Annotated in this window: 53 protein-coding genes (1 of these 53 running past the window's edge); 25 read left to right on the forward strand and 28 right to left on the reverse strand. The window is 73.5% G+C overall.

Going from position 1 to position 55,631, the window contains the following annotated elements:
* The 5 genes from ACTMS9_RS22395 to ACTMS9_RS22415 all read right to left on the reverse strand — a co-directional run.
* Positions 1 to 1,008: the start of an amylo-alpha-1,6-glucosidase gene (locus tag ACTMS9_RS22395; RefSeq protein WP_441165917.1), read on the reverse strand. It extends 1,026 nt beyond the left edge of the window; 1,008 of the gene's 2,034 nt are visible here — the first part of the coding sequence; the start codon lies at positions 1,006 to 1,008; its stop codon lies off the left edge, out of view.
* On the reverse strand, positions 1,005 to 1,382 hold the full coding sequence (locus ACTMS9_RS22400; protein WP_441165918.1) for an SCP2 sterol-binding domain-containing protein: 378 nt from the start codon (positions 1,380 to 1,382) through the stop codon (positions 1,005 to 1,007). Before ACTMS9_RS22400 ends, ACTMS9_RS22395 begins: the two co-directional genes overlap by 4 nt.
* 70 nt (positions 1,383 to 1,452) lie before the next feature.
* On the reverse strand, positions 1,453 to 1,614 hold the full coding sequence (locus ACTMS9_RS22405; RefSeq protein WP_441148418.1) for a hypothetical protein: 162 nt from the start codon (positions 1,612 to 1,614) through the stop codon (positions 1,453 to 1,455).
* Between the two features lie 293 nt (positions 1,615 to 1,907).
* The gene (locus ACTMS9_RS22410) at positions 1,908 to 3,239 is read right to left on the reverse strand and encodes a low temperature requirement protein A (RefSeq protein ID WP_441165919.1); all 1,332 of its coding nucleotides are present in this window, start codon (positions 3,237 to 3,239) and stop codon (positions 1,908 to 1,910) included.
* Positions 3,240 to 3,311: 72 nt separating this feature from the next.
* Entirely contained in the window at positions 3,312 to 3,509 is a 198-nt protein-coding gene (locus tag ACTMS9_RS22415; protein WP_280839323.1) for a hypothetical protein, read from the reverse strand.
* A gap of 171 nt (positions 3,510 to 3,680) precedes the next feature.
* Between ACTMS9_RS22415 and ACTMS9_RS22420 the strand changes: the two genes are divergently transcribed.
* Together ACTMS9_RS22420 and ACTMS9_RS22425 are read left to right on the forward strand one after the other, a co-directional pair.
* Entirely contained in the window at positions 3,681 to 4,043 is a 363-nt protein-coding gene (locus ACTMS9_RS22420; protein WP_441148416.1) for an ArsR/SmtB family transcription factor, read from the forward strand.
* Positions 4,040 to 4,522, forward strand: a complete 483-nt coding sequence (locus tag ACTMS9_RS22425) for an SRPBCC family protein (RefSeq protein ID WP_441165920.1) — start codon at positions 4,040 to 4,042, stop codon at positions 4,520 to 4,522. Before ACTMS9_RS22420 ends, ACTMS9_RS22425 begins: the two co-directional genes overlap by 4 nt.
* Before the next feature lie 119 nt (positions 4,523 to 4,641).
* Here the strand turns inward: ACTMS9_RS22425 and ACTMS9_RS22430 are convergent, their stop codons facing one another.
* From ACTMS9_RS22430 to ACTMS9_RS22445, 4 genes are all read right to left on the reverse strand, one after another.
* Positions 4,642 to 6,288 carry a beta-1,3-glucanase family protein gene (locus ACTMS9_RS22430; protein WP_441165921.1) on the reverse strand — a complete coding sequence of 549 codons (1,647 nt, stop codon included), beginning with the start codon at positions 6,286 to 6,288 and terminating at the stop codon, positions 4,642 to 4,644.
* Between the two features lie 102 nt (positions 6,289 to 6,390).
* A complete protein-coding gene (locus tag ACTMS9_RS22435; protein WP_441148413.1) occupies positions 6,391 to 7,656 on the reverse strand; it encodes a family 16 glycosylhydrolase in 1,266 nt (421 codons plus the stop codon).
* Positions 7,657 to 7,773: 117 nt separating this feature from the next.
* The gene (locus ACTMS9_RS22440; protein ID WP_441165922.1) at positions 7,774 to 9,318 is read right to left on the reverse strand and encodes a ricin-type beta-trefoil lectin domain protein; all 1,545 of its coding nucleotides are present in this window, start codon (positions 9,316 to 9,318) and stop codon (positions 7,774 to 7,776) included.
* Between the two features lie 171 nt (positions 9,319 to 9,489).
* Entirely contained in the window at positions 9,490 to 10,491 is a 1,002-nt protein-coding gene (locus ACTMS9_RS22445) for a GGDEF domain-containing protein (protein WP_441148411.1), read from the reverse strand.
* A gap of 322 nt (positions 10,492 to 10,813) precedes the next feature.
* Here ACTMS9_RS22445 and ACTMS9_RS22450 point away from each other — a divergent pair, with 322 nt between their 5' ends.
* Both ACTMS9_RS22450 and ACTMS9_RS22455 read left to right on the forward strand, forming a co-directional pair.
* Positions 10,814 to 13,033, forward strand: coding sequence for a molybdopterin oxidoreductase family protein (locus tag ACTMS9_RS22450; protein ID WP_441165923.1), 2,220 nt, complete (start codon positions 10,814 to 10,816; stop codon positions 13,031 to 13,033).
* A 65-nt stretch (positions 13,034 to 13,098) separates the two neighbouring features.
* Complete coding sequence (locus tag ACTMS9_RS22455; protein WP_441165924.1) at positions 13,099 to 13,716, forward strand: TetR/AcrR family transcriptional regulator; 618 nt, start codon at positions 13,099 to 13,101, stop codon at positions 13,714 to 13,716.
* A gap of 93 nt (positions 13,717 to 13,809) precedes the next feature.
* Here the strand turns inward: ACTMS9_RS22455 and msrA are convergent, their stop codons facing one another.
* The 4 genes from msrA to ACTMS9_RS22475 all read right to left on the reverse strand — a co-directional run bounded on the left by msrA (position 13,810) and on the right by ACTMS9_RS22475 (position 18,487).
* On the reverse strand, positions 13,810 to 14,328 hold the full coding sequence (gene msrA, locus ACTMS9_RS22460; protein ID WP_179804930.1) for a peptide-methionine (S)-S-oxide reductase MsrA: 519 nt from the start codon (positions 14,326 to 14,328) through the stop codon (positions 13,810 to 13,812).
* 162 nt (positions 14,329 to 14,490) lie between these two features.
* Complete coding sequence (locus tag ACTMS9_RS22465) at positions 14,491 to 14,781, reverse strand: hypothetical protein (RefSeq protein ID WP_280839333.1); 291 nt, start codon at positions 14,779 to 14,781, stop codon at positions 14,491 to 14,493.
* Entirely contained in the window at positions 14,775 to 15,095 is a 321-nt protein-coding gene (locus tag ACTMS9_RS22470) for a hypothetical protein (RefSeq protein WP_441165925.1), read from the reverse strand. The genes ACTMS9_RS22465 and ACTMS9_RS22470 overlap by 7 nt, the downstream gene beginning before the upstream one ends.
* A gap of 68 nt (positions 15,096 to 15,163) precedes the next feature.
* The gene (locus ACTMS9_RS22475; protein ID WP_441165926.1) at positions 15,164 to 18,487 is read right to left on the reverse strand and encodes a BTAD domain-containing putative transcriptional regulator; all 3,324 of its coding nucleotides are present in this window, start codon (positions 18,485 to 18,487) and stop codon (positions 15,164 to 15,166) included.
* 167 nt (positions 18,488 to 18,654) lie between these two features.
* On the opposite strand from ACTMS9_RS22475, the gene ACTMS9_RS22480 reads away from it, so the two are divergent.
* The 5 genes from ACTMS9_RS22480 (at position 18,655) to ACTMS9_RS22500 (ending at position 22,669) form a co-directional block, all read left to right on the forward strand.
* Complete coding sequence (locus ACTMS9_RS22480) at positions 18,655 to 19,533, forward strand: alpha/beta fold hydrolase (RefSeq protein WP_441148407.1); 879 nt, start codon at positions 18,655 to 18,657, stop codon at positions 19,531 to 19,533.
* A 282-nt stretch (positions 19,534 to 19,815) separates the two neighbouring features.
* The gene (gene hflX, locus ACTMS9_RS22485) at positions 19,816 to 20,967 is read left to right on the forward strand and encodes a GTPase HflX (protein WP_441148406.1); all 1,152 of its coding nucleotides are present in this window, start codon (positions 19,816 to 19,818) and stop codon (positions 20,965 to 20,967) included.
* A 133-nt stretch (positions 20,968 to 21,100) separates the two neighbouring features.
* Positions 21,101 to 21,691 (forward strand): hypothetical protein, encoded by a 591-nt coding sequence (locus tag ACTMS9_RS22490; protein WP_441148405.1) that lies wholly within the window; start codon positions 21,101 to 21,103, stop codon positions 21,689 to 21,691.
* Between the two features lie 55 nt (positions 21,692 to 21,746).
* A complete protein-coding gene (locus tag ACTMS9_RS22495; RefSeq protein ID WP_441165927.1) occupies positions 21,747 to 22,007 on the forward strand; it encodes a hypothetical protein in 261 nt (86 codons plus the stop codon).
* A 98-nt stretch (positions 22,008 to 22,105) separates the two neighbouring features.
* Positions 22,106 to 22,669 carry an alpha-ketoglutarate-dependent dioxygenase AlkB gene (locus ACTMS9_RS22500; protein WP_441165928.1) on the forward strand — a complete coding sequence of 188 codons (564 nt, stop codon included), beginning with the start codon at positions 22,106 to 22,108 and terminating at the stop codon, positions 22,667 to 22,669.
* Positions 22,670 to 22,748: 79 nt separating this feature from the next.
* On the opposite strand, the gene ACTMS9_RS22505 is transcribed toward ACTMS9_RS22500, so the two are convergent.
* A complete protein-coding gene (locus ACTMS9_RS22505) occupies positions 22,749 to 23,198 on the reverse strand; it encodes a VOC family protein (RefSeq protein ID WP_441165958.1) in 450 nt (149 codons plus the stop codon).
* Between the two features lie 399 nt (positions 23,199 to 23,597).
* Between ACTMS9_RS22505 and ACTMS9_RS22510 the strand changes: the two genes are divergently transcribed.
* Positions 23,598 to 26,684, forward strand: coding sequence for an ATP-binding protein (locus ACTMS9_RS22510; RefSeq protein ID WP_441165929.1), 3,087 nt, complete (start codon positions 23,598 to 23,600; stop codon positions 26,682 to 26,684).
* A gap of 37 nt (positions 26,685 to 26,721) precedes the next feature.
* Here the strand turns inward: ACTMS9_RS22510 and ACTMS9_RS22515 are convergent, their stop codons facing one another.
* Complete coding sequence (locus ACTMS9_RS22515; RefSeq protein ID WP_441148402.1) at positions 26,722 to 27,201, reverse strand: winged helix-turn-helix transcriptional regulator; 480 nt, start codon at positions 27,199 to 27,201, stop codon at positions 26,722 to 26,724.
* 115 nt (positions 27,202 to 27,316) lie between these two features.
* Between ACTMS9_RS22515 and ACTMS9_RS22520 the strand changes: the two genes are divergently transcribed.
* The 6 genes from ACTMS9_RS22520 (at position 27,317) to ACTMS9_RS22545 (ending at position 35,783) form a co-directional block, all read left to right on the forward strand.
* Entirely contained in the window at positions 27,317 to 28,015 is a 699-nt protein-coding gene (locus ACTMS9_RS22520; RefSeq protein ID WP_441148569.1) for an SDR family oxidoreductase, read from the forward strand.
* A 71-nt stretch (positions 28,016 to 28,086) separates the two neighbouring features.
* The gene (locus ACTMS9_RS22525; RefSeq protein ID WP_441148401.1) at positions 28,087 to 29,694 is read left to right on the forward strand and encodes an MFS transporter; all 1,608 of its coding nucleotides are present in this window, start codon (positions 28,087 to 28,089) and stop codon (positions 29,692 to 29,694) included.
* Between the two features lie 33 nt (positions 29,695 to 29,727).
* The gene (locus ACTMS9_RS22530; RefSeq protein WP_441165930.1) at positions 29,728 to 30,555 is read left to right on the forward strand and encodes a DUF2238 domain-containing protein; all 828 of its coding nucleotides are present in this window, start codon (positions 29,728 to 29,730) and stop codon (positions 30,553 to 30,555) included.
* The gene (locus ACTMS9_RS22535) at positions 30,552 to 31,463 is read left to right on the forward strand and encodes a hypothetical protein (protein WP_441165931.1); all 912 of its coding nucleotides are present in this window, start codon (positions 30,552 to 30,554) and stop codon (positions 31,461 to 31,463) included. The genes ACTMS9_RS22530 and ACTMS9_RS22535 overlap by 4 nt, the downstream gene beginning before the upstream one ends.
* Positions 31,464 to 31,606: 143 nt before the next feature.
* Positions 31,607 to 32,530, forward strand: coding sequence for an alpha/beta hydrolase family protein (locus ACTMS9_RS22540; protein WP_441148398.1), 924 nt, complete (start codon positions 31,607 to 31,609; stop codon positions 32,528 to 32,530).
* A gap of 499 nt (positions 32,531 to 33,029) precedes the next feature.
* A complete protein-coding gene (locus ACTMS9_RS22545) occupies positions 33,030 to 35,783 on the forward strand; it encodes a LuxR C-terminal-related transcriptional regulator (protein ID WP_441165932.1) in 2,754 nt (917 codons plus the stop codon).
* A gap of 146 nt (positions 35,784 to 35,929) precedes the next feature.
* Here ACTMS9_RS22545 and ACTMS9_RS22550 read toward each other — a convergent pair whose 3' ends face one another.
* Complete coding sequence (locus ACTMS9_RS22550; protein WP_441165933.1) at positions 35,930 to 36,727, reverse strand: maleylpyruvate isomerase family mycothiol-dependent enzyme; 798 nt, start codon at positions 36,725 to 36,727, stop codon at positions 35,930 to 35,932.
* A 186-nt stretch (positions 36,728 to 36,913) separates the two neighbouring features.
* Between ACTMS9_RS22550 and ACTMS9_RS22555 the strand changes: the two genes are divergently transcribed.
* The gene (locus tag ACTMS9_RS22555; RefSeq protein ID WP_441165934.1) at positions 36,914 to 38,050 is read left to right on the forward strand and encodes a CaiB/BaiF CoA transferase family protein; all 1,137 of its coding nucleotides are present in this window, start codon (positions 36,914 to 36,916) and stop codon (positions 38,048 to 38,050) included.
* Here the strand turns inward: ACTMS9_RS22555 and ACTMS9_RS22560 are convergent.
* Complete coding sequence (locus ACTMS9_RS22560; RefSeq protein WP_441165935.1) at positions 37,984 to 38,421, reverse strand: DUF2809 domain-containing protein; 438 nt, start codon at positions 38,419 to 38,421, stop codon at positions 37,984 to 37,986. The two genes, ACTMS9_RS22555 and ACTMS9_RS22560, sit on opposite strands and share 67 nt — an antisense overlap.
* Before the next feature lie 30 nt (positions 38,422 to 38,451).
* Between ACTMS9_RS22560 and ACTMS9_RS22565 the strand changes: the two genes are divergently transcribed.
* Entirely contained in the window at positions 38,452 to 38,688 is a 237-nt protein-coding gene (locus ACTMS9_RS22565; RefSeq protein ID WP_441165936.1) for a CoA transferase, read from the forward strand.
* Between the two features lie 29 nt (positions 38,689 to 38,717).
* Here the strand turns inward: ACTMS9_RS22565 and ACTMS9_RS22570 are convergent, their stop codons facing one another.
* Complete coding sequence (locus ACTMS9_RS22570) at positions 38,718 to 39,236, reverse strand: DUF1877 family protein (RefSeq protein ID WP_441165959.1); 519 nt, start codon at positions 39,234 to 39,236, stop codon at positions 38,718 to 38,720.
* Between the two features lie 112 nt (positions 39,237 to 39,348).
* Here ACTMS9_RS22570 and ACTMS9_RS22575 point away from each other — a divergent pair, with 112 nt between their 5' ends.
* On the forward strand, positions 39,349 to 42,312 hold the full coding sequence (locus ACTMS9_RS22575; RefSeq protein WP_441165937.1) for a P-loop ATPase, Sll1717 family: 2,964 nt from the start codon (positions 39,349 to 39,351) through the stop codon (positions 42,310 to 42,312).
* A 12-nt stretch (positions 42,313 to 42,324) separates the two neighbouring features.
* Here ACTMS9_RS22575 and ACTMS9_RS22580 read toward each other — a convergent pair whose 3' ends face one another.
* From ACTMS9_RS22580 to ACTMS9_RS22590, 3 genes are read right to left on the reverse strand one after another with little or no spacing between them, the layout of a single operon-like run.
* On the reverse strand, positions 42,325 to 42,657 hold the full coding sequence (locus tag ACTMS9_RS22580) for a hypothetical protein (protein WP_357914062.1): 333 nt from the start codon (positions 42,655 to 42,657) through the stop codon (positions 42,325 to 42,327).
* A 51-nt stretch (positions 42,658 to 42,708) separates the two neighbouring features.
* Positions 42,709 to 43,050 (reverse strand): hypothetical protein, encoded by a 342-nt coding sequence (locus ACTMS9_RS22585; RefSeq protein ID WP_441148391.1) that lies wholly within the window; start codon positions 43,048 to 43,050, stop codon positions 42,709 to 42,711.
* 58 nt (positions 43,051 to 43,108) lie between these two features.
* On the reverse strand, positions 43,109 to 43,633 hold the full coding sequence (locus tag ACTMS9_RS22590; protein WP_441165938.1) for a GNAT family N-acetyltransferase: 525 nt from the start codon (positions 43,631 to 43,633) through the stop codon (positions 43,109 to 43,111).
* A gap of 102 nt (positions 43,634 to 43,735) precedes the next feature.
* On the opposite strand from ACTMS9_RS22590, the gene ACTMS9_RS22595 reads away from it, so the two are divergent.
* On the forward strand, positions 43,736 to 44,488 hold the full coding sequence (locus tag ACTMS9_RS22595) for a dienelactone hydrolase family protein (protein ID WP_441148567.1): 753 nt from the start codon (positions 43,736 to 43,738) through the stop codon (positions 44,486 to 44,488).
* A 78-nt stretch (positions 44,489 to 44,566) separates the two neighbouring features.
* Complete coding sequence (locus ACTMS9_RS22600) at positions 44,567 to 45,280, forward strand: RraA family protein (RefSeq protein WP_441165939.1); 714 nt, start codon at positions 44,567 to 44,569, stop codon at positions 45,278 to 45,280.
* Positions 45,281 to 45,284: 4 nt separating this feature from the next.
* Here ACTMS9_RS22600 and ACTMS9_RS22605 read toward each other — a convergent pair whose 3' ends face one another.
* The 3 genes from ACTMS9_RS22605 to ACTMS9_RS22615 all read right to left on the reverse strand — a co-directional run bounded on the left by ACTMS9_RS22605 (position 45,285) and on the right by ACTMS9_RS22615 (position 48,121).
* Positions 45,285 to 46,859 carry an FMN-binding glutamate synthase family protein gene (locus ACTMS9_RS22605; RefSeq protein ID WP_441165940.1) on the reverse strand — a complete coding sequence of 525 codons (1,575 nt, stop codon included), beginning with the start codon at positions 46,857 to 46,859 and terminating at the stop codon, positions 45,285 to 45,287.
* Positions 46,860 to 46,932: 73 nt separating this feature from the next.
* A complete protein-coding gene (locus ACTMS9_RS22610; protein WP_441165941.1) occupies positions 46,933 to 47,346 on the reverse strand; it encodes a VOC family protein in 414 nt (137 codons plus the stop codon).
* Between the two features lie 187 nt (positions 47,347 to 47,533).
* Positions 47,534 to 48,121 (reverse strand): HD domain-containing protein, encoded by a 588-nt coding sequence (locus ACTMS9_RS22615; RefSeq protein ID WP_441165942.1) that lies wholly within the window; start codon positions 48,119 to 48,121, stop codon positions 47,534 to 47,536.
* Positions 48,122 to 48,251: 130 nt separating this feature from the next.
* Between ACTMS9_RS22615 and ACTMS9_RS22620 the strand changes: the two genes are divergently transcribed.
* Positions 48,252 to 48,518 (forward strand): hypothetical protein, encoded by a 267-nt coding sequence (locus ACTMS9_RS22620; protein WP_441148386.1) that lies wholly within the window; start codon positions 48,252 to 48,254, stop codon positions 48,516 to 48,518.
* Positions 48,519 to 48,670: 152 nt separating this feature from the next.
* On the opposite strand, the gene ACTMS9_RS22625 is transcribed toward ACTMS9_RS22620, so the two are convergent.
* From ACTMS9_RS22625 to pip, 3 genes are all read right to left on the reverse strand, one after another.
* Entirely contained in the window at positions 48,671 to 49,804 is a 1,134-nt protein-coding gene (locus ACTMS9_RS22625) for a peptidoglycan recognition protein family protein (protein ID WP_441165943.1), read from the reverse strand.
* Between the two features lie 151 nt (positions 49,805 to 49,955).
* Positions 49,956 to 50,600 (reverse strand): flavin reductase family protein, encoded by a 645-nt coding sequence (locus ACTMS9_RS22630; protein ID WP_441165944.1) that lies wholly within the window; start codon positions 50,598 to 50,600, stop codon positions 49,956 to 49,958.
* A 193-nt stretch (positions 50,601 to 50,793) separates the two neighbouring features.
* Entirely contained in the window at positions 50,794 to 51,753 is a 960-nt protein-coding gene (pip, locus tag ACTMS9_RS22635; protein WP_441148383.1) for a prolyl aminopeptidase, read from the reverse strand.
* Between the two features lie 52 nt (positions 51,754 to 51,805).
* Here pip and ACTMS9_RS22640 point away from each other — a divergent pair, with 52 nt between their 5' ends.
* The gene (locus ACTMS9_RS22640) at positions 51,806 to 52,312 is read left to right on the forward strand and encodes a MarR family winged helix-turn-helix transcriptional regulator (RefSeq protein ID WP_441165945.1); all 507 of its coding nucleotides are present in this window, start codon (positions 51,806 to 51,808) and stop codon (positions 52,310 to 52,312) included.
* 15 nt (positions 52,313 to 52,327) lie between these two features.
* On the opposite strand, the gene ACTMS9_RS22645 is transcribed toward ACTMS9_RS22640, so the two are convergent.
* Complete coding sequence (locus tag ACTMS9_RS22645; RefSeq protein WP_210779686.1) at positions 52,328 to 52,648, reverse strand: GYD domain-containing protein; 321 nt, start codon at positions 52,646 to 52,648, stop codon at positions 52,328 to 52,330.
* 319 nt (positions 52,649 to 52,967) lie between these two features.
* Here ACTMS9_RS22645 and ACTMS9_RS22650 point away from each other — a divergent pair, with 319 nt between their 5' ends.
* The gene (locus ACTMS9_RS22650; protein WP_441165946.1) at positions 52,968 to 53,810 is read left to right on the forward strand and encodes an SPFH domain-containing protein; all 843 of its coding nucleotides are present in this window, start codon (positions 52,968 to 52,970) and stop codon (positions 53,808 to 53,810) included.
* Between the two features lie 161 nt (positions 53,811 to 53,971).
* On the forward strand, positions 53,972 to 55,594 hold the full coding sequence (locus ACTMS9_RS22655) for a serine/threonine-protein kinase (RefSeq protein ID WP_441165947.1): 1,623 nt from the start codon (positions 53,972 to 53,974) through the stop codon (positions 55,592 to 55,594).
* The last annotated feature ends 37 nt before the right edge of the window (positions 55,595 to 55,631 follow it).

Genomic DNA, 55,631 nt, shown 5'->3' on the forward strand with positions numbered 1-55,631 from the left:
CTCGAACACGGCCGACTCTCCGTAGCGGAACTCGTGCAGGATTTTCCCCGGCTCCTCCTCGCGGAAATCGTCCAGCCGGCTGCCCTGTGGAACTGCCAACGCGAACAGCGTCGCCTCGGCGAGCTCCGGCAGGAACGGCAGCGCCTGCAGGCTGGTGAGGATGCTGTCCCGACCGAGGACCGTCATGAACCACGGCAGGCCGGCCGCCATCAGGGTCCGGATCCGCCCGCCGGAGACCAGCGGTGTATAGCGCAGCGAGGCGAGATCGATGATGCTCCTTCGGTACGTCCTCAACAGTGGCTCGAAGTCGCACACCAGAGTCGGTGCCTGGTCCAGCCAGTGCTGCAGATCCTCCTGCAGCTTCCGCTTTGCCCGGCTGATGGGTTGGCCACGCAAGCTCAGGCGAACCTCCTGCCCATCCGGGCCTAGCGTCGCCACACGCAGTTGGGTGACCCACTTCCCATGCGGTTCGAGTCGGATGGCAAAGGTCAGCCCATTCTCATCGATCTCTGCCGACGCACTGGACGAGATCACCGTCTCTCGGCGGAACGTCTCCCGGTCGTAGCTCAGCCGCAGGCACCCGTCGTCGATACGCGCGAAATACCTGCCTTTCTTTTGTCGCATGTCCTTGATCTCGAACAGATCGGCGAAATCGCTGCCAACCTCCAAGCGGACAGTGAGATCGACGAACTTGTTTTCGTGATTGAGAACCGTCAGCTCCTCGTCAAAACCTGCGCCAACCGAACGCTGACGGATCACTGTCACCTTCGCGTCGATGTAGTGGGTCGGGGCGCCCGGAACGAGATAGAACCGCGTCTCGAAATACTGAAGATCATTGACAGCGAGTGCCGTCAGTCGCTCGCCATTGATACTTAGATGCCATCTCGACAAGAACCTGGTGTCGAACGAGAACAACCCGGTGGGCAGCGACGGCGACGCATCAATGTCGCCATTGCCGTCGCTGATCACGAAAGTATTGCCATCCAGGATACTGACCAAGTCGCTCATCGTGCCAGGCTCCCGCGCCCGCCGGCCAGATTTCGTGGGTCACGTGCCCCAACAGGCCCTGGAAAGAGCCGTTCGAAGGCGCGGAACAGGTCCGTCCTTCCCGCGATGTAAATCCGGTATCCCAACCACGCCACGATCGCATTCCCCTCGCCCGTGACAAAGCGGCAGAACAATGTCTTGTCAGCGCGGATGAGACAGTCGGCGTCACGCTTCTCCCGCGATATGTCCATGTCGCCATCTTTGATGTCGACGAACCAATATTCAATCCGCCCGTCCGCAACCAGATCGCAGCGGATAGTGCCCGTGATCTTCCTAACCGCCGTGTCATGCCGCAGGGTGAGCGCGGTGAAGAACTCCGCAATCGGGTCTGCCATCCGCCATCCCCTCCGCCCGCCTCGATCCGATAACCGTTAGTCAAAATCACCTCACCAACGGTAGCGTGGATCACTCGCAGCGGGTGAGAATCGGGCAGGACCAGTGCCGATGATTGTCGGCACGCAGGATGCGATAGAGGGTGGAGATCGAGGCCAGGCAGGCGGCTTCACCGAGCAGCGTCGCAAATGCCTCGGTCACGGTGGTGTCGACGAGCCGGTCGCGGTCGAGCACCGCCAGGACGTGGGCGCGTTCGGTGTCGTTCGCCGCCCCCGCCGCCCCCGTCAGCCGCGCCTACTACGAGCCGTAGCGACCCTGCTCAGCGGCTGACAGTCAGTGACGGTGGCATGGTACGACGTATCTGTCTTGTCGTAGTGGGTAGCGAAGCTGCGGCAGTGCTTGAGGCGGTTGAAGCAGTGCTCGACGACGTTGCGGTACTTGTAGAGCTGCTTGTCGAACGTCGGCGGCCGCCTCCTCGGCTGCCACGCCCTACATCATCCGACACCAAGATCCTTTGACGACACCGCCTAGGCCGGTGGCTCGTCGGCGGTCTGTTCGTGCCAGCGGGCGCGCCAGGCGGCCTCGTGCTTCTCGTAGCTCGTCCGCTCGTCGAGGGCGGCCTGCCGCAGGGCTCGCCGGGCGTCCGCCATCACCACCACCTCGACGGCCACCAACGCCACGCAGAGCGCGGTAAGCAGGGCGAAGGCGGCCAACCCCGGCAGGTGCGTCGCGACCGGGATGGCTGCGGTGAGCGCGAGCACGGTGCCGACCCGGCTCCAGGACAGGGTGTGCAGGGTGCGCAGCTGGAACAGCATGTCCGCGCACAGGTAGCAGATCACCCCGCCGAACAGCAGCGGTACGCCGGGACCGTGCGCCGGCTCGGCGAGGCTGATCGACGGGTCGGCGATCTGCCGCACGATCTCCTCGGCCCCCAGGGCGAACAGGATCACCCCAGCGATCATCACCAGGTGCAGATAGGCGTACGCGTCGCGGGCCATCGACACCCGGGCCTGCCCCTGCGCGACGTGCTGCGCGATCCGGGCGGCCGGTGCGACCACGTCGTAGTGCGTCCACCACAGGGCGGCGGTGAAGACGATGCCCAGCACGGCCGCGGTGATCGCCGGCCAGGTGACCGGCTGGCCGAGGAGGTTGCCGCCGACGCCGACGGAGATGATCGACTCGCCCAGCGCGATGATCAGGATGAGGTCGTAGCGCTCGGTCCAGTGTTCGGCGGAGGTGACCATCCAGCCCCACGCCCCGGCGACCAGTCCGGCGCTGTACTGCAACAGGACGACGCTGACCCACAGCCCGTCCCGGACCAGCCCGGCCACGCCCGCGTCCTCGATCCGCGGCGGGATCAGCGCGGCGCTCAGCAGAAGCAGGGTGCTGGCCACCAGCTCCGGGGAGTACTTCAACAGCAGTCGCCGCTCGCCCGGCCGCTCCTTGGCGACGTGCCAGTACAGCAGCAGGTGCACCCCGCGGAACACCACGTAACTGATCGCCACCACCATCGGCCCGGCGGCCGTCTGTTTCGGGTGGTCGAACGCCTGCGGCAGCGACAACGCGAGGCAGAACACCGCCGCCATCCCGGCGACCATCAGCACCGGAACGAAGCCTTCGCCCAACCGGACCCGGGTGGCCACCACGCTGTGCACCACCCAGCACCACCACAGCACGGCCAGCACGAGCATGGCGTGCAGTAGTTGCCGGCCGGTGATGTTGGCGGCGGTGGCCCGGGTAATGATGAAGAAGGAGAAGACGAAGACCAGGTCGAAGAAGACCTCGAACCGGTCCACCCGGGCGCCCGGCGCGATCCCGACGGCCGGCCCCAGCCGCCCGCGCCACCGGTTTCCCACCAACCCACTGTGCCAGCCGAGGACCGGCCGGGGCCGAATTACAGTCGGATTACAGTCGGCCCTTTCGCCCGATCGCTACTCGCACCTGTCCTCGGAGCCCCGGCCGTACGGTTCGCAGCAGTCGACGCGGTGTCGGTACACCCGCAGGTCACGCCCGTGCCGGTGGGCCCGCTCCGAGGTGATCTCGTACAGGCAGGCCTGCCAGAGGACGGTCTCCCCGCCGCCGGGGACGACCTGGCCGTCACCCGGCCCGCCGCGCAGCAGCACCTCCATTCGATCGACGCTACGTGCTGTCCGGGCCGGGAGCGGTCGGTACGACCGTGCTGCCCGCCGGCGGCAGCTAGGTGACCGATGCCGTGGGACCGGTCGATGCCGGTCCCGATCAGGGTCCGACTTCCGCCCGGGTATGGACCTGGCCGTCCTCCACCCCCCATACTTAGGCGGATGGCTAAGTATTCCGGCGAAGGTGGCGGCGCGGGCGACGCGTCGCTGGACGACGTGTTCCACGCGTTGTCGGACCCCACCCGCCGGCGCGTGGTCGAACTCCTGGGCCGGGGCCCCGCCACGACCAGCGACCTCGCGCGTCCGTTCGGGATGGCACTGCCGTCGTTCACCCAGCATCTGAGTGTTCTCGAGCGCTCGGGCCTGGTGACCTCGGAGAAGAAGGGGCGGGTGCGGACCTACCGCCTGGCGCCCCGGTCGCTGGAGCGGGCCGACAGTTGGCTCGCCGCGCAACGTGCGCTCTGGACCCGCCGCCTCGATCAACTCGATTCGCTTCTCTACGACCTGAAGGAGCAGCAGACATGACCGCCTACACCATGAACCCCGACCTCGACCTGGTCCTGGAGCGCACCGTCGACGTCGCCCCGGAACTGGTCTGGAAGGCCTGGACCACGCCCGAGCTGATCGTGCGGTGGTTCGCCCCGAAGCCCTGGTCGACCTCGTCCTGCGAGATCGACCTGCAGCCCGGTGGCCGGTTCCACACCGTCATGCGCTCGCCGGAGGGTGAGGAGTTCCCCAACGACGGCTGCATCCTGGTGGTCGAGGAGGGCTCCACCCTGGTGTTCACCTCCGCCCTGGGCCCGGGGTTCCGCCCGCAGGTCGCCGAGGACGGCTTCCCGTTCACCGCGGTGGTCCGCATCGCGCCGGACGGCGCCGGTACGAGGTACACCGCCACGGCGATCCACGCCGACGCCTCGGCCCGCAAGCAGCACGAGGACATGGGCTTCGCCGAGGGCTGGGGCGCGGCGCTCGACCAACTGGTGGACGTCGTCAAGTCCCTCTGACCCGCGAGCGGGCCCCACATCCGAGCGGACCGGCTGGGGCGGTCGACGTCGGGCGCTCGCCCAAAGGCGGCGGCGGCCAGGGGTCGGCCGCCGCCGCCGGATCGCCCGGGAGGCCGCCGTCAGCCGCGATGCCACTTCTGGTTCGCGCCGCCGGTGCACTCCCAGAGCTGGAGCACCGCGTCGTTGTTCGGGTTCCAGCCGGCGATGTCCACGCACTTGTTCGCCTGCGGGTTGACCAGGTCACCCGCCGCACTGAGCACGAACTGCTGGGCCGGGTTGCCGGAGCAGGTCGCGATCTGGATGGCGGCGCCGTTGGCGGTGGAACCCCAGGCGACGTCCATGCACTTGTTGTTCAGGGTGCGCAGGGTGCCGTTGACGAACTCCCAGCGCTGGTTGGTGCCGCCGTGGCAGTCCCAGACGATGAGCCGCTGGCCGTCGGCGAAGTTCCAGTTGGGCACGTCGACGCACTTCTGGTGCCAGTTGCTGACCACCAGGTCGCCGGTGGCCGGCGGAGTGGTCGGCGGCGGTCCGGTCGGGCCGCCGGCGCCGAACGGCGTCAGGGTGATGGCGGCCGAACGCGGATCGCCGCTGTGCACCAGCGATTCGAAGCCGCCGACGTCGTCGTAGGCGAAGCCGTACGCCTTACCGTCGGCCATGTTGGCGTGGATGATGCGGGAGTAGTGGTTCGGGGCGCTGTTCCGGTAGAAGGTGGTGGCGTCGAGCCGCGGCTCGGTGTCGAACTGGCCGAGGGTGCCGCGGTTGAGCGCGGTGCAGAGGGTGCGCTTGATCTCCGGCTCGATGAACGGCGGGGTGTTCGGGGCGTTGAAGACCCCGTCGCAGCCCCACACGTTGCCGGTCGTCGGCCTGGCGACCGTCGCCACCTGGGCGCCGGACGAGTCGGTGAAGACCATGGTGCTGCCGACGGTGCGGCCGAAGAACCGGCGGTTCGGCTCGTTGGTGCGCGGCACGACCGTGAGGGTACGGCTGGTGTACGCGTTCCACGCCGAGCTGATGTACGAGTCGAGGTAGGCGGGGTCCATCAGGCCGGCGTCCATGGCCTTGCCGGGCGCGAGGACGCGCAGCACGGTGCCGTCGGCGCGGGTGACGACCGACCGGGCGAAGGCCGGCTGCGCCTTGACCGCGTTGATGACGTTGTTCCGGCCGTTGTTCAGCAGCTCGCCGGTCTTCGTGGTGACGCCGCTGCCGCTGGTGACGGAGACGGCGTGCGGCACGGCGAACTGGTCCACCTGCGAGCTGTTCAACCAGAGGCCGGCGTCGTTGTAGGTGAACTCGGACCAGTCGAACAGGACGTCCCGGTTCGGGTCGCCGGCGGCCCAGGGCGCGGGCTGGACGACCCCGTCCGGGGTGAGGCGGAAGTCGAGCTTGCGGCCGAACGAGAAGTACATGCGCCCGGAGATGAAGCGCGGGAACCGGACGGTGACGCTGCCGCCGTTGGGCGGGCCGGCGATCGACACGTCCGGCGCCGGGGTCGGTGGGATGCCGCCGGCGGGCCAGCGGGTGAAGGCGCCGGCGGCGTTGACGTAGCCGAGGCCGCCGCCGGGGCGGATGTCGGTGCCGAGGATGTAGAGGTGGACCGCCTCGCTGCGGCCGGTGTTGTTGGTGACGGTGACGGGGAGCAGGTCGGGGCCGACGGCGAGCGCCCGGGTCTGGGTGGCGGTGAGGGCGACGGGTACGGCGAGCACGAGCGCGGCCAGAGCGCCGATGGCGGCGGCGAGTCGTGCCCGGCGCGAGCGTCTGTTGGTCACGGGAAACTCCTCGATGGTGGGGACGGGCACCATCTCGTCGACCCGGGTCGCGGCCGGCCGACGAAGGGCGTGGGGGATTGGGGGTACGTCGCGGTGCGGGGTCTAGGCGCGCGACCACTTCTGGTTGGCGGCGCCGGTGCAGTCCCACAGTTGGAGCTTGCCGCCGTTGGTGGTGACCCGGTCGCGTACGTCGACGCAGCGGTTGGCGCTGAGGTTGACCAGGTCACCCGTGGCGGTGAGGGTGAAGCGTTGGGCCGGGTTTCCGTTGCAGCTCACCAGGTTGACCTCGGTGCCGTTGGCGGTGCCGGCCCAGGCCGGGTCCATGCACTTGCCCATGGCGCGCAGGGTGCCGTCGGCGGCGAAGGTCCACGCCTGCGCGGCGGTGGTGTTGCAGTCCCAGATCTGCAGCTTGGCCCCGTCGACCGGGTTCGCGCCGGGGATGTCGATGCACCGGCCGCTCGCCGCGCCCCGGATCCGGGTGGTCCCCGGCGCGGGCTCGCCGCCACCGGAGGTGTAGCCGGAGACCCGGACGTAGTCCACCAGCATCTGCTGCGGGAACTGGGTCGACGCGTCCGGGTAGCCCGGCCAGTTGCCGCCGACCGCGACGTTCAGGATCATGAAGAACGGGTGGTCGAACACCCAGCGGTTGCCGCCGAGCCGGGCGGGGTCGACGCGGTGGTACTCGACGCCGTCGAGGTACCAGACGATGGAGTTCGGCTCCCAGTCCACCCGGTAGGTGTGGAAGGCGTCGGCGAGCGGCGCGGCGAGGGTCCGGCTGCCGGTGATCCCGCCCGCGCCGGAGTAGCCCGGGCCGTGGATGGTGCCGTAGACGGTGTTCGGCTCCCGGCCGATGTTCTCCATGATGTCGATCTCGCCGGCGTTCGGCCAGCCGACGCTGCCCATGTCGTTGCCGAGCATCCAGAACGCCGGCCAGATGCCCTGCCCTCGGGGGATCTTGATGCGGGCCTCGAAGCGGCCGTACGCCTGCGTGAAGGTGGCGGCGGTGAGCAGCCGGGCCGAGGTGTACTCGCACCGGCCGTAGTGGCACTGGTAGTTGGCCGGGTTCTCCCGGCGTGCGGTGATGACCAGGTTGCCCTGACCGTCGTGTACCGCGTTGCTGGTGCTGTTGGTGTAGTACTGCCGTTCGTTGTTGCCCCAGCCGCTGCCGCCGATGTCGAAGCGCCACCTGCTCTGGTCGACCGGGGTGCCGGCCCCGGCGTTGAATTCGTCCTGCCAGGTGATTCCGCCGATCGCGGCCTCGGCGGGGCGGGAGTCGACCGGTACGGCGAGGGCCACCGTGGCCGCGACGAGCGCGGCGCCGGCGAGGGCGAGCGCGCGGGGCCGGCGGCGGGCGCGGATGGGGAACATGGGACCTCCTGCGGGACGGGCGCGAACCTGTCGCGGGTTCGACGGGGGGAGAAGCGACCGGCACGGCGGCGGGATCGGTGGGGTGTCGGTGTCCGCCGGGCCGGGGGAGCGGTGGTGTCAGCCGCGACGCCACTTCTGGTTGGCGGTGCCCGCGCAGTCCCACAGTTGGAGGCGGGCGCCGTCGGAGTTGTTCCAGTCGGTGATGTCGACGCACTTGTTGGCCTGGGGGTTGACCAGGTCGCCGGCGGCGGAGAGGACGAACTGCTGGGCGGGGTTGCCGCTGCAGTTGGCGATCTGGATGGTGGCGCCGTTGGCGGTGGAGCCCCAGGCCACGTCCATGCACTTGTTGTTCTGGGTCCGCAGCGTCCCGCCGGTGAAGGCCCAGGCCTGGGCGCTGGTGCCGTTGCAGGTCCAGGTCTGCAGGGGTACGCCGTCGGAGAAGTTGGAGTTCGGTACGTCGATGCAGCGGTTGTTCCAGTTGCTGACGATCCGTTGCCCGCCGCCGGTGGTGACGAGCGACAGCCCGTAGACCCCGAGGATCTCGTTCACCGGCTGGAACCAGGTGGTGCCGCCGGAGGAGCAGTTTCCGGAGCCGCCGGAGGTCACCCCCTGGGCCTGGTTGCCCGAGATCCACGCGCCGCCCGAGTCGCCGCCCTCGGCGCAGGCGTTGCTGCGGCTCAGCCCCGACACGGCTCCCTGCGGGTAGACGACGGTCTCGTTGCGGCCGAGGATGGTGCCGCAGCGCCAGCCGGTGGTGCGCCCGGAGCGGCACACCGAGCTGCCGATGGCCGCGTCCTGCGACCCGGCCACGGTCACGTTGCCGCCGGAGTAGCTGTTGACCCACGGCTGCGGTGTCCAGGAACTGTTGGTGCGCACCCAGGCGTAGTCGTCGCCGGGGAACGACGAGCCGGCGAACGTGCCCTGCGAGACGTTGTTGAAGCCGAGGGTCGGGCTGCCGACGCGTCCACAGTGGCCGGCCGTGACGAAGCCGCCGACGACCGCGAAGCCGACCGAGCACAGGGTGTTGCCGTTGATGACGTACTGGTCGCCGCCGCGGATGTCGTAGAGCGGGCGCGGGGCGCCCGGCGAGGTGACCACCCGGACGGCCCCGGCGGGAACGCCGCTGGCCCGGACATACGCGGTGGCCGCGGCGGTGGCGCCGGGTCGGGCCGTCACAACGACGCTGTTGCTGACCACGTCGACGTGCCAGCCGTGGAGGTCCCGGGCGTCCGCCCTGGCGCGTCGCCTGTCCAGGGCCCGTTTGACCGCGTCGAGCGTCCTCTCGCTACGGCCGGCGACGGTGACGTCGGCGCCCTCGGCGCGGACCCCCGGGGCGAGCGCGGGATCGGTGACGGCCACGGTGAGGCGGTTGCCGTCGGTGGGCAGCCACGCGCCGGCGAAGGCGGGGCCGAGCTTCGCGCGCAGCCGCCGCTCGACCGCCGGGGCGGCGGCCTCGGTGCGCAGGCGGTCGCCCACCTGCGCGGCGGTGAGGCCCAGGTCGCGGCGCATCGCGTCGACCAGGCCCGGAGGGAGGTCCGCCGGGGCGGCGGGGTGGGTGGCGGCGGTGGTGGCCGGCGGGCCGGCGACGCCCGCCGCCGGCGCCGCGCCGACGAGCAGGAGAGCGACGGCGAACGAGCCGAGCACGCGCGGGTGTGGGGACATGGGGGTCCTCCCGGGGTACGGCGAGGGTGGCGGGCGGAGCGGGTGAGAGAGCGCTCTCGCGATGAAGTTTGTCGATGGTTAACCAATCTGTCAAGAAGGTTGCCTATTGTGCGCTCCGGACCCGCCCGAGCCCGCCCGGTCAGCCGGCCCGGCGATGGCCGGCCGGCGGCGTCACGCGCCGACGGTGTCGGTGGACAGCAGTCCGTGGCCGGGCCGGTCGCCGCCGCGGCGCTGCTGCTTCACCCGGTAGAGGCGCCGGTCGGCCACGTGCAGCAGGGTCTCCAGCGTGTCCCCGTCGCGCGGGGCGGTGGCCGCGCCGATGCTGACGCCGGTGTGAAGGCGCACCGCCGCCTCGATCCGGGCCGCCACCGTCCGTGCCGTCGCCTCGTCGGCGTCGCTGAGGACGACCACGAACTCGTCGCCGCCGACCCGGGCGACGGCGTCCTCGGGGCGCAGCACCTCTCGCGTCGCCGCCACCGTCCGCTTCAGCAGCTCGTCGCCGGCGGCGTGCCCGAGACGGTCGTTGACGCTCTTGAAATCGTCGAGATCCAGACAGAGCATGGCCGGGCCGGCGCGACCGCACCTGCGGAACAGGTGTTGGGTGAAGTCCGCCAGGCCGCGCCGGTTCAGGGCGCCGGTCAACGGGTCCAGCGCCGCCAGGGCGCGCAGCTGGGACCGCTGCCGCGCCAGCTTCCGGGTCTGCGCGCCGCAGACCGAGATCAGGACCAGCATGCCCGCCATGTAGAGGAAGACGTGGCCGGGCCGTGGCGGTTGCCCGAGGGCGGCCACGGCGAGGTACGACGCGAGCAGGAGCGCCTCCAGCGCCATCATCAGCCGCAGGTGCGGGGTGTAGGTGGCCACGAACACCGTGGTGGTCACGAACCCCAGGGCGGCCGGTGAGGCGGCCCCGCCGTCGCAGTACGCGCCGAGCGCCGCCATGGCGATGGTGACCAGCAGGATGGTGAACGAGACCCGGTAGCCGGCGGCCTTCGTGGTCACCGTCCGTGCCGCCCAGATGCCGACGGCGCCGGACGCCATCCCGCAGCTGTAGGCGGCGAGCATCAGGGGCCGATGCGGCTCGCCGGGCGTCATCAGGCAGTAGAGGACGGCGATGCCGTGCGAGACCACGTGCAACGCCGCGGTGAGCAGCATCCTTCGCCGGCGCTCGTTCACTCCGCCCACCGCACCCTGACGACGGCTGCTGAGGAGGCAGCAGCACGAACGGTCGGGGTGGCCATGTCGGTGGTACGTGTCGAGGCCGCTACGCGGAGGGGCCCTGCCACGCCGCCATTCAATGATGTGCGTTACATCACCGTCAATACCCGAAACGGCGCATCTGCCCTGGCCAGCGCGCGGGTGGCCGAATTCGGCCGGCCGCCGCACTGTGCGTGCCCGTCCCGCTGCGCCCCGCGTTGGCCGGTCACGGGGGATGACAGCCATCCGCCGGCGTGCCACCATACCGACCAGTCGGTATTTCATCCCGAGGGGGCCCGCGATGCCGGGAACGACCGCGACGCGTACCGCGTACCGCACCTGTCCGCTCTGCGAGGCGACCTGCGGGCTGACCCTGACCATCGCCGACGACCGGGTGACGCACGCCCGGGGCGACCGCGAACACGTCTTCAGCCACGGCTTCGTCTGCCCGAAGGGGGCCGCGTTCCCGCAGCTCCTCGCCGACCCGGACCGCCTGCGCCGACCGCTGCTGCGGGTCGACGGCACGCTGCGCGAGGTGGGCTGGGACGAGGCGTTCGCCGCCGTCGAGGCCGGCCTGACCGCCGCCCGGGCCGGCGGCCGCGACGCGGTCGCCGCCTACCTCGGCAACCCCACCGTGCACACGATGGCCGGGGGGCTCTACGCCGGCCCGCTCCTGCGAGCGCTCAGCACCCGCAACGTCTTCACCGCCAGCACCGTCGACCAGATGCCCAAGCACGTCTCCTCCGGCTACCTGTACGGCGACCCCAACACCATCCCGGTACCCGATCTCGACCGCACCGACCTGCTGGTGCTGCTCGGCGCCAACCCCTGGGAGTCCAACGGCAGCCTCTGCACCGCGCCCGACTTCCCGGGCCGGCTGCGGGCGTTGCAGGCGCGCGGCGGCCGGTTCCTGGTCGTCGACCCCCGGCGCACCCGCACCGCGGCGGCCGCCGACGAGCACCTGCCCATCCGGCCCGGCACCGACGCGCTGCTGCTCTTCGCCCTCGTGCACACGCTCTTCGACGAGAACCTGGTCCGGCTCGGCCGGCTGGCGGAACACGTCACCGGCCTGGACGACGTCCGGGAACTGGCCACCGCGTTCGCGCCCGAGCGGGTGGCCGACCGGTGCGCGGTGCCCGCGCCGCGCATCCGGCAGCTCGCCCGGGAACTGGCGGCCGCCCCCACCGCCGCCGTCTACGGACGCGTCGGCACCTGCACGGTCGCGTTCGGCACGCTGACCAGCTGGCTGGTCGACGTGGTCAACGTGCTGACCGGCAACCTGGACCGGCCCGGCGGGGCGATGTTCCCGCTCGCCGCCCACCAGCGAACCCGGGCCGCCGGCCCCGGCAAGGGGTTCCGCACCGGGCGCTGGGCCAGCCGGGTGCGGGGCCTGCCCGAGGTCAAGGGCGAACTGCCGGTCGCCACCCTCGCCGACGAGATCGAGACGCCGGGGGAGGGCCGGATCCGGGCGTTGATCACCGTCGCCGGTAACCCGGTGCTCTCCACCGCCAACAGCGAGCGGCTGGACCGCGCGCTTGCCTCGCTCGACTTCATGGTCAGCGTCGACCCGTACCTGAACGAGACCACCCGGCACGCGGACGTGGTGCTGCCGCCACCCGACCCCGCCCGCGCCGGCCACTACGACTTCGCGTTCCTCACCCTGGCCGTGCGCAACGTCGCGAGCTACTCGCCGCCCGTCCTGCCGCTGGCACCCGACAGCCTCGACGAGTGCGACATCCTGGCCCGGCTCACGCTGATCGCCGCCGGGCAGGGCGCCGGCGCCGACCCGGCGGGGCTGCACGAACAGCTGCTCGGCCAGGTGCTCGCCGACGCCGCCGAGGCACTGGACCGGCCCGCGGAGGAGTTGCGGGCGCTGGTCGCCGGGGACCGGCCGGCCGAACGCCTGCTCGACGCGCGGCTGCGGCTCGGCGCGTACGGCGACCGGTTCGGGCAGCGACCGGACGGGCTGTCCCTGACCCGGCTGCTGGAGCACCCGCACGGCGTCGACCTCGGGGCCTTGCGACCGAGGTTGCCGGAGGTGCTGCGCACCCCGAGCGGCACCGTCGAGCTGTGCCCGCCGCCGATCGCCGCCGACGTGGCCCGGCTGCGCGCCGCCCGCGACGCGCCCCCGGAGGGCTTCGTCCTGGTCGGGCGCCGGCACCTGCGGTCCAACAACAGCTGGATGCACAACGTGCCGGCGTTGGTGAAGGGCCGCGACCGCTGCACGTTGCAGGTGCACCCGGAGGACGCGGCGAAGCTCGGGCTGGCCGCCGGGGAGGACGCCCGCGTCACCTCGCGGGTCGGCTCGCTCGTGGTGGCCGTGGAGGTCACTCCCGACACCATGCCGGGCGTGGTCAGCCTGCCACACGGGTGGGGCCACGACGTGCCCGGCACCCGGCAGGCGGTGGCCCGCGCCCACGCCGGCGTCAACAGCAACGTGCTCACCGACGAGACGGCCGTCGACCCGCTCTCCGGAAACGTCGTGCTCAACGGCATCCCGGTGCGCGTCCAGCCGGCCTGATCGGCGGCGCCTTGCGTACGCTGGCGCACCGGGCCGGCGGGCGGCCCGGAAGGGCGGGGGCACCGGTGGGTCGGACGGGCGACGGGGAGGCGCTGCCGCAGCGGCTGCTGGCGGTCGCCACCAGGCTGTTCGCGGAGAAGGGCTTCGAGAAGACCTCGGTCCAGGAGATCGTCGAGGCCGCCGGGGTCACCAAGGGCGCGATGTACCACTACTTCGCCGCCAAGGACGACCTGCTCCAGGAGATCTACCAGCGGCTGCTGCGCATGCAGCGCGAGCGCCTGGAGGCCATCATGGCCCGCGACCAGCCGGTGGCGCTGCGGCTGCGGGCGGCCGCCGCCGACGTGGTGGTCACCGCGATCGCCAACCTGGACGACGCCACGGTCTTCCTCCAGTCGATGCATCTGCTCTCGGCCGACCGCCGGCGCGCGGTGCGGGCGGTCCGCCGGGAGTACCACGAACGCTTCCGCGAGCTGGTGGAGGAGGGCCAGCGCGCCGGGACGTTCCGCGCCGACGTGCCGGCCGACCTGGCCGTCGACTACTTCTTCGGCGCGGTGCACCACCTCGGCGCGTGGTTCCGCGCCGACGGCCGGCTCACCGCCGAGCAGGTCGGCGCGCACTTCGCCGACCTGCTGCTCTCCTCGCTGCGCCCGGACCCGGCCGCCGATCCGCGGCCATCGCGGTGACGCTGCGATGTCGGGTCGGTCGCACCCGTCGAGCCGCGCCGCTGGTGGCCGCGCCCGTCGTTCGCCGGGCAGCCGCGCGAGCAGAGCGGGCCCCTACGCCGCCTTCTCCCCTCGACGGGGGAGCTTCCAGTCCGGCCGGACGAAGTGGCAGGTGTAGCCACCGGGATTACGCTCCAGGTAGTCCTGGTGTTCGGGCTCGGCCTCCCAGAACGGGCCGGCGGGGGTGACCTCGGTGACCACCTTGCCCGGCCACAGGCCGGAGGCGTCGACGTCGGCGATCGTGTCCTCCGCGACCTGCCGCTGCTGCTCGTCGGTGTAGAAGATGGCCGACCGGTAGCTGACTCCCACGTCGCCGCCCTGACGATTCTTCGTGGTCGGGTCGTGGACCTGGAAGAAGAACTCGAGAAGATCCCGGTAGGACAGCTTCTCGGGGTCGTAGACGATCTCGATCGCCTCGGCATGGGTGCCGTGGTTGTAGTACGTGGCGTTCGGCACGTCCCCGCCGGTGTATCCGACCCTGGTGGCGAGCACGCCAGGGCGTTTCCGGATGAGATCCTGCATCCCCCAGAAGCAGCCGCCGGCCAGGATCGCCTTCTCCGTCGTCTCGCTCATCGCTCTGCCCTCCGGTGCGGGTGCTCGTGCTCGTACCTCGGGACCCGGTGCGTCCTGCTGGCGATCGTGGCCTTCCCGTTCCGGCTGCCACCATGCCGACCGACGAGAACCTGGCGGCCGGTACGGGCAACCCGCGCCGCGCCGGGCGGGCTTTGGGCCGGATCAGCAGAACCAGCCGTCCTGGACCCAGCCGCGGCGGTTGATGTGCCCGTAGGCGAAGCCGTAGACGTAGCCGCCGCTGCGCGGGCCCTCGACGAGGAAGGTCTGGCCCCGGTAGAGGGTGCCCATCCAGGCGCCGTTGGGCTGGGTGCGGACGAACAGGTCGGCGGCGCAGACCGTCTCGCGCTGCCCGATCGTGCCGGTGTCGGCGTGCGCCGTGGTCGGTGCGGCGACGAGGGCGATGGTTCCCGCGAGCACGGTCGCCACCGCGCGGGCGACGGATCGGCTCACCATGAGTCGTACCCCCCGATGCACTCGATGCGCAGGTAGCCCCAGTCGTTGGGGCCGAAGTCGAAGGTCGCGGCCCAGCCGTTGTAGACCGGGTGCGCCCCGGGCGTGTGGCCGATCTTGTTGCCGTAGGGCAGGACCCGCTTCAGGCCGTAGGGGCCGCTGACCGAGTCGTAGTTGTCGTAGAAGCTGGCGCTCTGGCAGCTGACCACGGCGTGCCGGGGTACCACCGGATCGGCCTGCGCCGGCACGGCGCCGAGCGTGGCCACCGCGGTGCCGATGGCCAGGACGGCGACTCCGTGCAGGATTCGTCGGGGCATGCCTACCTCCCGTCGCTGCGAAGACAATTGCCAGCCACGGTATCAAGAACGTCAATATCCGTCGATGGTTATCCATCGACGGTCACCGCTCTTCGGTGGGCTCGGGCGGCCACCGCCGCGGCCTGGCGGCGATGGGCGGCGGCGTCGGGACGGCCCAGCGCGGTGGCCAGGTCGGCGAGGTGGCCGGCCACCGGCCCGAGGGTGAGGACCCCGCTGCCCGCGCCGGCCAGCTCATCGGCGGCGGGCAGCAGCTCCGCGTACACGTACCGCATGGTGGTGCGGTCGTCGAGGGCGAGCGCGGCGCGGGCGGCGAGGCACAGCCGCGCCTCGCGGAGCAGGTCGTGCGGCGACTCCGGGAGGGCGCCCAGCGCCACGCCGGCCTCGTCCCGGCGGCCGGCGGCGAGCAGGACCAGCGGCCGGACCCAGGGCTCGTGCGGTCCCCAGTCCTCGCGCTGCCACCTGTCGGTGGGCCCGCGCATATCGGCCGGCCGGTCACCGGCGGCCGGTTCCGGCAGCCGCAGCGACAGCAGCGCGAGTGGGAGCAGCCCGTTCTCCATGCCGGTCATCCCGGTGGCGGGGAGGCTCGCATGGGCGGCCCGGTACGCAGCCTCGGCGGCGGCGACCTGCCCGCCGACGGCCAGGCGCAGCGCCGCGTACCAGCGGGTGAAGACGCCCACCAGCGGCAGCTCGTACCGGTCGGCGAGGCGGTCGGCGGCCGCGGCGTGGGCGTCGGCGGCGTCGAGATCGGCGAGCGCGCAGCGGGCCTGGAGCAGGACCAGGTGGCCGAGCACCTCGAAGGTCATCAGCTCGTGCTCGCGGGCCAGCTCGACCAGTTCCGCGCCGATGCGCGCCCGCTGCGGGGCCAGGCCGGCGCGGGCGAAGGCGTGCATGAAGCGGGCGTTGAGGGCGAACGCCAGCAGCGCCGGATCGGCCAGGCGCCGGGCGATCGCCTCGGCCTCCACGGCGGCCCGGTGTCCCCGGTCCGTGGTGTCGCCGCGCAGCTCCAGCGCCAGCGTGCTCAACAGGCGGCTGCGATCCGCCGGCCGGTCCCCGCCGAGGGCGGCCAGGGTGCGCTCGGCGGCCTCGACGATGCGGTGGGAGAGGCGGTCGTCGTCGTTGCGTGTCCAGATCGCGGGCACCTCGAAGGCCGCGAGGACGTCCGCGGTCACCCGGGGATCGTCCAGCCGCTCGGCCGCGGTGAGCGCCGCGCCCCGGTGCCGGCGTGCCCGGTCCAGGTGCCCGGTGACGGCAAGCGCGCGGCCCAGCCCCATCAGCGCCCGCAGCCGGCCGTGCGGATCGTCGTCGGCGAGCTCGTGGGCGTCGAGCGCCTGCTGCCACAGCCGGGCGGCCAGGTGCGGCAGGGAGCGGCGTTCGGCCTGCTCGGCGGCGGCGGTGGCGTACCGGGCGGCGCGCGGCGCGGCCCCCCGCGTTCCGGCTCGGCAGAAGTGGTGGGCGAGAGCCGTGACGTCGTCGGGGTGCAGCCGTTCGAGGGCGGCACCGGCGGCGGCGTGCCAGCGGCTGCGGCGCGGCGCCGACAGGTCGCCGTACACCGTGTCCCGGACCAGGATGTGCGCGAACCGCAACCGCGCCGCCGGGCCCTGCTCGGTCAGGACGCCGGCGCGCACCGCGTCGTCCAGCGCGTCCAGGACGGCCGCCTCGTCGCCGGTCATCGCGGCCAGGAGGTCCGGGTCGACGTCGCGCCCGAGCACGGCCGCCTGCTGCACCACCGTGCGGGCGGGGCCGGGCAGCTGCGCCAGGCGGTGGCGGATGACGTCGCGGACCCCGGGTGGGACGGTCTCCAGCGCCGCCGGGCCCTCCGCGGCGAGCAGCCGGGCCAGCTCCCGGACGTAGAACGGGTTGCCGCCGCTGCGGCGGTGGATCAGGTCGACGCTCGGCGGGTCGAGGTCCCGGCCGGCGACCGCCCGGGCGAGTTCGCCGGTGGCGGGTGCGTCCAGACCGTCGAGGTAGACCCGGACCGGTTCGCTGCGGGCGAGGCGGGCCAGGGCGGCCGTCAGCTCGGGGCCGATCTCGGTGGACCGGAAGATGCCCACGACGAGGACGGGACCGGTGACCGGCTCCGGTTCCGCGAACAGCGCGGCCAGCAGGTCGAGGGTGTCCTCGTCGGCCCGGTGCAGGTCGTCGAGGACCAGCAGCACCGGTCCCCGGCCGGCCGCCGCGGTGAGCAGGTCGACGGCGGCCCGGTGCCGGCGGAACCGGGCCACCGCCGGCTCCTCCGTCGGGCCGACCGATGACGGGTCCGCGACGGCCAGCGCCCGGGTGATCTGGGTCCACGGCCAGGCCACCGGCGCGCCCTCGTACTCCGGGCTGCGTCCCCAGGCGGTGGCCCAGCCGGCGCCGGCCAGCCGCCGGATGAGCGCCTCGGCCAGTGCCGTCTTGCCCGCCCCCGCTCCGCCCGAGACCAGGGCGAGGGCCGGCCGGCGGTGCCGGGCCACCGCTGCGGCCGCGGCCCCCAGCCGCCCCTGCTCCTCCCGCCGGCCCACGAAGGTACGCGGCGCCTCCGCCGCCACCTCGCCGACGGTGGACGCCGCGGCCGGGACCTCGCCCGGCGACGGCCCGACGTCGGCCCTGCTCACCGGGGGCGCCGGGTCCAGGTGCGGCGCCTGGGCGAGGATGTCGGCCTCCAGTCGACGCAGCCCGGGGCCGGGGTCCAGGCCGAGCTCGGCCACCAGGGTCTCGCGGGCCCGGCGCAGCGCGGCCAGCGCCTCGCCCTGCCGACCGGACCGGTACAGGGCGGTGGCCCACAGCCGCCAGGCGTCCTCGCGCAGCGGCTGCGCGGCGGCGTGCTGTTCCAGCTCGACGGCGGCCTCGGCGGCCCGCCCCAGCGCCAGCAGCGCCTCGCCCCGGCGTTCCACCGCCAGCATCCGCAGCTCGTCGAGCCGGGTGACCTCGGCGCGCGCCCAGCCCTGGTCGGCGAACTCCGCGTATGCCGGGCCACGCCAGCAGGCGAGCGCGTCGGTCAGCCGGGCCAGCGCCGAGCCGGCGTCGCCGTCCCCGATCAGCCGGCCCGCCTCGGTGACCGCCGTCTCGAACCGCCACGCGTCCACCGCCTCGGGGTCGGCGCGCAACGCGTAGCCGGGGGGCGCGGTCACCAGCAGCCGGGCCGGCTGGCGGGGCGCCCGTTCCGGCTCCAGGGCCCGGCGCAGATCGGCGACGAAGGTACGGACCGCCGCCACCGCCTGGTCCGGTGGCGTCTCCCAGAGGTCACCGACGAGCCGGTCCACCGACACCACCTGGCCCCTTGCGACCAGCAGGCGGGCCAGCACGGCCCGATGACGCGGACCCCGCAGCGGTACGGGCCCGGCCGCGCCGATCGCCTGCACGGGCCCCAGCACGCCGAAGGTCACCGCCGGTGCCCCCGCCCGCCGACTCATGGCACCCACTCTAGGCACCGCCGAGCCGGGCACCGGTCGGCGGCCGGGCACTCATCCGCTGCTGATCCGCTGCTCATCGCCGCCGGTCAGGCTCGATCCCGACGACCGGTCACGGGGCGCCGCTCCCGGCCGGTCGACGGACACCCGATCGAGCAGGAAGGTTCCCGGTGAACCCCAGGATCAACGGATTCGATCATCAGCGCGTCACCGTCGCCGACGGCGTGGCCCTGCACGCCGCGGTCGGCGGCTCGGGCAGCCCGATCGTGCTGCTGCACGGCTTCCCGCAGACCCACCTCATGTGGCGGCACGTCGCCGCCGACCTCGCCGCCGACCACACCGTCATCTGCCCCGACCTGCGCGGCTACGGCGCCAGCGACAAGCCCGCGGCGACCGCCCCGGAGGTGTACGCCAAGCGGACCATGGCCGACGACATCGTCGCGCTCGCCCGCGCCCTGGGCCACGACCGCTTCGCCCTGGCCGGCCACGACCGCGGCGCCCTGGTCGCCGTGCGGGCCGGCCTCGACCACCCGGAGGCGGTCACCCACCTGGCCGCGCTCGACGTCCTGCCGACCCTGGACATGTGGGACGTCCTGCGCGGCACCTCCGCCGCCGTCGGCTTCCACCTGTACCTGATGGCCCAGCCGCCCGGCCTGCCCGAGCAGCTCATCGCCGCCAGCCCCGACGCCTTCTTCGGCCACTTCCTCGACATCTGGACCCGGGACCCCGACGCCATCCCCGCCGAGGTCCGGGCGGCCTACCTGACGGCGTCCCGGGCGGCCGTCCCGTCCATCGTCGCCGACTACCGCGCGTCCGCCGGCATCGACGTGGAGCACGACACCGCCGACCGCGCCGCCGCCCGGCAGCTGCGCATGCCGGTGAGCGTCCTGCAGCAGGACTGGGGCGCCGCGCTGGGCTTCGACGCCGCCGGCCGGTGGCGCGCCTGGGCGCCGGACCTGCAGCACCGCACCGTCTCCTGCGGGCACTTCATGGCCGAGGAGGCACCGGCCGAGGTCGTCAAGGCCCTCCGGGCGCTGCTGACCCGATGACCAGCGCGGGCTCCGGGCGCGTGGCCCCGCCCGGAGCCCGCCGGCGTCCCCGGGCCGTGCCGCTCCGCGTTCCGGGCCGATTCGTCCCCGGGCCGGCTCCGTCCCGGCCGCTCCTCCCTGGGCCGCTCGCTCACCCGCGGGTGCGACCGGATGTCCTGGCCTGGGCGGATTCGGACCTGGATGCGACCTGACGGCCGGGGCTGGGCAGGGCGTCGCGGCATGGTCGGCGGCGGCCAGGGTAGGCCGCAGTCCGGGGAGAGGCGAGGCGAGGTGAGGTGGACGATGGCGGGTACCTGGTTGCTCGGTGCGGGAGCCGAGACCTCCCGGCAACGGCCGACGGCGGTGCTGGTCGCGGTGCGCGAGGACGACGGCGCGGGCGGCAACGGCCCCGGCAGTGAGGTGTCCCTGGAGGAGCTGCGACGGCTCGCCGACACCGACGGCCTCAACGTCGCCGACGCGGTGGTGCAGCACCGCCCGAAGCCGGATCCGGCCACCTTCCTGGGCTCCGGCAAGGTCGACGAGCTGGCCGCCGCCACCGAACGCGCCGGTGCCGAGCTGGTCATCGCCGACGGTGAGCTGAGCCCCGGCCAGGTGCGGAACCTGGAGGAACGGGTCGGCGTACGGGTGGTGGACCGCACCGCGCTGATCCTGGACATCTTCGCCGAGCACGCCCGCACCAGCGAGGGGCGGGTGCAGGTGGAGCTGGCGCAGATCGCGTACCAGTTGCCCCGGCTGCGCGGCGACGGCCGGTCGATGTCCCGCGTCGGTGGCGGCCGGGTCGCCGGCGGCGCCGGCATCGGTGTGCGTGGACCGGGTGAGATGCGGCTGGAGACCCAGCGTCGGACGCTGCGCCAGCGGGCCACCCGGCTGCGGCGCAACGCCGGCGAGCTGGCCCGGCGGCGGGAACGCACCCGGGGCCGGCGGGCCCGCAACCAGATCCCCTCGGTGTCGATCACCGGCTACACCAACGCCGGGAAGTCCGCGCTGCTCAACCGCCTCACCGGTGCGGACGCCCAGGTGCAGGACGTCCTCTTCGCCACCCTCGACCCGACGGTGCGGCGGATCAGCACCGGCCAGCTGACCTACACCGTCACCGACACCGTGGGTTTCGTCCGGCACCTGCCGCACCAACTGGTCGACGCGTTCCGCTCGACCTTGGACGAGGTCACCCGCAGCGACCTGGCGATGCACGTGGTGGACGCGTCCGCGCCGGACGCGTTCGGCCAGATCACCACGGTGCACGGCGTGCTGCACGAGATCGGCGCGGGCCAGGTGCCGGAACTGCTGGTGCTCAACAAGATCGACATCGCGCCGCCGGAGTGGGTCGACGCGCTGTGCCGCGCGTACCCGGACGCGGTGCCGGTGTCCGCGCTGACCGGCGCCGGCATCGACGAACTGCGCCGGACGCTGGCCCGCCGCCTGACCGGGCGCTGACCGCTCGACGGCAGCCCCGCGTGGGGCGGGCTGTCCCGGAGGTCGGTGGTCGGGGAACACGGCGTGGCGAGCCCGGCGAAAGTGCTTCAATCGGGACGAAGGGCAACCTGCCCGCTGAGCGGAGGAGTGCGGGATGCAGATGACCGCGACCGACAACCATGCCGTCGCCCAGGCCGTCCACGACGTCGGCTCCGCGCTGTGGTTCGGCGGCACCGTCATGGGCGTCGCCGGCGTCAACAAGTCCGGCAGCGATTTGCAGCAGGGCATCGACCGGATCCGGGTCGCCGAGTCCGCCTGGAACCGGTTCAGCCCGGTGCAGTGGCTCGGCATCGGCGCGACCCTGCTCGCCGGGTTGCGGCTGACCCAGGTCGGCGGACGCCGCATCGCGTTGCAGAAGGGGTTCGGCACGGTGGGCGCGTTGAAGGCGGGGATCACCGTCGCCGGTGCCGTAGCCACCGCATACTCGGCCTACTGCGGCAACCGGATCGGTCAGCTGGCCGAGGCGGCGCACCAGCGGGGCGACCGCCTCGAGGTGCACGACGCCACGGTGCCGGCCGCGGGGACGCCGGCGGAGATCGCGACGTGGCAGCGGCGCCAGCGCCTGGCGCAGTTCGCCGTGCCGGCGCTGGCGGGTGCGAACATCGTCTGCGGCTCGTACCTTGTGCAGTCGTACCGGCTGGGCGCCACCGGGAAGGGTGTCCTCCGGCGGCTGTTGCCGGACTGACCCGCCGTCACGAGGCCGGCCCCGCGAGGGGCCGGCGGGGGAGAGGAGCGTCGGCATGACCGATGGACCGTTCGACGTGCCGCCGGAGGCCGACGCGCTCGAGCAGCGCCAGCCGCTGCTCGACGAGGGGCAGCCCGACGAGCCGCCCGAACCGCAACCGCGGGACGCCACCGAGGCCGACCTGGCCGAGCAGGGCGCTTCGGTGCCGGGGGAGCATGCGCTGCCGTCGACGTCCCTGCCGGAGGACGCCACCGCCGCGGACGCCCTGGAGCAGCGCCAGGTGGTCGGGCCGGGCGACGAGGACCGCCGGGACTGACCCGGCCGGCACCACAGGCCCGGGGCGCGGCCAACGAGCCCTAAGCGAGATCCGTCATGGCCCGGCAGCGCGTCCGTCTCATCGCTACCGTCGATCTGATGGGACGGATGCGCGGCGTCCAGGAGCGACCGGCGGGGCTGACGTATCAGCCTGAGCTGGTCAGCCCCGACGAGGAACGCGCGCTGCTGACCGTCCTCGGGGCGATGGACTACCGCGAGATCCGGATGCACGGCCAGGTCGCCCGGCGCACAGTCCGGCACTTCGGTGTCGACTACGACTACGGGTCGTTCCAGCTCACCGAAACCGAGGCGCTGCCGGTGGAGCTGCACGAGGTCCGCCGGCGCTGCGCCGACCTCGCCGGCGTCGCGGTGGCCAGCTTCGCGCAGGCCCTGGTCACTCGCTATCCGCCCGGCGCGGTGATCGGCTGGCACCGGGACGCCCCCGCGTTCGGCCCGACCGTGGCCGGTGTGTCGCTGGGCGCCGCCTGCCTGTTGCATTTCCGGCGGGACACCGCGGGACAGCGCCGGGTGTACGAGGTGGAGCTGGCGCCCCGTTCGGCGTACGTGCTGGCCGGCGCCGCCCGGTCGACCTGGCAGCACAGCATTCCACCGGTCCCGGAGCTGCGGTATTCCATCACCTTCCGCCAACTCCGCCGGCCCTGACCCGCGGCGACCCGCCCGCCCCGGCACGCGGACGGGCCGCGACGGTGGCGGGCCGGAGACCCTCCCGCCGCGACGCCCGTCAGACGACGCAGAACTCGTTGCCCTCGGTATCGCCCAGGACCACGGCGTAGTAGTCCATCGCCGGCTCGTCCATCGTCCGCAGGATCGTGGCCCCCGCCCGGACGACCCGGTCGACCACCGCGTCGACCCGCTCGGTGCGCAGCTTCAGGTCGACCGTGCGGCCGCCGCCGACCTTGAGATCGAGGTGCACCCGGTTCTTGGTCACCTTGGGCTCGGGCACCTGCTGGAACCAGATGCGTGGCCCTCGGCCGGTCGGGTCGACGACCGACTCAGGGGTGTCGCCGGCCCCCTCGGGCAGCTCCTCCGCCGGCACGCCCGTCGCCGCCCAGTAGTCCCGCCAGGTGCGGTGGCCGCCCGGCGGTGGCTCCGGCACGTAGCCCAGCGCCTCGGCCCAGAAGGCCACCATCCGGCGGGGGTCGGCGCAGTCGATCGTCACCTGCAGTGTCATCTCCACCGCGGGAGCATCGCAGCCGGGTACGACAGGGGCCGCCGTGCCCCGAGGACGTGGCTTTCGTCACTCGGTCACCCGGACCGCGCCCGCGTCCCCGAGCCGCCGTCGCGACACCGGGTCGCCCGCTCGCCGGGGACCCGGGGCGGCGGTAACCTGGGGCCTTGCTCCGGCTCGGGGGGTCGTTTCCCCTGCTCGCGCGGTGGCAGCAGGGTCGGGCGATCGAGGGGGCACGGGTGCCGGAGCGGGGCGGCTGGGGGTCGGTGGCGAACGGCCGGGCGGCGCGCCGTCCGAACTCGGGCGCCGCACTGCGACCGGGCGCGCGATCCTCGTCCCGGGCACCGAGGTTCGGCGGGCCCGGCGACGGGGTACGGGCACCGCGATGAGGTGTATTCGAACGTGACCAGCCCCACCGAGGAGCTGTTCGGCAGCGGCAGCGCCACCGGGCGGTTGATGGCCCGGCTCGACTGGGCGGCCACCCCGCTCGGCCCCGTCCAGTCCTGGCCGCAGAGCCTGCGCGCCGCCGTGCGGATCGTCCTGTCCTCCCGGTACCCGATGCTGCTGCTCTGGGGCGAGCAGTTCACCCAGCTGTACAACGACGCCTACTCGGCCCTGATCGGCGACAAGCATCCGGGTGCGCTCGGGGACGACGTCCGGACCACCCTGGCCGAGGGCTGGGACGTGCTCGCGCCGCTGATCGCCGATGCGATGGCGACGGGCGTGGCCAGCTGGGTGCCCGCCCTCCAGCTGCTCCTCGACCGGTCCGGCTACCGGGAGGAGGCCTACTTCAGCGTCTCCCACGCCCCGGCCCGTGACGACGACGGCCGTACCGTCGGCGTGTTCACGGTGTGCAGCGAGGTCACCGAGCAGGTGGTCGGGGAACGGCGGCTGGGACTGCTGCGAGACCTCTCGGTGCGCGGCGACGGGCGCACCGTGGACGTCGCCAGCACCTGCGCCCGGCTGGTCGAGGCGATCGGCGGGCACCGGTTGGACGTACCGTTCGCCGCGATCTACCTGCGGGAGGGTACGGCGCTGCACCGGGTGGCCTGCACCGGTGACGGTCCGGTGGCGGCGGTGCTGCCCGACGTCGTGGTCGACGGCGACCCGGCCTGGGGACTGTGGGCCGCCGGCGGGGGAGCGATCACCGAGGTCCACGGGGTCGCCCAGCGGATGACGCTGCCGGCCGGGGCGTTCGACGAGCCGGCGGCCACCGCCGTGTCGTTGCCACTGCCCTCCGCGGAGGCCGATCAGCCCCTCGGGGTGCTGGTGGCCGGGGTGAGCCCCAGCCGCGCCCTGGACGAGGCGTACCGGTCGTTCTTCCACCTGCTGGCGCAGCAGGTGGCCGTCGCGGTGCGCAACGCGCGGGCGTACGAGGAGGAACGTCGCCGGGCCGAGGCCCTGGCCGAGCTCGATCGCGTCAAGACCAACTTCTTCACCAACGTCAGCCACGAGTTCCGTACGCCGCTGACGCTGATGCTCGGCCCGTTGACCGACGCCCTCGCCGACGAGCGGCACCCGCTGCCACCGGAACAGCGGGAACGGGTGGACACCGCCCGGCGCAACGCCACCCGGCTGCTCACCCTCGTCAACAGCCTGCTGACCTTCTCCAGCCTGGAGGCCGGGCGCGCCCGCAGCCGGGCGCGGCAGGTGGACCTGCCGGAGCTGACCGCCCAGCTGGCCGGCGTGTTCCGCTCGGCGGTGGAACGCGCCGGGCTGCGCCTGGAGGTGGACTGCCCGCCGCTGCCCCGGCCGGTGGCGCTCGACCCGGCCAACTGGGAGTGCATCGTCACCAACCTGCTGTCCAACGCGCTGAAGCACACGTTCGTGGGGCGGATCAGCGTCGGGCTGCACGCCCACCCCACGGAGCTGCGGCTGACCGTCGCCGACACCGGCATCGGCATCGCCGAGGAGGAGATGCCCCGGCTCTTCGAGCGCTTCCACCGAGTGGACGGGGCCCGCTCCCGCAGCCACGAGGGCACCGGCATCGGGCTGGCCCTGGTCGGCGAGCTGGCCCGGCTCGAGGGCGGCGACGTACGGGTGGACAGCCAGGTCGGGCGCGGCAGCACCTTCACCGTCGCGCTGCCCTGGTCGGCGCTGCACCGCGGCACGGACGACACCGTGGCGGCGAGCGACCTCGGTGACACGGCCCGCGCCGCGGCGCAGGAGGCGAGCGACCTCGGTGACACGGCCCGCGCCGCGGCGCAGGAGGCGAGCGGATGGCTGGTCGACCCCGTCCGGCCCGAGCCGGCCGAGGAGGGGTCGCCCGGGACGCTGCCCGACGACGGGCCGGGCGTGCGGATCCTGGTGGCCGACGACAACGCTGACATGCGCGCGTACCTGGCCCGGCTGCTGACCGCGCAGGGCTGGCGGGTGGACACGGTCGGCGACGGTCGGCAGGCCCTCGACGCGATCCGGCGGGACCCACCGGACCTGGTGCTGACCGACGTGATGATGCCCGAGGTCGACGGCTTCGCCCTGGTGCGCACCCTGCGGGGACAGCCGGACACCCGGGCGCTGCCGGTGGTGGTGCTCTCCGCCCGCGCCGGCGCGGACGCCGCCGTCGAGGGCCTCGACCTCGGCGCTGACGACTACGTGGTCAAGCCCTTCACCGCGGCCGACCTCGTCGCCCGGGTACGGGCCACCCTCGAGGGTGCGCGACGGCGCCAGCGGGCACCGGACGCCGAGGACGACCGTCCGGAACCGCCGCGGTCGACCCGTCCCGCCGGTGCGGCCCCGACCCCTGCTCCACCGCCTACCGGCCCGGTCGGAGGCTCCGCCGCCGGGGCCACGGACTCCACGCGGTCGTTGACCGGTACCGCCGAGGCGGCCCTCGCCGGGGCGGCCACGGACTCCACGCCATCGTTGACCGATACCGCCCAGGCAGCCCCCGCCGGGGCGACCGTGGACCCCACGCCGTCGTTGACCGGTACCGCCGAGGCGGCCTCCGATCCTGCGCCCGCGGCGGCCAGGACGATGGACGCGGCCTCGCCCGAGGTGGCCCCGGCCGTCCCCGGCCATCCGGTGGCGGGCCCCCGGCGGGCCGCCGCCCCCGCCGGAATGCCGACCACCGTGCGGGTTGCGCACGGCCACGAGACGGCGTCCGGGGTGGACACCGGATGGAGCTACCCCTCGGAGGCCATCTCCGCCTCGGCGATGCGGCGGGACGTGCGGAGCTCGCTGGAGGCGCTGCACGTGCACCCCGATGTCGTGCAGGACCTCCTGGTGGCCGCGTCCGAGGCGTTCAACAACGCCGTCGAGCACGCGCAGCAGCCGTCCCGACCCGAGGTGCGGGTCCGCCTCCAGGTCGGCGCCGGCACCGCCCGGCTCACCGTCCGCGACTTCGGCAGCTGGCGGGACCGGCGGTCGGCGATGGACCGCGGCCGCGGCGCCACCCTGATGAACGCCTTCGGCGACGTGCGGCTGATGTCGACCGCCTCCGGCACGACGGTGACCATCGAGCGTCGCCTCACCGACGACCAGGGCTGACCGGCTGCGCACCCGCCGCCGGTCTGGTACCGGGCGTCTAGTCCCGGGCGATCAGGCCCGGCCCGGCGAGCAGGGCGATGTCGCCGTGGTCGACCTCGTGACCCTGCTCGCAGCGGAGCACGGCGCGGACCCGGCAACCGCAGTCACGGTGGGTGGCCAGCACCGGCGGGCCGGTTTCGTCGGCTGCCCAGGTGTCCCCCCACTGCCGGAGCGCGGTGATCACCGGCAGCAGCTCGCGCCCCTTGGGGGTGAGCTGGTACTCGTACCGGGTGCGCTGCCCCTGCTCGCGGTAGGGCGTCCGTTCCAGCAGACCGGCGCCGACCAGTTCCCGTAGGCGGGCGGCCATCGCCGGCTCGCCGATGCCCACCCGGCGGACGAAGTCGTCGAATCGGCGCGTGCCGAGGAACGCGTCCCGCATGATCAGCATCGCCGACCTGCTGCCCACGATGTCCATGGCCCGCGCGATCGAGCAGTTCGTCATCGACCACGCCTCCCGATCGTCCCGCAGATCCTGCACGACCCCAGCGTACGGGCTGACTTGCGTTGACGCTAGTCAGAGTGCTTCACTGGGCGAGCTGACTTTTCAAAGGAGAAGTCAGGTTTGCCCAGTGAACCTCACAGACAGGATCTTCATGGACATCTCGGCCACTACCGCACTGGTCACCGGCGCCAACCGGGGCTTCGGCCGCGCCCTGGCCAGCGAGCTGCTCGCTCGGGGCGCCACCGTGTACGCGGCGGCCCGCAACCCGGCCCTGATCGACCTCCCGGGCGCCCGGCCACTGGCGCTGGACATCACCGACCCCGCGTCCGTGGCGGCGGCCGCGGCGGCCGCCGGCGACGTCACCCTGCTGGTGAACAACGCGGGCACGTCGACCGGTGCCGACCTGCTCACCGGGGACCTGGACCAGATCCGCCTGGAGCTGGAGACGCACTACCTCGGCACCCTCTCCGTGGTGCGGGCCTTCGCCCCCGTCATCGAGCGCAACGGCGGCGGCACCGTCCTCAACGTGTTGTCCGCGCTGTCCTGGTTCGCCCTACCCACCGACGGCGCCTACGTGGCGGCCAAGGCCGCCGAGTGGGGAATGACCAACTCGCTGCGCCTCACCCTCGCCCCGGCGAAGATCCGCGTCGCGGGCCTGCACGTGGGCTACATGGACACCGACATGGCCCGGGCGGTCACCACCCCCAAGGCCGACCCGGCCGACGTGGCGGCGTACGCCGTCGACCAACTGGCCGCGGACGCGTACGAGATCGTCGCCGACGACGTCAGCCGAGGCGTACTCGCCGGGCTCTCCGGCGGCGTGGCGGCCCTCTACCCGCAGCTGCCGTAGCCGGACACCGCCCTCCACCCGCGGCGGCGGGCTCCGTCCGGCCGACCCCATCACCTCTGCAAGGAGTAGCTGTGCCCGAACAGCAGACCGCCACGACGGGTTGGCGGGCGACCACCACGCCCAGCCCGCCCACCCCGCCCGCCGCCGCGCCCACCGGGCGGACGACCGTCCGTGGTTCGCACGCGGCGACCCTCGTCGCCATGTGCCTGGGTGCGATGGTCACGTTCCTGCACCTCACCGCGACCGTCTCCGCGCTGACCACGATCCAGCGGGACCTGCGGGTCGACCCGACCAGCCTGGTCTGGATCCCCAGCGCCTACACCCTCATGCTGGCCGGCCTCGTGCTCTCCGCCGCCACGCTCGGCAGCCGGTACGGCCGCAAGCGGATGTTCAGCGCCGGTGTCGCCGCCATGATGGCCGGAGCTGCCGTGGTCGCCCTGGCCACCGCCCCCGGCTGGGTCATCGCGGGACAGCTCGTGGCCGGTGCGGGCGGGGCGCTGATCCTGTCGAACAGCCTGGCGATCCTCGGCGTGACGTTCACCGACCCGCACCGCCGTACCGAGGTCATCACCGCCTGGGCGGCGGCGTCCGGCGTCGGGTTGTCGGTGGGCCCGCTCATCGCCGGGGCGCTGCTGGCGCACGTCCACTGGCACGGCGTCTTCCTGTCCACCGTGGTGCTCGGTCTGGTCACCCTCGCCGTCACCACCCGCTGGGTGGCCGAGTCGCGCCAGCCCACCAGCCGGGTCGACCTGCCCGGCCTGCTGCTGGGCACGCTCGCCGTCGCCGCCGCCGTCTACGCGCTGATCGAGGGCGGTCGTAACGGCTACACCAGCCCGACGGTGGGGGCCGCGTGGCTCACCGCCGGCGCCGCGCTCGTCGCCTTCGTCATGGTCGAGCTGCGTACCGCCGCGCCGATGCTGGACGTCCGGCTGTTCCGGTCGCCGTCCTTCAGCGCCGTCATGCTCGTCGCCGCCGTGTCGCTGTTCGGCTTCACCGGCGTGTCGATCCTGCTGGTGCTCTTCCACGAACGCGCCCAGGCGCTCAGTCCGCTCGACACCGGCTGGCGGATGCTGGTGCTGTTCGGCCTCTACGCGGTCACCGCCTTCGCCGCCGGCCAGGCGATCCGCCGCACCGGCTTCAAGGCGCCGCTCACCCTCGGCCTGCTGCTCGGCGGCCTGGCCAGCCTGGGCCTGTCCACCCACACCCCGGGCACCCCGTTCAGCCAGAGCTGGCCGCTGCTCGCGCTCTTCGGCGCCGCCTGCGGCCTGGTCGCCGCGCCGGCCACCGCCGCGGCGCTGGCCAGCGTCGCGCCCCCGCAGGCGAGCATGGCCGCCGCGGCGGTCAACACCGCCCGCCAGTTCGGCGCCGTGATGGGCGCGTCGCTGCTGGGTACCCTGCTCAGCACCACGCTGATCGCCGACCTGCCGGGTCGGCTCGCCGCCCACGGCGTACCCGAGTCCACGCGGACGGCCGTGCAGGCGGCCGTGCGGGCCGGCACCAGCGACACCGCGACGCCGCCCGGGCCGGTGCGGCAGGCGCTCGCCGAGTCCCTGAACGCCGGCGTGCAGGCCGGGCTGCGGGTCAACGGCGTCGTCTTCCTCGCCGCCGCCGTCCTGGCGCTCGCCGTCGTCCGCAACCGGCCGCACCGCCACCAGCCGGCGGCCGACGACCGGCGGTGAGTCCGGTGCCGTGAACCCGAGCGGTACCTGGTCATGAGCGCGGGGGTGGTGGCCATCTCGGTGGCCGCCGAACTGGCCATCACCCACCCGGCCGGGGAGCGGTTCGGGGCCGATCGGGTCGGTCGCGCCGCTGCTATCGTCGGCGTCCCGGGCGGCGATCGGCGGGCCCGGCCAGCCACGAACAGGCGGTCGCCGGTGACCCGAGCACGTGCCCTCCTCCCGCCGGCGCTGCTGGGCGTGGTCCTCGTCGCGCTGGTCGTCTCCGGCATCCGGCCGTACGACCGGCTGACCTGGCTGCTGGAGACGGTGTGGGTGATCGTCGGGATCCCGGTGCTGCTGCTCACCTGGCGCCGCTTCCCACTGACCACACTGCTGTGCTGCCTGCTCGCGGCGCACGCGATCGTCCTCATCGTCGGCGGTCACCACACCTACGCGCGTACGCCGGTGGGCAACTGGGTGCGGGACCTGTTCGACCTGACCCGTAACCCGTACGACCGGCTCGGCCATTTCGCGCAGGGCTTCGTGCCGGCCATCCTGGTCCGCGAGATCCTGGTCCGCCGTTCGCCGTTGCGGGGCAGCCGGTGGCTCGCGCCGCTCGTGGTCTGCGCCTGCCTGGCCTTCAGCGCCCTGTTCGAGATGTTCGAGTGGTGGTCGGCGGTGGTCGCGGGCTCGGCGGCCGACGACTTCCTCGCCACCCAGGGCGACGTCTGGGACACCCAGTGGGACATGTTCCTGGCGCTGGTCGGCGCGATCACCTCGTTGGCCCTGCTCAGCCGCCGGCACGACCGCCAACTCCCGCCGCCGCCCGCCGGCCCCCGCCGGTCGTCGCTGCGGCCCGACCAGCCGAGGACGACCGCGTGACGGTCGGTCGCCGGCCGGGCGTGGCACTGCTGGACACCGCGGCGCTGGAACGGTCGGCGGTGGTGGCCAACAACGCGATGAACCGCGAACGGCAGCTGGCCGGGGTCAACAGCTACGCCCGGGAGCTGGGCTTCAACCCCGTCGAGGTGCTCACCGACCGGCTCGCCGGCGCCGCCGCCAGCGCCGGCTGGCTGGACCTCTGCTGCGGTACGGGCCGGGCGCTGATCCAGGCGACCGGGCAGCTGCGCCGGGTCGCGTTGACCGAGCGCACCACCCTCGTCGGGGTCGACCTGGTGGACGCCTTCGACCCGGCGCCGACACCGCCGGCGAACTTGCGGCTGGTCTGCGCCTCCGTCGCCACCTGGGCACCGGACCGGCCGTTCGACCTGATCACCTGCCTGCACGGACTGCACTACGTCGGGACAAGCTCGCCGTGCTGGCCCGCGCCGCCGACTGGCTTACGCCCGAGGGCCGGTTCGTGGCCGACCTGGACCTGTCCAGCATCCGGCTCGCCGACGGGCGCCCCGCCGGGCGACGCCTCACCGCGCTGCTGCGCGACGCCGGCTTCGCCTACGACTCCCGCCGCCGCCGGATCAGCCGCACCGGCCGCCGCGAGGTGCGCCTCCCGTACCGTTTCCTTGGCGCCGACGACCGCGCTGGCCCCAACTACACCGGCCAACCGGCGGTCCACTCCCACTACGCCGAGGAGCGCTGACCGTCTCGCCGTCCGGCGCCCCGGCCGGCAACAGCGCCTTCCCGCCCGTCCGCTCGCGGCCGTCGGCACCTGGATCGTCGCCGGCTACCTCGGCCGCAAACTCCCGCAACACTGGCAGGACAACCGATCCACCGCGTGCCGGGGGCGGCTCCGACCGGGAGCCGCCCCCGGTGCCGCCCTGCTCGCCGCGTAGGCCGATCGGCTCGCCCCCGGGACCGGCCGTCTCCCCGGCCCGGTCACCGGGCCTGCCGCCCGCACCGGCGCACGCTGCCCCCGGACTGGTGATTTCACCGATGCGGGGGCCACCCGCTCCGCCGAACACTGATCCACGTCGATATGCCCCGACTGCAGGGAGTGCCCGACGTGTCATCACCAACCACCACCCGTCCCCGTTCCGCCGTCCGCGCCGCCGGTCTGGCCGTGGCGGCCGTCCTGGCCGCCGTGGGCGGCCTGGCCGCGGCGCCGGCCGCGCAGGCCGCCGACAACCCGTACGAGCGCGGTCCCGCCCCGACCGTCGCCCTCCTGGAGGCCAGCCGCGGTCCCTTCGCCACCGCGTCGCAGAGCGTCTCCTCGCTCAGCGTGACCGGCTTCGGTGGGGGAGTCATCTACTACCCGACCAGCACCAGCGAGGGCACCTTCGGGGCCATCGCCATCTCGCCCGGCTACACCGCCGCCTGGTCCAGCATCAGCTGGCTCGGTCCGCGGCTCGCCTCGCACGGCTTCGTGGTGATCGGCATCGAGACCAACAGCCGCCTCGACCAGCCGGACAGCCGCGGCCGGCAACTGCTCGCCGCGCTCGACTACCTGGTGCAGCGCAGTTCGGTGCGGAGCCGGATCGACGGCACCCGGTTGGCCGTCGCCGGCCACTCGATGGGCGGCGGGGGCAGCCTGGAGGCCGCCGTCTCCCGGCCGTCGCTGCAGGCCGCCGTGCCGCTCGCCCCGTGGAACCTGGACAAGAGCTGGTCCGACGTCCGGGTGCCGACGCTGATCGTCGGTGGCGAGAGCGACACCGTCGCGCCGGTCTCGTCGCACTCGGAGCCGTTCTACAGCAGCATCCCGGCCTCGTCCGAGAAGGCCTACCTGGAGCTCAACGGGGCGAGCCACTTCTTCCCCCAGTCGGTGAACACCCCCACCGCCCGGCAGATGGTGGCCTGGTTGAAGCGGTTCGTCGACAACGACACCCGCTACGAGCAGTTCCTCTGCCCGGGCCCGAGCGGCCTGGCGATCGAGGAGTACCGCAACACCTGCCCGAGCGCCTGACGCTTCCCCGGGGCGGCCGCCGACCGGCGGCCGCCCCGCCATGTCCGGCCCCGGCCGCCCCGCCCCGCCATGTCCGGCCCCGGCCGCCCCGCCCCGCCATGTCCGGCCCCGGCCGCCCCGCCCCGCCATGTCCGGCCCCGGCCGCCCCGCCCCGCCATGTCCGGCCCCGGCCGCCCCGCCCCGCCATGTCCGGCCCCGGCCGCCCCGCCCCGCCGGGGCCGAGTCGGCCGGGCCGCTTCCCGCCGGCCGGCAGCCGTCCCGGCATGGCGGAACGGCTCGACGGTGGACGGCAGACCTCGAAAGACGCACTCGCAATGCCGACATCCGCCGGGCATCCCGGCGGGAGGTGCGCCTCGCTCGCCTCGGCGCCGGTCCGGCATCCACCCGCCGTGATTCGCGGTGGTCGCAGCCCTGCTGGCCAACCGATCGACGCCGCCCAGCGGACAGCGCGTACCAGTCAACTCTTTCCAACAGGTTTCCGATAAGTGACACTCGATGGATGGTTACTGCATCAACAGTGCAATTAACCGTGCTGCGGGGCCGCGACGACGAGTGCGCCGCGATCCGGCGGCTGCTGACCGACCTGCCCGGCGGCGGGGGAGCGCTGCTGCTGCAGGGCGAGCCCGGCTCCGGCCGGACCGCCCTGGTCGACTACGCCCACCGGCACGCCGACGGCTGCGCCGTCCTGGCCGGCGTCGGCCTCGCCGAGGAGGCGGCGCTGCCGTACGCGGGACTGCAACGGCTGCTGGAACCGGTGCTGGACCGGGTCCGCACGCTGCCCGAGCAGCAACGACGGGTGCTGCGGCGCGCCCTGGCCGGCGCCGGCTGCCCGGCCCACCGGCGCCTGGCCCTGTCCATGGCCGTGCTCGGGCTGCTCGCCGCCGCCGCGCGCGACCGCCCCGTGCTGTGCACGATGGACGACGTCGACCGGGGCGACCAGCCGACCGCGGAGGTGTTGGCGTTCGTCGCCCGGCGCCTGCGCCACCTGCGGGTGGCCGTCCTGCTCACCACGGCGACGGACGCCTCCGTCGGGGGAGTACCCGGTCACCGGCTCCGCCCGCTCGACGACCGCGCCAGCGCCGCGCTGCTCGCCGACCGGCTGACCGGACAGCCGGTGGCCCCGCCGGTGGCGGCGGCGCTCGGCGCGGTCGCCGGGGGCAACCCGCAGGCCCTGGTCGACCTCGCCGGCGTGCTCACCCCCGGCCAGTGCCGAGGCGAGGAACCGGCGCCCGCGGCACCGCCGACCGACGGCGGGCTGGGCCGCGCCTACCGGAGCCGCCTGGAGCGGCTGCCGGCCGAGACCCGGCGCGTCCTGCTGCTCGCCGCGCTGGACGAGGAGGGCGTGCCGGGCACCCTGATCCGGGCGGCGCGGGCCGCCGGCACGACCGTCGAGGCGCTCGCCCCGGCCGAACTCGCCGGCCTGCTCCGCGTCGAACCGGGACAGGTCACCTTCCCGCAGCCCCTGGCCCGCGCCATGGTGCGCGGCGCGGCACCACTGGCCGAGCGGCGCGCCGCGCACCTGCTGCTCGCCGGGGCGCTCGACGGTCCCGGTCAGCGGCTGCGCCGGGCACTGCACCTCGCCGCCGCGGCGGAGGGCCACGACCCGGCCCTGGCCACGGAACTGGAGCAGGCCGCGGCCCACGACGGGGTCGGCGGCGACGCCGCCTCGGCGGCCCTGCAACGCGCCGCCGAGCTCACCGACGATTCGGCCCGCGCCACTGCCCGGCTGGTGGCCGCCGCAGGGTACGCCTGGTCGGCCGGCCGGTCCCACCGCGCCCGCCTGTTGCTGGGAAACCTTCCCGCCGTCGCCGAGCCGACCGTGACCGGGCGGGCCGCACTGCTGCGCGGCGAACTGGACCTGCGCGGCGGTCGCGCCCGGTCCGCGCTGACCGCGCTGCTGGCCGCCGCGGACACGCTGGCGGGCAGCGACCGCGCACTCGCCCTCGGCGCGCTGGTCCGCGCCGGCGAGACGGTCTGCTTCTCCGGCGACCAGTACCGCTACGCCGAGGTGGCCCGGCGGGCGGAGCCGCTGCGCCGCCCCGACGACCCACCCGCGACGGAGCTGCTCAGCGCCTACGTCGCAGGGGTGGCGGCGACGCTGCGTGGCGACCACGAGCGGGCCGGGCCGGCGCTGCGCCGCGCGGTGGTCCTCGGTGGACACCTGGCCGGGTCGGCGCTCACCCCGGCGGCGCTGACCTGCGCGGCGGCGGCCGGCCTGCTGGTGGCCGTGGACGCCGCGGCGCACCGGCTCGCCGAGCGCGCCGTCGAGCTGGCCCACCACCGTGGGGAGCTGTCCGCCCTGCCGCGCGCCCTGGAGCTGCGGGCGGCCGCCGAGTACTGGCTGGGTCGGCACGACGCCGCGGCGGAGACCTCGCGGGAGGGACTGCGGATCGCCCGTGACACCGGTCAGGACAACTGGGCCGGGGTGCACCTGGGCATGCTGGCGGTGCTCGCCGCGGTCCGCGCCGACCGGGACACCAGCCTGCGCCGGATCCGCGAGATCGGCGAGAACCCGGGCGGGCACAGCCGGCCACGCGCCCTCGCCCAGTGGGCGCTGGCCGTGCTCGACCTGGCCGCCGGTCGGCACGCCGCCGCCGCGGCGCGGCTGACCGCGCTGGCCCGGCCCGGCACCGGCCGCGGGCAGGTGCTCGTCCAGGTGATGGCCACCCCGTACCTGGTCGAGGCGGCCGCCGCCGGCGGAGACCGGGCGGCGGCCGGCGCCGCGCTCGCCGTCTTCGACCGCTGGGCCAGCAGCACGGCGAGTCCGTCACGCCGGGCGCTCTCCGCGCGCTGCCACGCCCTCCTCGCGCCCCGGGGCAGCGCCGAGGCCGAGCGGGAGTTCCGGGCCGCGCTGCGGCTGCACCCGGCTGACGCCGGCGCGTTCGAGCGGGCCCGCACCGAGCTGCTGCTCGGCCGCGAGCTGCGGCGCAGCCGGCGACCCCGGGACGCGCGGGAGCACCTGCACGACGCCCGGGAGGCGTTCACCCTGATCGGGGCGACCACCTGGGCAGAGCAGGCCGCCGCCGAGCTGCGGGCGGCCGGGGAGTCGGTCGGCGCGCCGGACCCGTCGGCGGCCCGACTGCTGACCGGCCAGCAGCTGCGGATCGCCCAACTGGTCGCCGAGGGCGCCACGAACCGGGAGATCGCCGCGCGGATGTTCCTCTCCACCCGCACCGTCGACCACCACCTGCGCAACATCTTCCACCGGCTCGGCATCCGCTCCCGGACCGAGTTGGCCCGCGCCCTCTCCTGACACCGCCGGCCGCCGGCCGGTCGGCGTCGCCGGCACCCCGACGGCCGCCCGCTGCGCCCCGACCCGCCCCAGCGCCCGGACGGCGGTCAGCGACGCCGCCGGCTACCCCGCTTCAGCACCGGAACGATCTGGCGCATCGTCACGTTCTACTCATCCGGTTCCCAGGCTATGAGCAGGTCGAAGAGACGTCGGTCGCCGTCGAGCTTCAGGGAGTCCAGCGGAATGCGGCCGTAGAAGGCCAGGACCAGCTCACTGGCCGTGCCTCGGGCGGAGGCGTCGGCCGCGTCCGGGTCCTCGCCGCCGGCGGTGGCGGGCACTGTGTCGGGTGTGGGCAGGCGGGCCGCTCGTGCGCCGTCGGCGGAGAGCCAGTTGCGCCAGGAGCGGCCTTCGGTGGCGTGGTAATCGACGGCAGCGGGCTCGTGCGGCCAGGCGGCCGTCGTGGTGCAGCAGGTGGACAGGAACTCCTCGACACCGTCGAGTGCCACCTCGTCCGGCAGCGGCTGCGGGGCGCCCAGGGTGACCTGGGCGTCGTAGGTGTGCACCGCGATCTCCTGGAGCTGGTGTCGGGCGACGGCACCGCAGGTCTGCGGCGACTGCGACGTACCCCACCACGTCCAGCAACCGCGATCCGGGCCGGCCTCCCGCAATGCGTCCAGTAGCTGCTGCGTCGATGCGGTCAACCAGGCCAGCAGGGCCTCGCGCTCCCGGGGCGCAGCCGGGCCCTCGGATGCGGACTTGGCCGGGGCGGTGGGCCCTGCGGCGACGGTGGCGGCCCAGGAGCGGCGCCCCTCGCCCAGGTGCTGCACCAGATCGAACAGCGTCCACTCGGGACAGGTCGGCACCTGCACGTCGAGGCTGGGCGCGGAGGCGACCGCGGCGCGGAAGGCGGTCGACCGTTCGTCGATCAGCCGCAGCAGATCGGGGAACTCCAGAGTCTTTTCCACGCCGGCTGTCTATCACCGTGCTCCGGCAACCGGACAGCGAGTTTCGCCGCCGACGCGGCGGGCGCGGCGTCCTCATTCTGAAGCGATCGGTCGGTCCTGCTCCATTGCCGGTACGGACCCTCGGTGTGCCATCGTGTCCTCCAGCCAGTCGACGAGCGGCAGCCACGGCGGGGAAGGGGAGTGGTGATGGGGGAGCAGCGGCCCGGACCGCTCGACGGCGTCCTGGTCGCGGACTTCTCGCGCATCCTCGCCGGGCCGTACGCGACCATGCTCCTGGCCGACCTCGGCGCCGAGGTGATCAAGGTGGAGGGGCCCGGCGGGGACGACACCCGGGCCTGGACGCCGCCGGCACGCGAGGGCGTCTCCACCTACTACCTCGGCGTGAACCGCAACAAACGCTCGATCGCGCTCGACCTCGCCGACCCCGACGACCTGGCCGTCGCGCGGGAACTGGCCCGCCGCGCCGACGTCATGATCGAGAACTTCCGCCCCGGTGGCCTGCGCCGCTTCGGCCTCGACTACGACAGCGTGGCGGCCGGCAACGAAGGAATCGTCTACGCCTCCGTCAGCGGCTTCGGCGCCCACGGCGGAGCGCACCTGCCCGGCTACGACCTGATGGTCCAGGCGGCGTCGGGCCTGATGAGCCTCACTGGCGACGCCGACGGCCCGCCGTACAAGGCCGGCGTCGCCGTGTTCGACGTGATCGCCGGTTTGCACGCGGCGGTCGGCATCCTCGCCGCCCTGCACCACCGGGCCCGCACCGGTGTCGGCCAGCACGTCGAGGTGAACCTGCTCTCCTCGGCACTGTCCGGTCTGGTCAACCACACCAGCGGGTACGTCGCCGGCGGCGCGGCCCCGCACCGGATGGGCAACGCCCACCCGAGCCTCTTCCCGTACGAGCCGTTGCCCACCGCCGACGGCGACCTCGTCGTCATCGCCGGGAACGACGGCCAGTTCCGCCGGCTGTGCCAGGTGCTCGGCCTACCCGAGCTGGCTGACGACCCCCGGTTCGGGCGCAACCAGGACCGCACCGTGCACCGGGACGCCCTGCGCCCGATCCTGGTGGCGCGGTTGGCCGGGCGGACCCGGGACGAGTGGTTCCGCGACCTGACCGCCGCGGGCGTGCCGTGCGCCCCGATCACCACCGTCGACGGCGGGGTCGCCCTGGCCGAGCAGCTCGGGCTCGACCCGGTGGTCACGGTCGGCGGCGTGCCCGGCGTCCGGCACCCGATCGGCTTCTCCGAAACCCCGCCCCGCTACGACCTGCCACCGCCTGGCCTCGACGAGCACGGTGACGACATCCGCGCCTGGCTGACCGGCTGAGCTACCAGTCGGTGGAGTGCGGCCAGCGGGATCACCCCGACCGGGTACCAGAGCAGATCGACCGGATCGAACTGGACCCCGAGCGCCAGCCGCGCGACCAGACTCCGGGCCGACAAATCCGCCGGCACCCCGGTGAGCTGCGCGCATTCCACCATCCAGCAGAACAGCACCGCGATCACCCCGACCGGCGCCGGCGCCATCCGCGGCCACAGGAACAGCACTCCCGCCCACACCATCGACGCGTACAGGGCGGTGCCGGAGTACTGGCGCACCGGGCCGTCGTCGACGGCGCGGATGGCCAGGGCCACGCCGAGGAAGAGCGCCGCCGCCACCGGCATGAACAGCCGGACCGTCTTCGGCGTGATCGACATTTCGGGGATGCTAGTCACCGCACGTCCAGGGTGCCGCCCCGATGGACGCAGTCGAGGGGCGGCGCGGCGGGAGAGGGTCGCTCGGAGGGGCTTCGCCCCCGGTTCGGGCGCAACCAGGACCGCACCGTGCACCGGGACGCCCTGCGCCCGATCCTGGTCGCGCGGTCGGCCCGGCGGACCCGGGACGAGTGGTTCCGCGACCTCACCGCCGCGGGCGTACCGTGCGCCCCGATCACCACCATCGACGGCGGAGTCGGGCTGGCCTGACTCCCGTCCCCGTGCTTCGGTGACCGTCCCTAGTCGAGCCAGCAGATGCCGGCGTCGCCCTCCCGCGCCGCCGCCGCGAAGAACCGCTGGGCGTACGGCAGGTGGTGCGTCACCCACGACAGCTGGTCCGGCCGGTCCCAGACCTGCGGGTAGATGTCGGCCCGCTCCAGCTCGGCCTGGTCGACGCCGCGGCTCAGGGCGTCCTCGGTGAGGCCGCCGAGCGTCGCGGCGGCTTCGGCCACCTGCTCCGGGGTGAGATAGCGGGGCGGCCCGTAACCCCAGTCGTGCTCCGGATCCTCCGTGACGTCGTCCCCGTCCTCGTCCTCCGCGTCCGGTATTTCGACGAACGCCTCGGCCCCGTACACGATCGGCAGCTCGACGCCCTGCCGCTCGAGCAGGAAGTCGAAGGCGTGCCACGCCTTGCCGGTGCCGTCGACGCGCTCGCCCTCAGCGTCCATGGCCGCCTGCGCGAAGTCGTACGCCCAGCCCAGGTCGTCCTTCGCGCGCGCCAGCTCGGCCGGGGTGACCCGCAGCCAGTTCCCGTTCATGCTCACGGGACGGCAGCCTAGGTGCCGCGTCCGACACCGCAGTGTCAGTGCCGGAGATCGTGGCACCGGCCGGGTACGATCCCTTGCGAGATCCCGTCGAAACGGAGCGCGGATGACCGATCAGCGCATTCTCCACATCGGCACGATCGGCAAGCTGAGGTTCGGTCAGGACGTCGCCGAGTACGACGAACGCCTCGACTCCTACTTCCTCCGCACGGGCACGTACTGGGCGCTCGTGCACGACGAGACCGACCTCGTCATCGGCGCGAAGGGAACCGGCAAGAGCGCCATCGCGCGGTATCTGACCCGCCCGGACGCCGACATCGAGCAACTCGCCGACGTCATCATCATGCCCGCCTTCAACATCCGCGGCTCAATCCTGTTCAAGCGGCTCACCAACCAGATCGACGCCGACGACGAGGCGGTCTACCGCGAGCTCTTCCTGGCGTACATGGTCGGCCTGGCCGGCAACTACATCGTCAGGACCTTCGCCGAGGCCGTCAGCGTCGGCTCGCTGCACAACGGCATGCGCAGCTGCGGGCTCCTGGTGCAGGAGCCGACCCCGCACACCGTGTGGCGGCGGGTGCTCAGCCGGGTGCGTCCGAAGCTCGAAACGACCATCACCATCTCGGAGGCGGAGACGGACCGCAGCCGGGTGGCACGGCCGCTGGACGAGTCCGGTACGTCGGGCGGGGCGGCGGAGCCCGTCACGCTCGAAACCCTTGAGGGACTGCTGGACCTCATCTACGAGGCGCTGGAGCAGCTGGACCTGCGCCTGTGGATCCTGTTCGACCGGCTGGACGAGGCTTTCCCCGACCGCCGCGACATCGAGGTCTCGGCGCTGCGCGGCCTGCTGCGGGCACACCTCGACGTGTGCAGCTACGGCACCCGGATGCGACCGAAGCTGTTCCTGCGCCTCGACATCTTCGACCGCATCACCCAGAACGAGGGCTTCGTCAACGCGACCCACCTGCGGACCACGCGGATCCTGTGGGACTCGGACTCCATCCTGCACCTGATATCTCTGCGCATCACCGCCGGCAGCGACGAGCTGGTGGACCCGGCGGTCAGGAACATGCTGACCACCTCGGCCGGACGCCGCAAGCTCTGCCGCAGCATCCTGCCCGGGCGCATCGAGAACCTGGACCCGCTGGTCTGGCTGCTGCTGGTCACGGTGGACGCCACCCGGGAGTTCAACCCGCGCAACGTGCTGACGCTGCTGCGCAGCGCCCAGATCGCGGAGATCCAGATCGCCATGCGGGACCGGTCGCCGGGGGCGGCGAAGGACGCGGACCTGTTCCTGTCGCCGCGGGCACTGCATGTCGGCTACAAGCAGCTGTCCGTCGCCCGGCTTCAGGACACGTTGTACGCGGAGAGCACGATCGCCCGGACGTACATCGAGAAATTGCGCGGCAAGACGGTCCGGTTCACCCGGGAGAAGATCTCGGAGCGACTCGGTGTCGACGGGGAGGAGTTGGAGGAGATCCTCACCGTCCTGCGGTACGTCGGCTTCCTGCGCAACGACAACGGATCCTTCATCATCCCGCCCCTGTACCGTCCGGCGTTCTTCCGCTCCATCCACGGAGCCGAGCTGCGGCTGGGGGCGGGGGAGGCGAGCGAGCTCGACGGGTTCGCGGAGGCCGACGAGCGCGACCCGGTGGCTCGGGAGCTCATGGAGGAGGAATCCGAGCAGGATTCCGACCCGTCGGAGCAGCCTTCCGTCCCGGCGCCGCGGCGGCGGGGTAAGCGGGCGCGACCGAAGCGGGGTTCCACCGGGCGTGACGAACTCGTTCCCAGCAATACGCCGTCGGAGATCAGCGACCAGCAGGACTTCGCCGAGGAGTTGGGGAACGCGCTCGGCGGCGACGTCGACCTGCGCCCCAAGTCGGTGGCCACGGCGGAGTCCGGCGACGCGGCGGACCCCGTACCCCGTGTCCAGCGGGTCCCGCTCGGCGGGCCGAGCGCGGGGGCCTGGGCCGCCAGCCACGCGCGGGACCTGGGCGAGCAGGGGGACCCGGTGGGGGGCTTTCATCTGCTCTACCCGCACCGGACGTCCCATGACGGGGCCGCCTGCGTGGCGGCGGATCTCGCCTATCTGTCGGCCGACCCGACGATCATCGGGCTCGCCAAGGAGATGCTCCAGAGTGGGAACCGCCAGCGGTCCTGGCCGGCCCGGGCGCGGCTGCTGGTGCTCGCCATCGCCACGGACGACGAAGGACTGATCGCCTCCCTGCTCCGAGCCACCAGCAAGAGGTTCGCCCAGGAGATCTCGATCGCCGTGGTGCGGATGGTCAGTCAGGTCCCCGAGAAGGAGGCGGAATTCTGGCACCGCAGCCTCCTGGCGGTCAGTACGCCGACCTCGCCACCGTCGGCCCTGCGGTCGATATGGCCGCTCCTGGCGGCCTCCCGCGTGATGGCGATCGGCCGCAGCTCGTGGGAGCGCGGAGTCGGCGACGTCGCCGCCGACGTCCGCGCGCTGCGGGAGCGCATCTGGGCAGGGGAGCTCTGGCACTCCAGCGTGCGGCACGTCGAGGGCTTCCTGTACGCCTACGCCTCCGGTGGCCCGACGTCGACCGTCCCGGTCCTCCTGCCGTATCAGATCCTCTCCTGCGCCTCGGTGATCGAGAGCGCCGGTCGCCTGACCCCGGCCCTGCGGGCGGGGATCGCCAAGTCGCTCGGCACCCAGCTTGAGGGCACCGACGACCGCAACCGTGAGCGGTTCCTCGAGTGGGTGCAGTACTGCCCCATCGTGCTGGAGGTGGAGCTGCCCGGCCCGGAGGTCAGAAGGACGGCCCAGCCGGGCGGCTCGACGTCGGCCCGTGGCGCGGCGAAGGCACCGGACCGGGAAATCTGCGACTTCGTCGTCAAGGTGATTCAGGATGGGCTCTTCGAAGGGGCGTCGACCATGTTGCTGTCGCAGCTCGGGAGCCGGCTCCTGGCTCGGTCGCCCGGATTCAACTACCGCGCTCTGGGGTTCGCTTCGCTACTCGAACTGGTCAACGCGGTGGCCGAGGCGGACCAGCGGATAACGGTGGGGAAGAACGACGATGGGCACCCGTTCGCCGCGCTCGCCTGACGCGGGCGGCGCCTACTGCGGTTCTTGGAGCCGGACCCTGGTGAAGGCCGAGATGAACATGGCGACCAGGAGCGTCAGCAGGGTCAGCCAGATGACGGGACCGGCCACCAGCGGCAGGGGCCCCTCGGTGCCCATGAAGACGACGAGCATCGCGGCCGTTTCGCCCAGCGCGAAGACGGCGAGGAGAATGGCGAGCGGCATCGACCGGAAGACCAGGCTCTGCCGGCTTCCCGAGAGCCGACTCATGCCGTAGCCGACGAATGTGGACCATCTCTGAAGCACCAGCGCTATCGCGAGGGCGGGAAGCACCTGCGCGGACAGTGCGTAGAAGTCAACATTCCGCACAAGCGGATCTTAGCATCGGCGCAGCGACCGCCTCATTTAGCTGCTTCCATGTCAGGCGACCCGCGGTGCGGGCAGGATCGGCAGCGCCGCCCGGTGGGCCGTACCCGAGATGTCGCCGGTCTGGATGACCTCCGTGGCCTCCGCCGCGACCTCGCCGCCGGCGGTGGCCGTCGCGCCGCCCGACCCGGCGGCCGGACGCGCGGCGTCCGAGTCGATGGCGGTGAGCAGGGCCCGCAGCCGGCCCACGTCGTCGGCGGCCAGCCGGAAGGACCCTCGGCAGACGGGCCCGCTCCACAGTGAGAGCACCACGGCACCGCGTTCCGGGTGGTAGCTGACCCGCATCGTCCGCTCGTCGCCCCGCGTGTCGGTGAACAGGTCACCGAAGCTGGGCATCGGTAGCACCTCTCCCATCACCCCAGCATGCCGGAGCGGCGGGCGCGCGGGAAGGCCGCTAGAGGTCGGCGAAGGGCTTCGCGTACGTGAAGGGGCCCTGGATGTCGGGCCGCCAGGCGCTCAACGGCCGGGCCATGAAGTACCGCGGACCCCAGGGGCCGGGCGGTGTCACGCCCAGGTCGACCGCCGGCCGGAACCCGAACCGCGGGTAGTACTCCGGGTGCCCGAGCAGCACGACCAGCGGCTCGTCCAGCGCGTCGGCCGCGCCGAGCACCGCGTGCATCAGCGCCGACCCCACGCCCCGGCGCTGCCAGCCGGGCAGCACCCCGAGCGGTCCCAGGCCGAGCGCCACCGGCGCGCCGGCCACCGTGCCCCGGGTGCCGACGACGTGCCCGACGACCTGCCCGTCGGCGTCGGTGGCGACCAGCGAGAGGGCGGGCAGCCAACCGTCGTCGGCGCGCAGCGCGTCGACCAGCGGGGTCTCGACGGGTACGGCGTCCGGGGCGTCCGCCGAGGCGAACGCGGTGGTGTGCACCGCGCGGACGGCGGCGATGTCGGCGGGGGTCTCACGTCTGATCAGCATCGCTCCGGGATCCTGCCGGAGTCGGGCGGGACGGGCCACCCATTTCGTCAGGCGACGCGCCACCTTGGGTAGCGTCGGGACGTGACGACGAACCGGCTGCCCGTGCGGACGACGACCGTGGACGTTCCGACCAGCGGCGGCGGCGCCGACGCGTACCTGGTTCGGCCGGACGGGGACGGGCCGTTCCCGCCGGTCCTGCTCTTCATGGACGCGTTCGGGCTGCGGCCCCGGCTGGCCGAGATGGCGCAGCGGATCGCCGCCGCGGGGTACGTGGTGCTGGTGCCGAACCTGTTCCACCGCGCCGGCCGGGCACCCCTGGTCGACCTGACCGGCCTCGGCGACCCGGAGCAGCGCGGCGCGCTCTTCGGCCGGCTGATGCCGCTGATCACGGCGCTGACCCCGGACGTGGTGGCCCGGGACACCGCCGCCTACCTCGACTTCCTGGCCGCCCAGCCCGGCGTGACGCCCGGCCCGGCCGCCGTCACCGGCTACTGCATGGGGGGGACAACCGCGCTGCGCGCCATCGAGGCGCACCCGGACCGGCTCGCCGCCGCGGCCAGCTTCCACGGGGGCCGGATCGTCACCGACGCGGCGGACAGCCCGCACCTGGCCGTCGGCGCGGTCACCGGCGAGCTGTACTTCGGGCACGCCGACAACGACCAGTCGATGACCGCGGAGCAGATCGAGACGCTGGAGAAGGCCCTGGAGTCGGCGGGCGTCCGGCACCGCTCCGAGGTCTACCCCGGCGCGCACCACGGCTACACCATGGCCGACACCCCGGCGTACGACGAGCGGGCCACCGAGCGGCACTGGGCCGCCCTGTTCGACCTGCTCGACCGGACCTTCCGCCGCTGACCCTCGGGTCGTCGGGAGCGGTCCACGAGTACGAAGTGGCCGGCCACCGGGCCGGGCCGGGCGCACTACGGTCGGGGGATGAACGTCGATGCCCCAGACCTGTGCCGGCGGTTCGCGGCGCTGACCACCGCCCACGTCGCCGACGCCTGCCTGCGCGCCGGGGTGCCGGTACGCTGCGCGCCGGCCGCCGTGCGACCCGTCCTGCCCGGCGGGCGGCTCGCCGGCCGGGTGACGCCCGCCCGGCACGTCGGCAGCGTCGACGTGTTCCTCGAGGCGATCGACCGGGCGTCGCCCGGCGACGTGCTCGTCGTCGACAACGGCGGGCGCACCGACGAGAGCTGCGTCGGCGACCTGGTGGTGCTGGAGGCGCAGGCCGCGGGCCTGGCCGGCGTGGTGGTCTGGGGCCTGCACCGGGACACCGCCGACATCCGCGCCGTCGGGCTGCCGGTGTTCAGCCTGGGCGCGATCCCCACCGGCCCGCAGCGCCTCGACGCCCGGCCGCCGGGGGCGCTGGCGTCGGCCGAGGTGGGGCAGCAGACGGTCGACGCCGGCGATGTCGTCCTCGGCGACGACGACGGGGTGCTCTTCGTGCCGGCCGAGCGGGCCGGGGAGCTGTTCGACCTGGCCGAGTCGATCCGGGACACCGAGCGGCGGCAGGCCGACCTGATCCGCGCCGGCGTGCCGTTGCGGGCGCAGGTGGGCTTCGGCGCGTACCTGGCCCGGCGGGCGGAGGACCCGTCGCTGACCTTCCGCGAGCACCTGCGGGCGGTGGGCGGCGCGATCGAGGAGTGACCGGTCAGCCCATCGCGGTCGCCGAGGGCGGGGCGCTGCCGCCCTGCGGCGCCTCCCCGGTCATCAGCGCGACGATCTCCGCCCGGTCGGCCGCCGAGGGCCGCCCCCATTCGGGCCGGTAGCCGTACACCTCGCGCAGCGGGGTGGAGGAGGTCCGGCCGTCGAGGATCTCCACCGTGTCGGTGTCGATCAGGCCGGGGTGCTCGACACCGCACGCCTCGGCCACCTTCACCAGGTCCCGCCGCAGCGTGCGGATGTAGTTGGCGGCGCGTACGGACTTCAGGGTGGGGTCGAGGCCCCGGGCGAGCCACGGGTTCTGGGTGGCGACGCCGGTCGGGCAGGTGTCGGTGTGGCACTTCTGCGCCTGGATGCAGCCGATCGCCAGCATCGCCTCCCGGCCGACGTTGACCATGTCGCAGCCGAGCGCGAACGCGACGACGGCGTTGTCCGGCAGGCCCAGCTTGCCGGCCCCGACGAAGACCGTCCGCTCGTGCAGGTCCTTCTCGGCGAAGGTGCGGTAGACGCGGGCGAAGCCCTGCTGGAACGGCAGCGACACCGAGTCGGTGAAGATCAGCGGCGCGGCGCCGGTGCCGCCCTCGCCACCGTCCACGGTCACGAAGTCCACGCCGCGCCCGGTGTCGCGCATCAGCGTGGTCAGCTCCTCCCAGAAGCCGAGGTCACCGACGGCGGACTTGATGCCCACCGGCAGGCCGGTCTCGGCGGCGAGCAGCTCCACCCAGTCCAGCAGGCTGTCGCAGTCGGAGAACTCGGCGTGCCGGGACGGGCTGACGCAGTCCCGCCCCTGCGGGACGCCCCGGGTCTCGGCGATCTCGGCGGACACCTTCGCCCCGGGCAGCAGTCCGCCCAGGCTGGGCTTGGCGCCCTGACTGAGCTTGACCTCCAACGCCCGCACGGGGGCGCCGGCCACTAGGTCCCTGAGCCGGTCGAGGCTGAACCGGCCGCGCTCGTCCCGGCAGCCGAAGTACGCCGTGCCGATCTGGAACACCAGGTCGCCGCCGTTGCGGTGGTACGGCGACAGCCCACCCTCGCCGGTGTTCTGCAGGCAACCGGCCAGCGCCGCGCCCTTGTTCAGCGCGGTGACCGCATTGCCGGACAGCGAGCCGAAGCTCATCCCGGAGATGTTGACGACCGACTCCGGGCGGAACGCCCGGGCCCGCCCCCGCGCCCCGCCGAGCACCTTCGCCGCTGGCAGCCGCACGTCGTGCCCGGCCGTCGGCGACGACGGCGGCACGGCCCGGCCGAAGGTGCGGTGCTTGATGATCGGATAGCCGGGGGTGTACTCGATGTCGTTGTCCGTGCCGAAGCCGAAGTAGTTGTTCTCCTGCTTGGCCGAGGCGTAGATCCAGCGCCGCTGGTCGCGGGTGAACGGCCGCTCCTCGTTGTTGCCGGCCACGATGTACTGCCGCAGCTCCGGCCCGATCGACTCCAGCAGGTAGCGCGCCCGGCCGACCACCGGGAAGTTGCGCAGCAGCGCGTGGTCGCGCTGGAGGACGTCGCGCGCGGCGAGGCCCGCGAGAGCGGCGGCGACGACGGGTACGGCTCGACTGGCCCACTTCATGCCCGCCACACTCCCCGGTCCCGCCGCCGCCCAAACAGCCGGCGGGCGCGCTACCTCGGCCCGGCGCTGCGGCTCAGACCTGCGCCTGGGTGATGTTGACCATCCACGGGGTGCCGAACCGGTCCTCGCACTGGCCGAACTCGTCACCCCACATCTGCTTCTCCAGCGGCACGCTCACCACGCCGCCGGAGGAGAGCTGCTCCCACCAGCGGCGCAGCTCGTCGGCGTCGTCGCCGCTGAGGCTGACCGTGTTGGCGTTGCCGCGTCGGATCTCCATGCCGGGTGGCATGTCGGAGGCCATCAGCACGTGGCCGTGGGCCGTCCGGAGCAGGCCGTGCATGATCTGGTCGGCGATCGCCGGGTCCTCGGTGCCGAACTCGCGGAACGTGGTCAGCGACAGGTCCCCACCGAAAACCTGCTGGTAGAACTCCATCGCCTCGCGTGCGTTGCCGGCGAAGTTGAGGTATGGGTTGAGCTGGGTAGCCATGGCACCCCTCCGTGACTTGGTGACCAGCGCATCGTCCCACCCGTCCGGGGTGCGATGGCGCCGTACACGCCGATCGGGACACGGACCGGCAGGGACGCGGGGGAGCAGGCGGCGGTGGCTGGGGTGCCGGCGTTCGCCGCCGCGTTCGCCGAGATCAGCACCCGGCTCTTCGCCGGCTGGCCTCTACCTACAGCGGGTGAGCTGCCTGGAAGGCGAGCCGTCGGTCCGCGTCGGCGGCGAAGCGGGTCAGGATGTCGTCGAGATCCATGAAGGCCTGCCACGGCTCGCTGCCGGTGGCCCGGGTCAGCCTGTCGACCACCAGCTGTTCCAGCTCGGCCACCCGCTTGCCCTTCCAGACCTTGTCGGCGAGGCTGACCAGCAGGTCGTCGAGATCGACGTCGCCGCCCCGCCAGCCGGCGTGGGTCGCGGCGAACCGGGCCAGCGCGGCGTCGACACCGTGGCGCAGCAGCAGTTCCCGACCGGCCGGCTCGTGGGCCGACCCGGGCCCGTGGAGTTCCTCGGGGTGGACGACCTTGCCGATGTCGTGGGTGGCCGCGCCGAAGAGGACGGCTGCCCGGTCGAACTCAAGCAGGGGGGACCAGTCTGCCAGGGCGGCGGTCAGGTGCCAGGCGACATCGTGCACGGCGCGCAGGTGCGCGGCGAGCCGCGGCGGCGCGTCGAGGGTGGACAGGAGTTCGGCGACCGCTGCGGGCAGGGCCCGCAGCGGTGGTGGGCCGGGGTCGGTGAGAGCGCGGTGTAGGGCGGCGGCGGTCACGGGTAGCAAGACTAGGTCGGCCTGCCGTCGTCGCCGCATGAATCCGGGTGCGCGGACTGGGTCCGGTCCGGCGGGCGGGCGGTGCTGACGGAGGATGACCGGCGGTGACCCTGCGTCGTACCGTGCGGGGGTGACCCTGTGGTGGGCCGGGACGGCCGTGGTGGTGCTGCTGTTGGTGGCGGTGGTCTGTGGTCTGCTGCGCCGGGGCCGGCGGCGCGCGCGAGCGAGCGGCCGCGAGCAGGCGCTCCGCGAGGCTCGCCGGGCGACCCGCCAGATCTCGCGCGAACGGCGGCGGACCGGTCGGGGAATCCTGCGCGGCCAGGGCGCCGGGGGCAGCCAGGGCCTGGCGTCGGACGCCGCCGTCGGCACTGACGGCGGCACGCCGAGCGGACTGTGAGGGCTACGGCGCCCGGGCCTGCGCAAGAGTGCCGGATCGAACCCGGCGGGGGCAGGGCGGACGCGCGGAGCTGGCCGGCCGTCCGCACCGGTCCCGTCGACGGGGCCCGGTGAGGCGTCGCGCCGACCGCCCCACCGAGCCCCGTCGCGTCCTCAGTCCTGGCGGAACGACTGACGCACCACCCCGCCGACCAGCGCGCACCACGTGCTGGTGCTGACCTTCCCGTTGTCCGGCAGCCCGTGCAGCTGCTGGATGTCCTGGACGGCCAGTTTCGTCGCGTGGTCGTACTCGCCGGTGACGGCGACGTCGGCGTAGCCCTTCACGTTGAGGATGAACTGCACCGCCTGGACCGGCAGGCCGGTGGCGTCCTTCTCCAGCTCCGGCGCCAGGGTCTCCCAGGTGGGGCCGGTGATGGTGGCGTCGATGTCGACCGGGATCCCGTTGCGGGCCTGCCAGTCCTGCACGGCCGCCACGGTGGCGGCGTCGAAGGCGCTGTTCGGCGTGACGGCGTAGCCGCGGTACGCCAACAGGTACTGCGCGACCCGGACGGACGGGGAGCCGACGAAGCGCCACAGGTCCGGCCAGCGGCGGGCCGGCACGTCGGCGAGGTCGGTGCCGAGCTTCTCGAACACCCGGCGGCGCACGTCCGGGAAGAGCCGGTAGAACGTCGCGCCCGGGCAGAGGGTGTTGCGGAAGTCCCAGTGGCCGAAGATGTCGTGGGCGTGCAGGCCGTACTGGCGGCAGATGGTGGTGCAGAGCTTGACCAGCGAGTCGAGCAGCTCGTCCGGCGGGGTGTCGGTGACGTAGGTGCCCTCGTTCTCGATGCCGATCGCCCGGCCGTTCTCGCCGGGGCAGTGCGCCGAGACCATCTGCCGGTCGCCGGCCTGGAGCCGCTCCAGGCTGCCGTGCCGCCCCTCCATCACGTAGCCGCCGCGGCTGATGGTGAAGTGCTGGCCGGTGTCGGACCAGCGGTTGCCGTCCATGTGCAGGTTCTGGCAGTCCCGGGCCAGCTTGATCGCCTGCGCCTCGGAGTAGTCCGTGACGTTCGGGAACGCCATGTGGTGCACGATGATCTTGTTGGTGGGGATGGCGCTGATCACCAGCGGGTCGGCCGGCGGGCGAGCGCCCCACTCGTCGCAGCTGTAGATCCAGTCGAGGTCCGCGCCGGGGTCGGCCTGCGCGGCGACCGGAAAGGCCAGTTCGGACCCGACGACCGCGACGGCCGCCGCGCCCAGGCCGGCCCGCAGCAGGGTACGACGGTCGAGTTCAGGGTGGTCGAAGTGCATGGCATCTCCTCGGCGGGCCGGCGGTGGCCCAGGGGCAGCGATGAAAGAGAACTCCAGGGTGCGCGCGTGAGGTGGAGGATATTGCCATGACCGGCCCGGGCGCTAGAGGCCCGCGTCGATCCGATGTGTCCGGACGGGCGCGTCGGCGGCGTCAGGACGTCGGGGCCACGGCCCGGTCCCCGTGCGGCATCCGCCAGCCCTCGGCCAGCCGGGACGGGTGCACGTTGCGCCCGCCGCCGAAGAACTCGCAGAACTTCATGATCAGCGGATCCCAGCCCAGCGGGTCCACGTACGACGTGCGCGGGATGACCAGGTCCTCCTCGACGTGCGCGCGCAGCACCTCCACCTGGAAGGCGGTGGCGTGCGACGGCGTCGGGCCGAACGGGTACGAGGCGACCACCCGGCACTCCAACTGGATCGGGCACTGCGCCACCCGGGGCGGCGCGACCAGGTCCGACGGCTGGCGGGTCAGCCCGGCGAGGGCGAACTTGTCCGGCTCGTACCGGTAGCCCTGGGCGGCCTTGTGCGCCGGCACGGTCGGCCGGCCGGTGGTCAGCGCGATCCGGTCCACCGCGTCGACCATCGCCGAGGACGGCAGGTTCAGCACGCACTCGCCCTCGCGCCGCAGGTTGGCCGTCGTCTGGCCGCTGTCGCCCAGGCCGAGCATGGCCGACCGGCCCAGCCACCACGCCGACGACATCGGCGCGAGGTTGGCGCTCCCGTCCGGGTTCCGGGAGCTGATCAACACCACCGGGGTGCCGAAGTAGAGCACCTTCAGATCGGGTACGACGTGCATGGTCCTGCCCTTCGCGAACGCCCACGGCCGGTGCGGTCCACCCGGCCGTACCCGACTCTGCGCGCGGGCGGCGCCGATCGCTGGCGGCGATCGGACGTGGCGTTGCGGTCGGCCGCCCGGCGCGACGGGCCCGAGGTGACCCGCCGCCCCGGACGCCGTCGGGGAATGGAGCCGTGGCGCGCGCCCGGCGGCGTCAGCCGGCGGTGGCGAAGCGGTCGAGGGCGCGCACCACGTGGGCCCGGGTCTCGTCGGTGCCGAAGTGCCCCGCCTGCTCGACGACGATCAGTTCGGAGTCCGGCCAGGCCCGGTGCAGCTGCCAGGCGGTGTCCAGCGGGCTGCTCAGGTCGAGCCGGCCGTGGATCAGCACCCCGGGAATCCCGGCGAGCCGGTGCGCGTCGCGCAGCAGGACGCCCTCCTCCAGCCAGGCGCCGTGGGCGAAGTAGTGCGAGCAGATCCGGACCATCGCCGTCCGGGCCGCCGAGGGGCGGTCGCTGTACGGGTTGGTCACGGCCGCCTCTCCGGAGACGACCGCGTCCTCCCAGGCGCACCAGTCGACCGTGGCCCGCTCGCGTACCGCCGGGTCCGGATCGGCCGTCAGCCGGGCGTACGCGCCGACGACGTCGCCGTCGCGTGGTGTGCCGGGCGCGCCGGCGAGGAAGCGGTCCCACTGCTGGGGGAAGAACCGGCCGACGCCCCGGTAGAGCCAGTCGATCTCCGAGCGGCGGGTGCTGGTGACCGCGTTGATGACGATCTCGGAGACCCGCTCGGGGTGCCGCTGCGCGTACGCCAGGATGAGGGTGGAGCCCCACGACCCGCCGTGCAGCAGCCAGCGCCGCACGCCCAGGTGCTCGCGCAGGCGTTCCATGTCGGCGACCAGGTGGTGGGTGGTGTTGTGCCGCAGGTCGGTGGCGGGGTCGCTGGCGTGCGGGGTACTTCGCCCGCAGCCGCGCTGGTCGAACAGCACGATCCGGTACCGCGCCGGGTCGAAGAACCGGCGGACCCCGGTGCCGCAGCCCGAGCCCGGTCCGCCGTGCACGACCAGCGCGGGCTTGCCGTCGGGATTGCCGCAGACCTCCCAGTACACGGCGTTGCCGTCGCCGACGTCGAGCATGCCGTGGTCGTACGGCTCGATCGGCGGATAGCGCGCGTCCATGCGTGGGCCCTCCCCGGGGGTTAGATGCAACAGCGCTGTTACATTAACCCACATGCCCGCCCACCCGCCCGGCCCCGAACTGCTCGGCACCCGGCTGCGCCATCTGCTCGACCTGCTCGACGGCGAGGTCGCCGCCGTCTACGCCGACCTCGGGCTGCCCGGGTTCCGGCCGCGGTTCACCCCGGTGATCCGGACGTTGGCGGCGGGCGGCCCCGCGTCGATCCGCGCGCTGGCCGAGGCGACCGGGGTGACCCACTCCGCCGCCAGCCAGACCGTCGCGCAGCTGGCGAAGGCGGGCCTGGTCACACTCAGCCCCGGCGCGGACGCCCGGCAGCGCATCGCCCACCTCACCCCGAGGGCCGAGTCGCTGCTGCCCGTGCTGGACGCCGAATCGGCCGCCACCACGGCCGCCGCCCGCCGGTTCGAGGCGGAGCTGTCGTACCCGCTGAGCCGGCTCGTCGACGAGGCGCTGGCCGCCCTGGGCCGCAGGTCGATGCGGCAGCGGATCGCCGACGTCGCGCCCGACCTCGTACCGTTGGAAAGCCCGTCCGGCGACTAGCTCATCGTCCGCCGGTCACTGACCCGGGGGCGTGTACGTGGTCTTCATCCGGGTCACCTCGTCGACCTCGGCGGGAGTCAGCACCGGGGTGATCTGGACGCTCAGGCCGCCCGTCGCGCCGATGGCGATCGCCAGCCCGGCCACCGTCTTGTGGTCCGGCAGCTCACACAACACGTAGGTGTCGTCCTCGGCGAACGCGAAGTGCATCGACTCCATCCGCCCGCCGGCCTCCTCGATCATCTTTCGGACCACCTCGGCGCGCTTGGTGCCACCGTCGTTGACCAGCCCCTTGAGCCCCGCGGCGGAGTAGGTCGACTTCAACAGGAACTTCGCCACCTCGGCACCAACTCCCAGATGTCCTGGCGGTCGCTCGACGGCCACCAGCCTGTAGCTGCCCTTCCGCCCTCACGCTAGTGCCCGTCCCTGCAGCCCAGCGCCCGTTCTGCCAATCGGTCGACGGTCGGCGGCGCACAGGTCACCAGCACGTGTAGATCCACGACGGCGAGGGCGGGTTCGGGGCACTCCACATCGCAGGGCCGCGCCGCCGGGCGGGTGCGGCCCGCCTGATGGTCGACGGTCGCGGCCGCAGGACTGGCGTCCGCAGAATCGGGTATGCGCGGCGCCGGAGGCGGGCGCCTCCGGGAACGAGGGGGTCATGGGAGCCGCCGCCGGGTTCGTTGCTCTGGTCGTCGTCGCCGCGCTCGTCGTGCTGCTGCTCGCGCTCAGCGTACGGATGGTGCAGCAGTACCAGCGCGGTGTCGTCTTCCGCTTCGGCCGGGTGCTGGACCGCATCCGGCAGCCCGGTCTCCACCTGATCATCCCGGTCGCCGACCGGATGGTCCGGGTCAGCATGCAGACCACGGTGATCGGGGTGCCCGCGCAGGGCGTCATCACCCGGGACAACGTCACCCTCACGGTCGACGCGGTCGTCTACTACCGGGTGGTCGACCCGGTGAAGGTGCTGGTCAACGTGCGGGACTACCCATCGGCGGTGCTCCAGGTGGCCCAGACCGCGCTGCGGTCGGTGATCGGCAAGGCCGACCTCGACACCCTGCTGCGGGACCGGGACCGGATCAACGCCGAGTTGAAGGCGGTGATCGACGCGCCCACCGAGAAGCCGTGGGGCCTGCTCATCGAACGGGTCGAGGTGAAGGACGTCTCCCTGCCGGAGGGGATGAAGCGGTCCATGTCGCGGCAGGCCGAGGCGGAACGCGAACGTCGCGCCCGAGTGATCGCCGCCGACGGCGAGTTCCAGGCGTCCCGCCGGCTCGCCGACGCCTCCCGGGCGATGGCCGACACGCCGGGCGCCTACCAGCTGCGGCTGTTGCAGACCGTGGTGGACGTGGCGGCCGAGAAGAACAGCACCCTGGTCATGCCGTTCCCGGTGGAACTGCTCCGGTTCTTCGACCTGATGGGGCGTGGCCCCGAAGAGGACGCGGGCCCGGGGGCGGTGCGGAGCGTCCCCGGCGACGGCCACCGCCGGGAGGGCCACGGCTGAACGGCCCGCGTCAAGTCCTCTGACCGAAACCCATCCATCATCACGGACGTCCGGACGCGGTGGAGCAACCGTTGCGCCGATGGACCGGACGCGCCCCGCGACGAGAATGATCAGGTGGCCCTGACCCCTGACCGCTCCCCGCAGCCCGGGGAGGCCGCCGCGTGAGCGCGGACTGGCAGCTGTCCGGCTACACGCCGGTACGGCAGCTCGGCGCCGGCGCGTCCGGCCGCGTCCTGCTGGCCACCCACGACGCCAGCGGCACCCCCGTCGCCATCAAGTACCTGACCAGGGCGGTGGACGACGACCCGACCCGCACCGCGTTCCGCGACGAGGCCCAACTGCTCGTCGAGGTGGACGACCCGCACATCTCCCGGCTCTACGAGTACGTCGAGTCCCCGCACGGCGCCGCCATCGTGATGGAGCTGGTCAACGGGGTGTCCCTGCGGCAGATGCTGCGCGCCCACGGCCCCACCGAGCCCGAGGCGGCCCTCTGCGTGCTCAAGGGCTCCCTCGCCGGGCTGGCCGCCGCGCACGCCCGAGGCGTCGTGCACCGCGACTACAAGCCCGAGAACGTGCTGGTCGACATCGACGGGCAGAGCAAGCTGGCCGACTTCGGCATCGCCGTACCGGTCGGCCGGGACGGCGGCGGATCGGTCAGCGGCACCCCCCGCTACATGGCCCCCGAACAGTGGACCGGCGCGCCGGCCAGCCCGCCCTGCGACATCTACGCCGCCACCGCCACCTTCTACGAGTGCCTGACCGGCCGCCCCCCGTACGACGGGCGGGACCTGATCACCCTGCGGACCCAGCACGCGCAGGCGCCGATCCCCACCGAGGCGGCCCCGCCACCCGTGCACGACCTGCTCCGCCACGGCATGGCCAAGCAGCCCGCCGACCGGCCGCAGCCGGCGGAGGTCTTCCTTGCCGAGCTGGAACGCACCGCCGCGGACGCCTACGGCGCGGACTGGGAGGAGCGGGGCCTGGCCGAGCTGGCCCGCCGGGCCGCGCTGCTGGCCGCGCTCTTCCCGTTCCCCGACGGCACCGCCGGTGCCACCAGCCTGGCCAGCACCACGTTCGGCGAGACGGGGCCGGCCTCCCGGCGCGGGACCGGCCGCGCCGTGCTGCTCGGTGCCGGCCTCGTCGCCGCCCTGCTGCTCGGCGGCGCCGGCCTCAGCTACGCCGCCCGGCACGCGCCGGCGCTGACCCTCGCCGACGGCCAGGCCGCGCCGCGCGCCTCCGCGCTCACCTCGCTCGGCCCCAGCCCGTTGGTCGCCGCGCCCGCCATCGACGCCGTGTCGCCCAGCCCGACCCCGACGGCCTCGGCGTCGGCCACCGTCACCGCGTCGCCGACCCGGTCGGCCACCGCGACGCCCACCCGGTCCCGCAGCGCGAGCCCGACGCCCAGCGCGTCGACCAGCCCGCCGCCACCGGACGGCACGGCCCCCGTCGTCGGGAAGCTCGACGCCAGCCCCACCCTCCTCGAACCCGGAGGGTGTCCCTACGGCAACCGGGCGAGCACGGTCACCGCGACCGCCAGCGACGACCGGACCAGCGCCGAGGACCTGCGGGTGAGCTTCCGCTACACCCTCGGCGGCGTCACCCGCGCCATCGGCATGACCCACGTCGGGCGGGGCGTCTACCGGGGCACCCTCGGTGACCTGCCGGCGCCGAAGTCCAGCACCCGCATCCCGATCCAGGTGGTCGCCGTCGACGTCGCCGGCAACGCCGCCGACCCGGCCGGGCCGGTGTACGTGTCGCTCTCCTCGTACTGCACCCCCGGCTAGGAGCCGGCCGGTGCGACAGTTCCCGACGAAAGGTGAC

This window comes from Micromonospora sp. L31, assembly GCF_052068075.1.
Lineage (GTDB): Bacteria > Actinomycetota > Actinomycetes > Mycobacteriales > Micromonosporaceae > Micromonospora > Micromonospora purpureochromogenes.

What these genes read in the sequence shown, in the direction of transcription:
- ACTMS9_RS22435 (WP_441148413.1), bottom strand. Translation starts at nt 7,656, where the DNA reads ATGTTCCCCATCCGCGCCCGCCGCCGGCCCCGCGCGCTCGCCCTCGCC.
- ACTMS9_RS22490 (WP_441148405.1), top strand. Translation starts at nt 21,101, where the DNA reads ATGCAGATGACCGCGACCGACAACCATGCCGTCGCCCAGGCCGTCCAC.
- ACTMS9_RS22505 (WP_441165958.1), bottom strand. Translation starts at nt 23,198, where the DNA reads ATGACACTGCAGGTGACGATCGACTGCGCCGACCCCCGCCGGATGGTG.
- ACTMS9_RS22650 (WP_441165946.1), top strand. Translation starts at nt 52,968, where the DNA reads ATGGGAGCCGCCGCCGGGTTCGTTGCTCTGGTCGTCGTCGCCGCGCTC.
- ACTMS9_RS22585 (WP_441148391.1), bottom strand. Translation starts at nt 43,050, where the DNA reads ATGCCCAGCTTCGGTGACCTGTTCACCGACACGCGGGGCGACGAGCGG.
- ACTMS9_RS22420 (WP_441148416.1), top strand. Translation starts at nt 3,681, where the DNA reads ATGGCTAAGTATTCCGGCGAAGGTGGCGGCGCGGGCGACGCGTCGCTG.
- ACTMS9_RS22475 (WP_441165926.1), bottom strand. Translation starts at nt 18,487, where the DNA reads ATGAGTCGGCGGGCGGGGGCACCGGCGGTGACCTTCGGCGTGCTGGGG.
- ACTMS9_RS22590 (WP_441165938.1), bottom strand. Translation starts at nt 43,633, where the DNA reads ATGCTGATCAGACGTGAGACCCCCGCCGACATCGCCGCCGTCCGCGCG.
- ACTMS9_RS22610 (WP_441165941.1), bottom strand. Translation starts at nt 47,346, where the DNA reads ATGGCTACCCAGCTCAACCCATACCTCAACTTCGCCGGCAACGCACGC.
- ACTMS9_RS22470 (WP_441165925.1), bottom strand. Translation starts at nt 15,095, where the DNA reads ATGCCCCGACGAATCCTGCACGGAGTCGCCGTCCTGGCCATCGGCACC.
- ACTMS9_RS22545 (WP_441165932.1), top strand. Translation starts at nt 33,030, where the DNA reads ATGGTTACTGCATCAACAGTGCAATTAACCGTGCTGCGGGGCCGCGAC.
- msrA (WP_179804930.1), bottom strand. Translation starts at nt 14,328, where the DNA reads ATGAGCGAGACGACGGAGAAGGCGATCCTGGCCGGCGGCTGCTTCTGG.
- ACTMS9_RS22575 (WP_441165937.1), top strand. Translation starts at nt 39,349, where the DNA reads ATGACCGATCAGCGCATTCTCCACATCGGCACGATCGGCAAGCTGAGG.
- ACTMS9_RS22500 (WP_441165928.1), top strand. Translation starts at nt 22,106, where the DNA reads ATGGGACGGATGCGCGGCGTCCAGGAGCGACCGGCGGGGCTGACGTAT.
- hflX (WP_441148406.1), top strand. Translation starts at nt 19,816, where the DNA reads ATGGCGGGTACCTGGTTGCTCGGTGCGGGAGCCGAGACCTCCCGGCAA.
- ACTMS9_RS22570 (WP_441165959.1), bottom strand. Translation starts at nt 39,236, where the DNA reads ATGAACGGGAACTGGCTGCGGGTCACCCCGGCCGAGCTGGCGCGCGCG.
- ACTMS9_RS22530 (WP_441165930.1), top strand. Translation starts at nt 29,728, where the DNA reads ATGAGCGCGGGGGTGGTGGCCATCTCGGTGGCCGCCGAACTGGCCATC.
- ACTMS9_RS22540 (WP_441148398.1), top strand. Translation starts at nt 31,607, where the DNA reads ATGCCCCGACTGCAGGGAGTGCCCGACGTGTCATCACCAACCACCACC.
- ACTMS9_RS22495 (WP_441165927.1), top strand. Translation starts at nt 21,747, where the DNA reads ATGACCGATGGACCGTTCGACGTGCCGCCGGAGGCCGACGCGCTCGAG.
- ACTMS9_RS22465 (WP_280839333.1), bottom strand. Translation starts at nt 14,781, where the DNA reads ATGGTGAGCCGATCCGTCGCCCGCGCGGTGGCGACCGTGCTCGCGGGA.
- ACTMS9_RS22630 (WP_441165944.1), bottom strand. Translation starts at nt 50,600, where the DNA reads ATGCACGTCGTACCCGATCTGAAGGTGCTCTACTTCGGCACCCCGGTG.
- ACTMS9_RS22560 (WP_441165935.1), bottom strand. Translation starts at nt 38,421, where the DNA reads ATGTCGATCACGCCGAAGACGGTCCGGCTGTTCATGCCGGTGGCGGCG.
- ACTMS9_RS22415 (WP_280839323.1), bottom strand. Translation starts at nt 3,509, where the DNA reads ATGGAGGTGCTGCTGCGCGGCGGGCCGGGTGACGGCCAGGTCGTCCCC.
- ACTMS9_RS22450 (WP_441165923.1), top strand. Translation starts at nt 10,814, where the DNA reads ATGCCGGGAACGACCGCGACGCGTACCGCGTACCGCACCTGTCCGCTC.
- ACTMS9_RS22600 (WP_441165939.1), top strand. Translation starts at nt 44,567, where the DNA reads ATGAACGTCGATGCCCCAGACCTGTGCCGGCGGTTCGCGGCGCTGACC.
- ACTMS9_RS22440 (WP_441165922.1), bottom strand. Translation starts at nt 9,318, where the DNA reads ATGTCCCCACACCCGCGCGTGCTCGGCTCGTTCGCCGTCGCTCTCCTG.
- ACTMS9_RS22605 (WP_441165940.1), bottom strand. Translation starts at nt 46,859, where the DNA reads ATGAAGTGGGCCAGTCGAGCCGTACCCGTCGTCGCCGCCGCTCTCGCG.
- ACTMS9_RS22640 (WP_441165945.1), top strand. Translation starts at nt 51,806, where the DNA reads ATGCCCGCCCACCCGCCCGGCCCCGAACTGCTCGGCACCCGGCTGCGC.
- ACTMS9_RS22400 (WP_441165918.1), bottom strand. Translation starts at nt 1,382, where the DNA reads ATGGCAGACCCGATTGCGGAGTTCTTCACCGCGCTCACCCTGCGGCAT.
- ACTMS9_RS22520 (WP_441148569.1), top strand. Translation starts at nt 27,317, where the DNA reads ATGGACATCTCGGCCACTACCGCACTGGTCACCGGCGCCAACCGGGGC.
- ACTMS9_RS22555 (WP_441165934.1), top strand. Translation starts at nt 36,914, where the DNA reads ATGGGGGAGCAGCGGCCCGGACCGCTCGACGGCGTCCTGGTCGCGGAC.
- ACTMS9_RS22625 (WP_441165943.1), bottom strand. Translation starts at nt 49,804, where the DNA reads ATGCACTTCGACCACCCTGAACTCGACCGTCGTACCCTGCTGCGGGCC.
- ACTMS9_RS22425 (WP_441165920.1), top strand. Translation starts at nt 4,040, where the DNA reads ATGACCGCCTACACCATGAACCCCGACCTCGACCTGGTCCTGGAGCGC.
- pip (WP_441148383.1), bottom strand. Translation starts at nt 51,753, where the DNA reads ATGGACGCGCGCTATCCGCCGATCGAGCCGTACGACCACGGCATGCTC.